Source organism: Calothrix sp. UHCC 0171 (genome assembly GCF_034931845.1).
In the GTDB taxonomy this organism is placed as follows: domain Bacteria; phylum Cyanobacteriota; class Cyanobacteriia; order Cyanobacteriales; family Nostocaceae; genus Brunnivagina.
Window position 1 is genome coordinate 375267 of sequence record NZ_JAYGHN010000001.1, and the last position, 57671, is coordinate 432937.

A 57671-nucleotide genomic window follows, 5' to 3' on the forward strand; every position below is an offset into this window, starting at 1 on the left:
GTTGACTGAATAGATATATTTACAGTCCCCACCTGTCAAATAGTTTATTTAGCTTAACTGTTAATTCTCAGTATGCACCTCCGGTAGAACCCGTATCTGAGAATTCCTAGGCTGGAGATACCGTTAATTATCCAAAATCCATCTTGACTTAGACACTAAAGCATGCAGTATCTTAGACGACACGTATTTTGTAATTGTGCCAAATTTACGAATACTACTGAAAAAGCTGTGGCAACTAAAAAATTTGGAGATTTTTTTTGCGAAAGTTACATGATTTTTCTTTGATCAACAGCAAATTGATGTCATATCAAATCTCAATCCCTGACTACACAAGGGTTTAGTGGTTGACTAACTAATCCCGACAAAAAAAGTCGGGTATGTTTGACGAGTATTTTTACCCGTGGTAGCATCGTTTCACATTCGACGGAAGTACAGGGAAGGCAAAAACAATGACCCAGGCGATCGCCAAACAAACCCAAACAGCAAACGCGACCTTTACCGCTTTAAAGTGTAAAGAATGCGGAGCCGAGTACGAATTAGAAGCAAAGCATGTATGTGAGTTGTGTTTTGGTCCTTTGGAAGTCAAATATGATTTCAGTCGCCTGAGCGTTACCCGCGAGAGTATCCAAGCGGGACCAAATTCAATTTGGCGCTACCGTCAGTTTTTGCCTGTAGCTACAGATAACTATATTGATGTTGGTACGGGGATGAGTCCGTTGGTTAAATCTCAACGTTTGGCTCGTCGCCTAGGTTTAAAAAATCTTTATATTAAAAATGATGCCGTCAACATGCCCACCCTCAGCTTCAAAGATCGGGTGGTATCAGTCGCATTGAGCCGCGCCAGGGAATTAGGCTTTACAACTGTATCCTGTGCTAGCACCGGAAATTTAGCCAACTCAACAGCCGCGATCGCTGCTTATGCTGGTTTAGACTGCTGTGTATTTATCCCTGCCGATTTGGAAGCAGGCAAAGTTCTAGGTAGCTTAATTTACAGTCCCACCTTAATGGCAGTTCAAGGTAACTACGACCAAGTCAACCGTTTATGCTCGGAAGTTGCCAACACACATGGCTGGGGATTTGTCAATATTAATTTACGTCCCTATTACTCAGAAGGTTCCAAGACACTGGGTTATGAAGTTGCCGAGCAATTAGGATGGGAATTACCTGACCATATTGTTGCACCTTTGGCTTCCGGCTCCTTATTTACTAAAATTTACAAAGGATTTAATGAGTTTGTGGAAGCTGGTTTGGTGGAAGGGAAGCCAGTTAGATTTAGTGGAGCGCAGGCTGAAGGTTGTTCTCCTATCGCCGAAGCATTTAGAGAAAAACGTGACTTTATCAAACCCGTAAAACCAAATACAATTGCGAAATCAATTGCGATTGGGAATCCCGCAGATGGTGTGTATGCAGTTGAAATTGCCAACAAAACTAACGGTAATATTGAATCTGTAACCGACGCGGAAATCATTGAAGGCATCAAGTTGCTAGCTGAAACTGAAGGTATCTTTACGGAAACAGCAGGTGGTACAACCGTTGCTGTCTTAAAGAAACTGGTTGAAGCTGGTAAAATTGACCCTGATGAGAAAACCGTTGTCTACATCACGGGTAATGGTTTGAAAACTCAAGAAGCAGTTCAAGGTTATATTGGTGAACCCTTCACTATTGAAGCGAAACTTGATAGCTTTGAACAAGCACTTGAACGTTCTCGTACTTTAGACCGTCTTGAATGGCAACAGGTGCTTGTATAATTTTGGATTTTAGGTTTTAGATTTGGGATTGAGTTCATAATCTCAAAGTTGCAAATCTCAAAGTTTAAAATCTCAAATAACTAAAAGGTTTGCATTTTGACTGAGATTTCGGGATGTGGATTAGATCAACAATCAAGCTTTAACTGTAGGGTATTGTTGGCAAGTCACCCATTAAATATATGTAATGCATGTGTATTATGTATGTATTGTGCGTTGGGCGATCGCAAATACCCTACAGAATTTGTAATTTGTGAAGGGTAAGTAATTAAATCCATGTACCTGGGAATCCTCAAAATCTAAAATCAGAATCATCGCAAGCACTAAGTTAATTTTGGAGTTTAGATTCAGTCTAAAATTCAAAATCTCAAATATAAACTCTCTAAAAGTATGGCAGTAAAAGTTTTAGTTCCAACCGCTCTCCAAAAATTCACCAATAATCAAGCTACCCTTGAATGTTCGGGTAATAGTATTTCCGAACTTTTAAACTCCCTAGAACAAGCTTGTCCCGGTATTAAAGAACGTCTTTGTGATGAAAGTGGACAACCAAGACGTTTTTTAAATTTCTATGTTAATAGCGAAGATATTCGCTTTTTAGATGGAACATCAACACCTCTTAAAGATGGTGATGAAGTCAGCATTGTACCTGCGGTTGCCGGCGGTTGATGGATTGATGAGTTATTAGTTGTTCATCGTTTCTTGTTAGCGATCGCGACAAAATACTATTATTTAACTATTGTCATTGTCAGTTTGATTTTTGTAATTACCCACTAAGTGGTTATTAACTTTTAGGAATTGTCAATTCTTAAATGTTTTCCCTGAGTGGGTTAATTTATCAATTTTAGCCATTACAACCAATAGCTTCAGCGCGACTGTGTCAAAATGAAAGTGAATCAATAACCTTAAGGTGAGTGCTTGTGTTGCGTTTTGCAGCAGGTTCACGCTTATTAGCAAAACAAAGGATTTACTTTAGCTATGGCAGAAGAAAATAATCAAAATCAAGCGGGGGATAAGGTTCCCGGTACTGACTCACCCGAAACAACCGATATGGCAACTGCAAACGCAGATAATAGTGCCAATGCAGCCAAGCCAGCAGCAAAGAAAGCAGCAGAAGGAAAACCCGCAGTCGCCAAGAAAGAAAAGGCTCCGACTGTGGAGGATAAGCCATTTCTGGACTTTATGCAGCAAGATTACGTGCCCGCCTTACAAAAAGCCATCGCATCCGAAGGGGTGCGAGATTTAACACTCTCGTTTGCAAAGCAGCAAATCCCCATCAGAGGTGTACAGCTTGGTGAATGTTGGCAGGTAATTGGTAGTTGGCAAAACGGTTATCGTCAATTTAACTTATATTTTCCTGAAGAAAATATTCAGGGGAAAAAGGCGTTTTCTTGCAATGAAGGTAAAGTTCCCAGCACACTGGAATCATTTTTAATTGACGAGCGCAAAGTTACCCTTGACATGTTGGTATCGAGATTAGTTTACCGCTTGAACGGTCAAAAATGGTTGGGAAGAAATTAGAGTTTGGTTAATGGTTAATTATAGATTGGTTAATAGTTAATGGGGATTCGGGATTGAATATTACTGAGTCGTTGTCGCTAACTTTTAATAATTAACTATTCATCATTAACTACTAATCAATTAACAACTAACCAATTTCATGGAAATGATAAGTAACGGCTCCAGTAATGGGGTCGTTATTGATATACACATATCCCGATTTTAGCATCTCTTTTAATGTACTTTCAACTTCTAGGAAGCTTGCTCCAGTTGCCTTTACGCCTTGAGTAACTGTGAGTCTACCAGCATTATTTTCTGCGGCTCCAATTAACCTTACCATTAAGTTTTCCTTTGGTGAGTTATATAATTGCTCGGCAACAACAACTTGATTTTCAGGCACTCCCAATGGCGATAATCCAGCTTTTAAACGTAATTGCATTTCCCGTTCTGTAACCATTTCCGGAATTAAAAATAAATCAATAAATTGTCCAATTCCAAATAAACCGCCAGTCAATAACCACAAAACGCCAGTGCCAACTTTTCCATTATATATACGGTGTAATCCACCTAAACCAATAAAAAAGCACCCAGATAAGATGTAAGATATCATCAAGCGGTCTTGATGTTCTTTGACTCTAACTTCCTGCTGTTCAATATTCATTTGTTTTGTCTCCAAAATAATATTAAATGAATGTTAAATTTCCGATATCACCGTGATTTCTAACTGGTGCAATAATTACAAAATATACAATTCCATTTTAGTCGCTACACAATCAAGTATGTCGGGTATTTAGTCAATACACTTCCCCCAACCTCATCACCCAATTGGATGATTTTCCGGCTACGAAAAGATTTGTTGCAACTCTTAACGTTTTTCCCCTCCTTTTTTTGTGCCGTGCCTTGGTAGACTGAGATTTATACTTAAACAATTATTGTCGTTGCTTGCGCCGATGAGAACATGTCTCATGTCTCAGTAGTGCATTCCAACGTAGAAAACTCAGAAGAAAAGCAAGAGCAATTTAGACATGGTAGATTCCCTAAAAAAACCAGGTTTTGAAGAAATGCGTGCGGGGACAAAAGTCCCAGCGAAGGAAACTTTGCTGACACCCCGGTTTTACACCACGGACTTCGATGAAATGGCAAAGATGGATTTATCTATCAATGAAGATGAGGTAAAAGCCATTGTCGAAGAGTTTCGCGCTGACTATAATCGCCATCACTTCGTTCGGGATGAGCAATTTGAGCAATCCTGGGATCATATTGATGGGGAAACTCGTCAGTTGTTCGTTGAATTTCTAGAACGTTCCTGTACTGCTGAATTTTCGGGATTTTTGCTATATAAAGAACTTGGTCGTCGTCTCAAAGATAAAAGCCCCCTACTGGCTGAAGGCTTTAACTTGATGTCGCGGGATGAAGCACGTCACGCTGGCTTTTTGAATAAGGCGCTCTCGGATTTTAATTTATCGCTTGATTTGGGCTTCTTGACAAAGAGTCGTAGCTATACATTCTTTAAACCGAAATTTATTTTCTACGCGACTTATCTTTCTGAGAAAATCGGTTACTGGCGCTACATTACTATTTTCCGTCATTTAGAAGCAAATCCCAGCGATCGCATTTATCCAATTTTCCGTTGGTTTGAAAACTGGTGTCAGGATGAAAACCGCCACGGTGACTTTTTTGATGCAGTCATGCGCGCACAACCTGAAACCCTCAACGACTGGAAAGCACGTTTATGGTGTCGCTTCTTTCTGCTGTCGGTATTTGCAACCATGTATCTGAATGATATTCAACGTACCAAGTTCTATGAGTCCTTGGGGTTGAATACACGGGAGTTTGAATACGAAGTCATTAAAAAGACGAATGAAACTGCGGGTCGTGTCTTCCCTGTAAAATTGAATGTAGATCATCCTGAGTTCTATCAACGCTTGGAGATTTGCGTCCAAAATAACGAGAAATTAACGGAAATTGTTAGTTCTAATACGCCCAAGCCAGTGCAATTTTTCCAAAAATTGCCTTACTACCTTTCTAATGCTTGGCAAATAACAAAGCTGTATTTCCTCAAACCGATTGATGCCGCACCTACTCATGGTATGGCTCGCTAAATCATCAGTGATTGGTTAAATAATTAAGTGGTTTCGTTTCTGCGGAACCACTTTTTTGTGGGAATGCCCTTATGTATAAATAAATACGTTTCTGAGCAACTCCAGATATTATGTTCGCCTATAGAATAGCAATCAAACAGACGCGGGGATGACTAGATAGGGAGACACGGAGAAAAATTAATGATCAAGAATTTGCCGAACTTGGGATGAAGCGTATTGAGTATAAATTATGTATGTAGACAATTTATGGGTAAAAGTTATATCTCTAAAAAAGCTTTCACAGACCCCATTATGGATATTATTGGGGTTAATCAGCAGCTTTTGTCTAACTCTCAATCCAGCTTGGTGTCAAACTCCATCTACGGCGGCAGAAGATTTAGATTTGAGTCCAGAAGTAATTAAAAATAGTCCAGTTTTACAAAGATGGCAGAGGCGAATACCGAATATTTTAGATGAGATTAGAAATGATCCCAGTTTTCCCACCCGCTTGAGGTTTGGTTATTCGCACATTTCGACAAATGGGCAAGGGGGTGGTGTAAATTTAGGTGTCGAAGATATTTTTATTGGTAATAGTCGCTTGACAGTCAGTGGTGATTATCACACAGCTTTTAGTGGTAATCATAATTCCTATGGTGTTAATTTTAATTACTATTTGCGTCCTTTAGGCAGTTATGTGAATATTGCACCTGTGATTGGCTATCGACATTTGGAAGTGGAGCAATATTCGACTAGTGGGGTAAATTTAGGTGCAAAGTTGCTGTTGGTATTGTCTCGTGGTGGTGGTGCAGATATTTCCCTGACTCAAAGTTGGATTGCTCCTGGCACTTCATCAGAGGCAGGTTTAACTAGTCTCTCAGTGGGGTATGCGGTGACTCGGAAATTGCGAATTTCCACAAATATCGAGAAACAGAATACAAAAGCGAGTCAAGATAGTCGTCTGGGTTTGTTTCTGGAATGGATAGTCGGAAATTAGATTTCCCTCAAATGATTGACTTCTTTGGCATAATTTCTGATTTGATGCCCTGTGAAATTGCTACATTTATATTAATTGGGGTAATTTAGATTAATCCTGCCACTTGTAACATCTACCACTTTGGGTTTCCACAAAACCATCATGATTGGACTTTTCAAAAAAATTCGCTTTTTGAATATCAAGCAGGATGTCAAAGACAGTCATGGTGAAGTTGTTGTTGCCGACAGACAGCCGACAGATTTTTCAGTGCAAGATGTGCAACATCAGAAACCTCAGGGTAAGCTGTCGCTGTTACTAATTACGAGTGTGGGTGTGACAGCCTTAATTGCAGGAATACGTTATTTGCAGTGGTTACAACCTCTGGAATTAGCTGCATACGACTATTTAATTCGTTCTCGTACTGCCACTACTCCTGATAATCGCTTGTTACTAGTCACAGTCACGGAAGATGATATTCAACGTGAGGGATATCCGTTACCGGATGCGACAGTAAATAAATTGTTGGTAAAGTTGGAGTCATACCAACCTCGTGTGATTGGTTTAAATATTTATCGTCCCCAGCAAAAGAATCTTGGAGATGGGGTAAAAAATCCCAGCAATATTTTTGGTGTTTGTGGATTTAGTAGTTTGAACGACCCGGAAATCCCGCCACCACCAAATTTTACCATTGAAAATATTGGTTTTAATGACTTAGCACCAGATCGCGATCGCATTATTCGTCGTAGTTTATTATTCGCAGACTCGGATGATAAGAAGTGTCATTTCAAGTATTCATTTGCCTCATTGTTGGCTTTAGAATACCTACAAAAACAAAATATAGAATCTAATTTTATCAATGAAAAGTGGGTATTAGGTCAAACAGTAATACCAAATCTGCAAAAAAATTCTGGTAGTTACGTCAATGCAGATGCTGATGGTTATCAAATTATGCTTGATTACCGTCACCCCAATTCCCTGGCTCAAGCAGTATCCGTTACAGATATTTTAAATAACAAAGTTAATCCTAATTTAATTAAAGATAAATTAGTCATTATTGGCAGTACAGCCACAAGCATGGATAGGGGAGTTTCTACACCCTACAGTGCCCTTGCTCACCAACCCTTTGGTACTGCCCCCATATTCATCCACGCCCAGACAGTCAGTCAAATACTAAGTACAGTTCTCGATGGCAAACGTCAAATTTGGTACTGGCAGGATTGGCAAGAAATTGGTTGGATATGGCTTTGGGCAATTCTTGGTGGAGTATTAGCTTGGCGAGTTCGCAATCCCCTATTTTTATTGTTAGTTGGTACAACCAGTTTAGGCGGATTGCTGGGAATCTGTTATTTAATCTTTCTCCAAGCTGGTTGGATACCTTTAGCACCTCCAGCAATGGCTTTATTAATGACTGGTGTCGGTGTGATGGCATATTCAACCTACCGCACCCAAATAGAAACTAGAATAATTATCCTCCAAGTTGAGAAACAACAGGAAGCGATCGCACAATTAAGTGCGTTGTTGAAGGAAAATACCCATATTGGGGATAATACTTCTCTACCCACTAATGCCGTAATTGATACGCCCCAACGTCAAACGGGTGATTTTCTCCTCAGTGGTAGATATGAGATTAGTCGTGTTTTGGGTTCCGGGGGCTTTGGTTGTACCTATTTGGCAAAAGATAGACAACGCCCCGGCAATCCCACTTGTGTTGTCAAGCAATTAATGCCTGCACGTCGCGATGCTCGATTTCTGCAAGTTGCCCGGAGGTTATTTGATGCGGAAGCTGAGATTTTATTGATTTTGGGTAAACATCCTCAAATTCCCGATTTATTGGCATTTTTTACAGAAAATCAAGAATTTTATTTGGTGCAGGAATATGTTAAAGGCAAAACTTTACATCAAGAATTATCATCTGCAAACGCTGTTAAAGATGAGCTATATGTAATTGAAATGCTCAAAAGTATCTTGCAGGTACTTAAATTTGTCCACGAACATCGAGTCATTCACCGCGATATTAAACCAGAAAATATTATTCGCAATTCCCAAGATAATAAATTGGTATTGATTGATTTTGGTGCAGTCAAAACCATGCAACCACCCAATACCGAAAAAACAGAACTAGCCACGGTTGCCATTGGGACACGCGGTTATGCAGCACCCGAACAACTTGTGGGGCATCCGCGTTTATCCAGTGATGTTTATGCTTTGGGGATGATTGCAATTCAAGCATTAACGGGAATAGCACCCCATGCCCTGGCAATCAACCAAGATACGGGAAATGTTGAATGGCGCAATTTTGCCAAAGTTAGTGATGCCCTGGCAGCAATTATTGATCAGATGGTCTGCTATCATTTTAGCGATCGCTATCAATCTGCGGCGGAAGTATTAGAGGATTTAAAACGGATTGATTTACCGATTTAATGGAAATCATTGAACTTTTCCAGGTATGTAATATATATTTTTTAAATTTTCAAATTTTCAAATTTCCCAATCAACAAAATCAACAAATACAAATGTTATGACAGCAAATGACTATATGGGTCTTGTCATTTCTTATACATACGCCACAGCACTTCTAATTATAGGAGAAACACTAAGAAGAGTTTTTGCGATTAAACCAGATTTAACACGCAAATTCATACATATCGGCGCGGGAATGTGGATTTTTGGAGTTTTAGCACTATTTAACTCCTGGGAAATCGGAATTATTCCTTTTGCTTCCTTTATCTTCCTCAATTACCTGTTCTATCGTTACCGACTTGTGAGCGCCATGGACACTTCCAGTAGCTCCCCAGGAACAATTTATTTTGCCATTTCAGTCACGCTTTTATTTGCAGTATTTTGGCGACCACTGTCAGTAGACCAAGTGCCAATTGCGACTGCTGGAGTCATGGCGATGACTTGGGGAGATGCATTAGCGGCATTAATTGGTAAAAATTACGGAAAACACAAGTATCAATTTGCCGAGAGTACGAGAACTTGGGAAGGTTCGTTAGTGATGTTTGTCACCAGTGTTGTTGTCATTTTTCTGGTATTAACTCTGCTACCAACTTCAATTTTCAGTCCCAATTCTCTAACTTGGGAAACATGGATAGCAATTGTGACTGCTGTTGTCGCGGCTGCTGCGGCTACGCTTGTAGAAGCAGTTTCACCACATGGAACAGATAATTTAACAGTGCCCTTAGTTACAGCAGGGTTTGTGGGCATTGTATATTATTTAACTTGAAATTAATTTGAATCTTGACTGTAGGCGATCGCTCAAATCTTAACTCAAATTTGATTGCTGGGAATTTTTAATTATTTACTAACAATTCCCGACCATTGAACTTTTTTCTCCCTTTCTCGACGATAGGAAAAGAAATATTCGGGAGTCTGGAAAGTACAATAGGGTGCGATCGCAATTTGTTCTGGGGCAATTCCCATATTTTCCATCTGTATGACATTCACCCGTCGCACATCCAACCGGGCTTTTCCAGCTTCGGGATCAGGTAAAATCGGCGAATTTGCCTGTTCCACCAAACTTGTAACAATTTTATGGGGATGAGTTTCTGGAGAAATACTGTCACCAACTTCAGCCGCAGTTTCAATTGAAACTTGATACACTTCACCAGTAATAGCTGGACCCAATGCTACCCTAATATCTCCCAGCTTACTACCTTGGGCAAGCAAACGCGAAATTGCGACTGGGACAATTTTTTTTGCTGTACCTCGCCAACCTGCATGTACCGCCGCTACCGCACCAGTGTTCACATCAGCAATCAACGCAGGTGTACAATCAGCACTCGCGACCCAAACTGCCTGCTGCGACATATTACTAGCAATGCCATCACCATGTACGAGTGCAGTATCACCATCCCCGTCAACATCATCACCACCAGTCGCCAACTTATGGGTGATTTCCTCAGGTGTCAAAACAATATTGCCATGCACCTGTTTTAAACGATAACCAGAGGCTTGTGGTTGTAACACCTTCGTTAATTCCTGTGGTGGCTTACCCACAAACTGTTGTGTAAAAAAACCATGGGGAAAAGATTCTAGCAAACTACAAGTTAGATAAGGTAAACCTTGCCAAGTACGCCAGTGCCAAGTGTGCATCGTCAACTCACCAAAATATACAATTGGATTTTGCAAGTTTAGTCTAGCTTGAAATTAAGCTGCTGGTTGAGGTTCTTTTATCTTTGCTTCCAGTTCTACAGGGTCTATTATTTTTAGTTCTCCCTGCTGAATACTCCAACAATGGTCGGCTATAGCCAGTAAATCTCCAGCATCATGTGTCACCACCAGAAGCGTCCAATGCTGTTTTAATTTGGCTAATAAGTTGACTAATTGCTGGCGCATTGACCAATCCAAGCCAGCCGTAGGTTCATCCAATAATAAGATATGCGGTTGGCGAATCAATTGTACTGCCAAAGCTAAACGCCTTTGTTGACCTCCACTTAATGCATGTGGTGGTGTTGATAGGGATAAATGCTCTAATCCGACTTCGCTGAGTGCTTCCTTTACCCTCTCGCTACCTATTTCGGGATGTCCCAAGCGCAATTCTTCTAAAATTGTCCCACCACAAAAATGTCTTTCGGGAAACTGAAATACTAATCCAGCTAATTGCTGTACCTGTTCCGCAATCAGTTCCTGTTCGCGCCAAAAAATTGATCCGGATGTCGGTTCTGCGAGTCCCGATAAAATTTCCAGCAACGTGCTTTTACCAGAACCACTTGGTCCGATAATTAAACCCAGTTTTTGGGATTCCAAATCGAGATTAATGGAGTTGAGAATTGGATTGGGGCAAGCGGTTGGATGATAAGTGAGATTTCTGAGATAGAGCATTTGTTCAGATTACCAAAAAAGTCAGCAACTTATTGATTAACTACACGACGGGTAAATGTATAGTTCCGAAAAATTCAAGAAATATGTTTGGTTATTGAGCATGGAGCATGGGAAAGCCAGAAATAATACCCGAACAAACCCAGTGTCTCTTCACGGAAAATCTCAAATTAGCCAGAAAAATCAAGAAACTACGTTTCTTTGATTACACAAAGACCTAAGATTAACCAATCAGGCTTAAAGTTATTATTCCCTAATCTCCATTGTGACAAACTTATGATTGGACAATCTGATGTTTCTATTAAGTGGCATATTCCGACGGGCTGGGATACCCATGTCACATCATGTCCGGTTGCATACTTATCATGAAGCGCGACACGGAGACTCAGAGACGCGGGGATGCGGAGAAATCTCAATTGTCAGAGATTAGCCGCACATGATATTACAAGAGGCTGAGAATTATGACTAGGCAATTTCCAGGTGATTGAGTTTAACAATAAAAACTCTGGGAACTCGAAAAAATTACTAGAGTCATCAAAACTCAGAATGAGGCTGAATCTATTTTGGATTCTGTATAAAGATTATGGGTTACTTGAGAGTGATATTCCCAAAGGGAGAAGCTCATGCCCCAGCATTTACTACCAATCTACAGATGTATCTAAATCATTATTCAGTCTAAAATCATCATCTAAAATTTAATTAATACCATTGTAATTATAAGTAATATCTAAAACACGTACACCAGTAATAGTTCTGAGGCAAGTCATGACCCATAGGTTCCCATATTCAAAATTCTTTTTGCCAATAAAGTTAAAAAAACTTCCTGCTACATTATTTACAGCAGCAATTTTATTGGTGACAGCACTCAACCCTGTATTTGCTGCCGACCCCTTCCGTACAAAAGACCAGCGTAATATTGGGAACAATACAGAAGCAGTATTTAATGCTGTTTTCCTCAAAGGCGATTACCAAACAGCTAACAGTTTGTTAGAACAAGCATTAACCACGGAAGCTAATGAGCCGCTACTATATGCGATGAGAGCTTCTTTGGCGTACACCAATAAAGATATTGCAGGTCTCGAAAGCTACAGTCAACAAACCCTAAAAGCGGCTGAAAAATTAATGGAGACTGATAAACTGCGTGGCAATTTATATGCAGCAGTTGGTGAATTTCTGGGTGGTGCAGTTATTCTCAGTCGTCAGGGAACAGTTAACGGTGCGCCACAAGCATTAAGTAAGCTGCGGAAAGTTTATGAATATCTTGACAAAGCGGAGGCAGTATCACCACAAGACCCAGAACTCAACTTAATTAAGGGTTACATGGATTTAATGTTAGCAGTCAATTTACCATTTGCAGACCCCGCACAAGCGATTCAGCGTTTGGAGAAAAATGCTGCACCCACATATTTAGTTGATAGAGGCATCGCGATCGCATATCGCGATATGAAACAATATCCGAAGGCTCTTGACTATGCCGAAAAAGCTTTAAAAGCTACCTCCGATAATCCAGAAGTTTATTATCTCAAAGCCCAGATTTTGCGTGAAAAAGCTAAAAAGGACAAAAATCCACAATTAATGCGTGATGCCGTGAATCACTTTGACAAAGCCTTAACGAAAAAAAATCAACTTCCAGCAGGTTTAGTTAAGCAAATCGAACGCGAACGCGGCAATGCCGATAAAAGTATCAATAACCTAGGAAAATAAGTCATGGGAGGACACAGAGAACTACCTTTACAGACCAAATCTCCGTGTCTCCCCATCTCCCCATCTCCCCATCTCCCCATCTCCCCATCTCCCATAATTTCCCTCTCTCTTCTAAAATTGTTTCTGAATCCAAAAACATTTTGGATTAATCCCTGTCCTCCTTTTTCCCTTTCCCCCTATGCTGATACAGTTTCGCGAAATTAACCCATTTGACGTTTGGATTTGGCTAAAATTCAGCACAATTCCTTCCCAACGTGAGAAAGAGTACGTTGAAGAAGTATTTCACTCTTGGTTTTATCTTGGAAAATTAGGTGGTTTTAACGCTGAAAATCTGCAAGTACAAGATACGGGACTGGAAATTAGTTATATGAGTTACGACCAAGAGGGTTATGATCATAGCCTCAAGGCGCTCATGCACAATATGGGAGAATTTGAGTATGAGGGACAATGGGCACGATGCTGGTTTGACTTAGGTACAAGTGATGCGATCGCAATTGATATTTTGGTGAATGCTCTAACACAACTAAGCCAAGAATATGTGGTTATCGAAGAACTCTACATCGGCGGCGAAAATTCAGATTGGACAGTTGAAGAAAGTGATAGTCGTCCTTCCTTTATCTACGATAATTAAAATGTCTAGTAAGTATTCATATAAAAATAAATTTAATCAGTAGTGTGGGCATCTTGCCCACCTTGGAAAAATAGCAAGCGAGACGCTTACACTACTTATTTTTATATGATTCTTAATCATTAACTATTAACTATTAATATGCACAAAGAAGGTGAAATTCGTGTTATTGCCTTAGGATTAATTCGTGATGGCAATAAAATATTTGTTTCTGAAGGATATGATCCGGTAAAAGGAGATCAATTTTATCGCGCTATGGGTGGAGGAGTTGACTTTGGCGAAACTAGTCTTGAGGCTTTAAAACGCGAATTTCAGGAAGAAATTCAGGCAGAATTGCAAAATATTCGCTATGTTGCTTGTCTTGAGAATATTTTTACTTTCAATGGTAAGCAAGGTCACGAAATTATTCAATTATATGAATGCGATTTTGTTGAGCCTAAATATTATCAACTGCAAAGACAAGAATTTACTGAGGGTGAGAGAAAAAAACTTGCTGTTTGGGTTGATATTAATGATTGCAAATCTGGCAAATTTAGACTAGTTCCCGAAACCTTTTTAAATTACTTGTAGCATCAGCAAGTTTGCTTATCTTTGCCACTGTTGCAATATATAGGGATAAAACCAATCTTTATCAACTGTATCCATTGCCAAGATTTTTCGTCCTCCCGACACTACTTTTGTGCGTCCCTGACTTTTGCCTGTGGCAATAATTTCTGTTTCCCAGGGGCGCAATTGAAATGCTGGAGGATGCCCTAAATACGAAGTCGCTAAAACATCCCAAGCATAATAATCTTGAGGAATCACTAAAGCGTAGCATTGCCCCGCCAGATCAGATATATCGTATTGCCTTTGTTTACCCAGTTTTTGCACAAATTCGGGGTTGACAGGAACATTATTCGTAATATCCAACGAACACATAATAATTTCGAGAGAGCTTTGCCAAACTCGTGCCACCGCCAGGGCATCCCAATAAGCATTCCACTCTGCACTTCCGTCTTGTCCAGGTTCCCAATTTTTTTCAACATTACCAGGGACATTCAATGCACCACCCATCCAAATTAAACGCTGAATTTTGGATTCTATTTCGGGTGCTTTGTCAAGTGCATAGGCAAGATTTGTTAATGGTCCCGTAATTAGCAATGTTACGGGTGTTGATGCTTCTTGGAGAACCCGAATCATGAAATCTTGCCCCGATTCCCTCAGTAAAGGGGTGGTGTAGGTGTCTCGTTGGTTGAGAATGGGAAAGTTATCAATGACAAAAGAATCACGACGATAGAGATTGGGAAATGCATTAATGCCGCGCAGGGTGCTTTCAGCAACGGGAATATGGGATTTTCCCATTAAGTCTAAAATTTTGCGGGTAGCACTGACAGCAGGTTGGATATAACAATCCGCAGGCGTGACGATAACACCAAGGGGTTCGATATGTTCCATCGTCATCAGCAGCATGGTAGCCAGAAAGTCATCAACTGCCCCATCATGATCGAGTAAAACTTGTTGTTTCATAGAGGAAAGCGTAAAACGAAAGGACAATATAGGAAAATTAATATCTCAGCAGACAAAACTCATTAATCAAGACTTCTAATTCCTCTTTCTTTAAGGAAAATATCGAAGGTATATTTATCAGGTAAAGATGGTTGTGCGCCCGGTTTCGTTGCTGCGATCGCACCGGCTGCTGCTCCCCAAGTGACACTATCATGTAAACTTAAGTCAGAGGCGATCGCTGCTGCTAATCCGCCACTAAATGCATCTCCAGCCGCAGTTGTATCAATTGCTTGTACGGGAAAGGCGGGGATAAAAAAGCATTCTTTGTCGCTAGCACAATATACCCCTTTTGCCCCAAGTTTAATAATGACGCATTTGACTCCCCTTGCTAACAAAATTTCTGCGGCTTTGGCTGCGGATTCCTTATCTTCGACGGGAAAACCTACTAATTGTCTGGCTTCAACTTCGTTGGGAGTAATGATATCTACTAGGGAATAAAGTTCTTCAGGAACATCTAATTGTACGGGGGCTGGATCGAGAATTACTTTCACCCCGGCATGATGTGCAGCCCTAGCAGCCGCAACTACACTTGACATGGGGACTTCAAATTGCAGAAGTAAGGCTTTGGCTCTTGGTAATAAATTTGACAGCCGCTCCACATCTTCCTTATCTACGAGTCCGTTAGCTCCAGGTATGACAATAATTTGATTTTCGCCAGTATCATCTACAATAATTACCGCCACACCAGAACTCGCAGTTGCTTCAATGGAAACATTCTCGGTTCGCACTCCCGAAGTTTGCAAACTCGTAATCAGTTCAGCACCAAAACTATGTGCGCCAACACGTCCAATCATATATGTGGTTATGCCTAAACGGGCTACAGCCACAGCTTGGTTGGCTCCTTTTCCACCCGGCGCTTTAAAAAAGTCTCGTCCCATCAGTGTTTCACCGGCAACGGGCAGTCGTGGAGCTGTCGCAACTAAGTCAATATTAATACTGCCGAAGACTATAACTGTCATATGCCTATTTTTTATTTGCAAGTTTGTTCTCAGGTTACTCGGTGAATATACTACAGAGGTTTTGTCTATGCTTCAAATGAGTCTATACCCTCATGCTGATGTCAGTTGCAATTTGTGCTTATGTATTAATACTTATAAATATCGTATAATTTAGTGAGATTAATTTCTTAAAGATGTCTCTAGTCGAAAAATAGCGATCGCATTTTCATCAATAAATCATCTAAAAAAGCCTGTTTTTGGCGGAATATTATTTTTGTTTGCAAGTATCACCATCGAGACTTTTGTGACATCAATTGCAGTAAAAATTCCTGTGGGTAAAGATCAGAAATCAACCAAAAATTACAAATTTGGGATTAAGGTAAAATAATAGATGATCAATGCATATCCAGTATGAAATTACCAGTAGTTCCTTAACCGAGAATTGACAGGTAAACACAAAGACGCGGAGATTTTTGTCCCGGCAAAGTGACTTTGGTAAACTACTAAAAATAATATTCTCAAGAAAATTCTCCAGAATAGTTGAGTTGATAGACTGAAATCGGTAATATTTACCTTTATTAAGTCTGATACCGTGGGGGGCGTTGTTATGTCGAATGTCGAATTAGATGCAAATCGCGAAGAACGGATTAAAAGTGAGATTCTTATTGATGCTGAGGATAAGGAAGACCGGGCAATGGGCTGGTATTATTATCTAGATGACAGTCTCAACTTCCCCTTTAATGCCAAATGGGCAAAAAAAGGACGCAAGGGAACTTCACCGGAAAAAGATGTTGAGGTTTTGGGTATGGCTACCGAGGAAGAATGTTTGCGTGACATGCTTGTGGAGGTAGTAGAAACTGGGGGTAGCGATGATGATGTCGAAATTGCCAAGTTAAATGATTTAAAAGTGCTTGACGCTGACAGTGATACTCAGGAAGCGCTGAATGATTGGTATTATTGGGTGGCTAGAGGGTATAAGTTTTAATAATCTCCAGATTCAGGAATCATATCATGTCTGGTTGGATACTTATTATTAAGACTGACACGGAGACTTAGAGACGCGCGAACGCGGAGAACTTTATAATTGTAAGTGATTAGCCGCACATGATGTGAGAATAAATTATTTTTGGTAGATACATAAGTTACCCGCAATTACTGATTTTGCGGGTATATTTTTAGGGAAATAAAAAATATTGAAATTATGGTATTTAGAATCTTAAGTTTAGATGGAGGAGGAATACGGGGAATAGTAGCAGCGAAAATGCTGGCTGCAATTGAAAAGGAAATTCAGCAACCTCTGAATGAGTATTTTCACTTGATTGCCGGAACCTCCACTGGTTCTATTCTAGCAGCTGCGATCGCACGAGGTCGTAAGAGTGAAGAAATCGTCGAACTATATCAGCAAAAAAGTTCAATTATTTTCCCCTATAAAAAAAGACTTACCCTCAAACGTCTGCCTTTACTTTTCAAACATGGGATTTCGGCACCAAAATTTTCCGATGCAGGTTTAATCAAAGTTATGCAATCGGCTTTTGGTGACACTACCCTTTTTGATATTTTCTCACCCTTATTACTGGTAATTTCTTTTGACACAATCGAGCGTGAACCCATCTTTTTTAAAAATTGGCGACAAGATAAGGGATACGGCAACATTCCCCTATGGGAAATATGCGTTTGTTCAGCTTCTGCACCAACTTATTTTCCTGCACATCGACTCGATAAAAGAGTGAGTGGAAATGCCCAAGATGGGTTAAAAAATGCCATTATTTTGGATGAAGATGCCGCTTCTGTGAATGACGTTTATAACAACGCCCAAATTAGAATCATCGATGGCATGGGTAGTGGGCAAACTCGGACAATCACTAAGTATATCGGCTCATTTCGAGAAGCAATTGTTTCCCCAGATTGGCAGCAAATCCCCAATAAAACATCTGTTTACTCCATTAAATCTGTATTTTCAGCTATTGATGGCGGAGTTGCAGCTAACAACCCATCAAGTTGTGCGATCGCTGAAGCTTTAAAATTAGGATATAAGGTGGAGGATATCCGCATTCTTTCCATTGGTACGGGTGAGCGTACGCGAGTTATTCCTTACGAATATGCTCAACATTGGGGTTTAATTCAATGGGCACAACCCTTAATTGGTGTATTATTTGACGGCTCTTCGGAAATTTATGAATACATCACTAAACAGATAGCACATGAGCGCATTTTACGACTACAATTTAAACTCGATCGCGATTTAACTGGTAAGCGTTTAAGTGACGATATTGATGATATTAGTCCTGATAATATTCATAATTTATTGGAAGCTGCACAAGTGTACATAAAGCAACCAAAAATACAAGCTTCTCTACAAAAATTTTTACAAAATGCTGAGTAAATAATATTTATGATTTATCCAAAAAAAACTCATAAATTTTTAATTATTAATTAAATTTCTGGATGTTGAAAGTTTTATATAATTAAAATCAATATACGCAAATATACTAGATGTAGTTTGTATCTTTTTATGTTAGTAAGAAAATACGATTACAAAATACATTATCCAAAGGTATACAGTATGAGAATAATGGTTAAGGGGAGCATAACAACCGCTCTTGGTTTATTGTTATGTATGTCAGGGGCAAAAGCCGAGGAATTAAACACAAAATTACGAGTAACTAGTCAATCTTCGGCTAATTCAATTGCACTTTCATCACCAAAAAATCATCAAAATCAACCATTAAGTGATGCAATTATTTTTTTAGACAAAAAGCTGACTCTTGCGGCTAAAAATCACAATAATATCGCCAAACAAGTCAACGAACAGCCAAATAATTCCACCACACAAGAGATTATCAATTTTTTACCTACAGATTCACCTTTAGTTGGTTTCATCAGTATTAAACCCGAAAAATGGGATAATTTGACTCGCTTTCATTTGTTCCACATGGCAAAGCAAACAATATTCAAATTTATGCCCCCGAATCTGGGTTTCAACTATGCCAGAGACATACAATCTTGGCTAGGAGAAGAAATCGTAGTTGCTTTTATGCCTAAAATTAGCAATAATCCGGCAACTATGGAATCAAGTTTTGTGATGGTATTTCCCATTACCAACGACATGCGAGTAGAGACTTTTTTGGATGAAGTCAAAAAAGATAAAAACAAGGTGAAAATTCGCGAATATCAAGGTGCGACAATATTTGAAATTAAAACAAACACCTCAGCCAAACCACTGCCAACGAAAGCCATTAAACAGAGAGTCAAATCATTACCAGAATCATTAAATAAACTTAAAAATAGACGACAAAATAATTTAGCGATCGCAACTTTTCCAGGTTATGTTGTTTTAGGATTAGATAGTAAACCCTTGGAACAATTAATTGACACCAAGAATGGAAAGATTGCCAATATTAGGGCTAACTCAGAATTACAAACATTAACTCAACAACATCAAGCCCCAGGGGTACTATTTTCCATGTACCAAAACCCCGTTGCTTACATGAGTTTAGTTCAAGATTTAATTAAAGATTTAGCTCAAGATTTTCCGGCTGAATTCAGCAACACTTTGCCATTACTGGGTTTGGACAATATTAACCTCGAACAGTTAAAAGCATACAAAAGCATTAATAGTTCCCTGCGCTTACAACCGGAAGGAATGCGTTTTCAAGTTCAAGCTTACATGGCAAAATCGACAACTGCAAATCAGCTAAAATCAGCCAAGAAGCCAGTCAGCAAAAGAGAACAACTAATGATATCTCGAATGCCTGCTGCCACATATTCAGCAATCACAGGTAGTAATATTAACCTATATTGGCAAGCGTTGTCCCGTGGATTTGAAAGTATACCTGAAGTCAAGAAAGGGTTAACTGAATTTCGCAATTTTGTCCGCACTACCACTGGCTTGGATTTTGACAAAGACTTTATTGGCTGGATGGATGGGGAATATGGCTTTTTCACTTTCCCAACCAAGGGAGGATTGTTTAAATTATTTAGTCCCAACGCTAATTTCGGTGTTGGTTTAATTGTCAAAACTAATAATCGTAGTGTTGCTGAAAACACCTTAAATAAATTAGAGCAATTAGTTAAATCCTCCAGCAATGGTGAAGCAACTATTAAAAATAGTGATATCAAAGGTAAAAGTGTCACCAGTTGGAATGATAGAACAGGTTCTTTTAGCCCATTTGCCTACAGTTGGATTGAACAAGATACCCTACTTCTCACCACTGGATTTGGTGCAATCACAGATTTACTTCCCAAACCCTATGTGCAGCTATCTGACACTTATAATTTTACGACTGCAACAAATTCACTTCCCTACCCGAATCAAGGTTATTTTTACGTCAATATGGGTTCTTCCCTATCATGGATTTATGGTTTGATTCCCCAGGAATTTCAAAATAATGAATTTTTCAACATCTTTAAACAGACAATTGGTTCAATTTACAGTGTCTCAGCTACCACATCTTTAACCCCAGAGACACAGCAGATGGATATGTTGATGGTATTGGCACCAACTCGGCAGAAAAAATAAGAGCATAACTTAAAGATAGGGGTAAATTCTTCATTCCCTTACCCCTACACCTCATCAACACTAACTAAAATACATTAAAATTCGCTTTACCTTGTTGCTTGGCACGGTACATGGCAATATCAGCATCCCGTAGCATTTGCCCAGGTTCGTCATGATGATTAGCACTTAAAGCAATACCAATGCTGGCAGTGGTAATCAATTCTTGCCCATTTAAATGTAGTGGTAGCTTTAGTGTATCTTGAATGCGTCTTGCGATCGCACTGGCTTCGCTTGCATCCTTGATATCTTCCAATAATACCGCAAACTCATCACCACCAAACCTGGCTACCGTATCACCACTTCGCAAACAGGAATGCAATCTTTGCGCGATCGCTACTAGTAAATCATCCCCCATTCCGTGACCAAAACGATCATTGATCCCCTTAAACCCATCTAAATCTAAAAATAGAACTGCAAAATGGAAATTATTCCGACGCTTGGCACGTTCAAACGCTTGCCTGAGTCTATCTAAAAATAAAACTCGATTTGGTAGCGATGTTAAGGCATCGTAAAAAGCATTACGTAATAACCTTGCCTCCATTTCCTTGCGCTCAGTGATATCTTGAAAAGTCAAGACAACACCAGTAATATTACCATTGCGATCGCGAATTGGAGATGCATTATCACCAATCGGAATTTCCCTACCATCTTTGGCAATCAAAATGCAATTACTTGGTAAAGTCACAATCTGACCTTTTGTAACTACTTCTTTAACAATAAAATCAATCTCTTCACCTGTATCTTTGTCAATTAAACATAATGCATGTGTAATATCTTTACCAATTAGCTCTGATTGTTTCCACCCAGTTAGTGATTCTGCCACTGGATTTATCATCTGCATACAACCACTAGTATCAGTGACAATTACCGCACTACCCATGCTGTTAATAACTGTTAGCAAATGTTGGTGTTCTAAGTGGAATTTTTTTTCAATATGATGTTTATATAAAGCCATCTCCACAGCAATATGTAAATCCTTTTCTGCAAATGGTTTAATAATGTAACTAAATGGATCACACAAAAGATTTTGATGTGAATTACTTTGTGCTGCGTACTCTGTTAAATATAGTACGGGTACATGAAAGTTTTTCCGGATAAAATCCCCAGCTTGCACGGCATCAACTGCACCTGTCAAGCAAATATCCATTAACACTAAATTCGGATGCGTTTCTGCAACTTTTTTAATTGCGCCTTCACCTGAGTCAGTAATTTCCGGAACCGTATACCCTAACTTTTGTAAACTATTCCTAATATCAACAGCGAGGACTTTTTCATCCTCAACAACTAGGATTTTCGGGCAGTCCATGCTAAATTCACCTGTTTTTTAAGGTTCGGATGCTGCTATTAATGTGAAGCTAATCTTAAAGATGTCAATTGTATCATAATTTTATTTATTTTCAAAAGTTGAAACTGCTGTGTAATTAATTGACTAAAAAGCCAAATTTACACTATCTCCTGCAATATTAATTTAACTTTATCGAATAAAACTGCGTCTGTTGTAACCTCAGGTAGAATAATATATTGCGATTAACATAAATCCTTGTCAATCCTTTGTCAATATTTATTTACTACCTTGGTATAAAAAAATTATTTTTCTCATAAAATCTTTAATAAAACTGTAAAGAAGCGTTAGCGTGTCGCTTTGCTACTCTTAGCGTTCCCGAAGGGTAATACCAATTCACAATTCACAATTCGCAATTCGCAATTCGCAATTAAGAAATCCTGATTTTACAAGGGTTTCAGAATTTGGATATGTTTCACGATTTTAGTGAAATGGTGTAAGAGGTTATCTCGCGTCTCATATTCTGGATGTGTTGCAAACATTTTTTGAATCGGTATTAGTGGAGCCTGTTAAATCCAGACAAAAGACATGGAAGAGTCTCGGAAGGTTTCATAGAAGGAGATAAGCTGATGTGCGGCTAAATTGTATAAGGCGAAAACGTCAAATTACTGTAGTGCCAAGAGGAGTTTCCAGGGAGATATTCTTCACGGAAAACTTCGGGGCTACCCGCGTCTAATATACAAATTAAATGCGCCACAGCTTATACCATTTCACGAAAAATCTGATACAGATGTAAATCCTGAAAGCTTTGCTGCATCTAAGTTTTTTAATTGCGTTAGCGAAGCTCTTCCGAAGGAAGCATTGCGTAGCTTGCTTCTCGCGGAGCGAGTATTGCGTTAGCGTTAGCTCTCCCGCAGGGAGCATTGTGAATTGGTATTAGTAGCTGCGGTGTGTAAGGCAAATCTCAGAGATTTGGTGTCTGCACAGTTAGGAAATAGTCTATTTATCAACTAATCCTCAATAAAAAAAGCCTACTAATGTAGGCTTTTGATTCATAACCCAGGTTAAAAACCTATGGGCAACAAAAAGGGAGGAGAAACTACTTGATAGCAACTTTTCCGCCAGCTTCTTCGACGCGCTTTTTCGCATCTTCAGCTTTTTCTTTAGCAACACCTTCAAACAACGCCTTGGGTGCAGCTTCTACCAAGTCTTTTGCTTCTTTCAAACCTAAACCAGTCAATTCACGTACAATCTTGAGGACTGCAATCTTCTTATCAGCAGGAACAGATTCAAGAATCGCGTCAAATTCGGTTTTTTCTTCAGCAGCTTCAGCAGGTGCAGCACCAGGTGCTGCCATCATCATCATGCCACCAGCAGGTGCAGCAGCACTAACACCAAATGCTTCTTCGATTTGCTTAACGAGTTCAGATGCTTCGAGAAGAGTTAAGCCTTTGAGTTGTTCTAAAATTTGATCGGTTGCAGCAGACATTTTTCAAACTCCTGTAAATTGATAATTGTTGTGAATTGTTAATCGTTAATTAACCCCTCACTTTTTATTCAGCAGCGCCTTCTTTATCTTTGTCAGCGACAGCCTGCAAAGCACGTCCCAGCGAACTGGGTACTTCGTTGATACCCACAGCCAGCTTGGTTGCTACGCCGTTGATAGCACCAGCAATTTGTGCCATGAGTTGTTCCTTGGATGGCAAGTCTCCCAAAACTTTGACATCTGCTTCTTTCAGCAGTTTGCCATCCATAACACCACCGCGAAGCTTAGTTTTGTCTTTGGTGGCTTTTTGGAAATCTTGATATGCCTTAATTGCTGATGAAAAGTCTTCTTTTACCAGCAGGAAGGCATTGGAACCCTGGAGGAGTTCCGACAAGGGCTGCCATTTTTCTTGTTCTTGAATGGCAATACCCATAAAGGTATTTTTTGTTACTTTACAAACTGCTCCACTAGGGCGCAATTTACGTCTCAAGTCGCTAATCTCGGCAACTGTCAACCCTTGATAGTCAATTACTAGTGCCAAGGTTGACTCACTCAAAGTATCTTTGAGTTCAGTAACAATCTCTTTTTTATTCGCAAGTGTTCTGCCCATGTTTTTTCACCTCCTTTAGATATTTTGGATTTTAGATGTTGGATTTTAGATTTTTCCATCACTCAATTTCTTGCCAAAACAGAACCAAAAACAACAAACCCCGGCAGTTCAAGCCAGGGTTTTAATTCGAGGTCGATTTTTAATCGTAACTACTCCGCACAAATTAGCTCTCATACTTTCCTGAATTGGGAAAGCAGCAATTAGTTTGGTGTAAACCTCGGCAGGATATTAAGTTGATAACACCCGCTGTCTCTGGCTACTTATTCAGTTTTGGATGTTGGGTTTTGAGTTTTGGATTTTGGATGAATCTAAAATCCAATCCAAAATCTAAAATTTAATTGGCTTAAGCCATTTTCAAGTCGCGAAGGGCGTTGACATCAACACGAATTGAAGGTCCCATTGTGGCAGAAACGTATACAGTTCGCCAGTAGCGACCTTTCGCACCTGAAGGACGGTTGCGATCGATGGTTTCTTGCAATGCCTTCAAGTTTACCAGTAAATCTTCAGGCGAAAATTCTGCCTTACCAAACATAACATGGACTATACCAGTTCTGTCTGCCCGAAATTCTAGTTTACCTGCTTTGAATTCTGCGATCGCACTTGCCAAGTCAAAGGTGACTGTACCACCTTTAGGGGAAGGCATCAAACCACGGGGACCTAGCATTTTACCAAGCTTTGCTACCTGTGGCATTACATCCGGTGTGGCAATTAGCTTATCAAAGTCCATTCGACCTTTGGCAATTTCATCAATCAGTTCTTCCGAACCAACGATATCAGCACCATTATTAGATGCTTCGTTCACTTTCTCGCCTCGTGCAATTACTGCAACACGCACAATGTTTCCTGTGCCTTTGGGTAATGCTACCGTTGTCCGTAATTGTTGGTCAGTATATTTTGGGTCAATCCCTAGACGAATATGTGCTTCCGCAGCTTCAGCAAACTTTGCTGTTGCAGTTTCTTTCAAAAGCGCCAGAGCGTCTAAGGGCGCGTAATCTTTATCTTCTACTTTGGCAAGCAAAGCTTGCATTCGACGTGATACTTTCTTTGTCATTTTCTCTCCTGGGGTGACTAACGAGAACAATACTCTCCCCCGATATATATTGTTTTCTTGTGTCAATTGCTACTTGGTAATTGTTATTTATTGGTAGTTAATGAGTCTCCTGATTAACTATTAAACCCTAACTATTTACCACTAACCATCAACTAATCTACAACCGCCACACCCATATTTCTGGCAGTGCCTTCGATAATCTTCATTGCTGCGTCGATATCGTTAGCATTTAAGTCAGGTAGTTTGGTTTGGGCAATTTCTTTTAACTGGTTTTTGGTAATTGAACCAACTTTTTTCTTGTTGGGTTCGTTAGAACCAGTTTCAATCTTAGCTGCCTTCTTGATTAGTATCGAAGCTGGGGGAGTTTTGAGAATAAATGTAAAACTCCGGTCTTCAAATACCGAAATTTCTACAGGAATTACCATCCCAGCCTGATCGGCTGTTTTCGCATTATATTCCTTGCAGAACATCATGATGTTAACACCGTGTTGACCCAGTGCGGGACCAACTGGCGGTGCTGGGTTGGCTTTACCTGCATTTAAAGCCAACTTAATGACCGCTACAACTTTCTTCGCCATTTTGTTTTACTTAGCTCTGTTTTTCAACCTGGTTGAATTCCAATTCGACTGGTGTATCCCGTCCGAAAATTGAAAGTAAGGCTTTTAGTTTACTCCGTTCTGGACTAACTTCAATCACTTCTCCTTCAAAATCCTTAAATGGACCGGAAAGTACAATAATCTTATCACCAGCCACCATGTCAATTTTGACTACTGCCTCTTGCTCAGTAGTCTGCTTGAAGATGCGCTCGACCTCAGAATGACTCAGGGGTAATGGCTTCACATGTCCTCTTCCTCTTCCGGCTCCGCGTTTTTGCTCGGCTCCGACAAAGTTGATTACATGAGCTGTGTTGCGTACTACCTGCCACACGTCATCATCCATTAGCATTCTCACCAACACGTAACCGGGAAAAACTTTTTCGTCGGTTTCGTGGCGACTACCATCCTTACGAATTTTTAGTGCTTTGGTTTGAGGTATCTCTACTTCAAGTATCTTATCAGCTACATCAAAGGTTTGAATGCGCTGCTCTAAGGTTGTTTTTACACGCTTCTCACACCCGGAGGCAACTTGTACCGCATACCAACGAGCTTCTTTCAAATTCGCTAGTTGCTCTGTGTCTTCAGAATGTTGCCCTGGGTTACGTTCTTCATCTGTTGCAGAAGTCATCAGAATACCTGTTTTGCTGCCCACGTAAAGAATTTATCCACTAAAAATATTAACGATGCGGAGAGTGTGACCATTAACAATACGGCTGCGGATTCGCTTACCAATTGTTTGCGACTAGGCCAAACTACTTTCTCAAATTCCTCTTTAGTTCCGTCGATAAAGTTACCGACACTAAATCCACCTGAGCTTTCCGGCATTTCTGCTTCGTTCTTTTTGCTCACGGTTATTTATCCCCCGTTTCAACTAGATAACAATACTCTATACTCTAATGTTTTAATTTTAGTTTTGACTTTCCCATTTTAGGTCTTAGTCGTGCAAATTAGTATTTGCAGCCTTCACTTCTATATCGAGTCAAAGCTGCAATCATGAAAGTTTTACCTAAAAATTGTAATTAAAATTTTACCCGAAATTCCACACACTTGCCCTCTTTGCAGTCTATGTAGATGTTTCGGGCTAGGTATTGTAGTAACAGAGCGCGCCCTGGAGGACTTGAACCCCCGACATCAGGTTTTGGAGACCTGCGTTCTACCAACTGAACTAAGAGCGCTCGATTTATCTCGAATTTAGTTCTCGAATTCAGTCATTGCGCTGAACTTTTAAGATTATAACGCAATTTGGCATTTTTGTTAATAAATTTTTGTCGAGGGAACTTGCTTCGCGGCTTTGCTCTGTTGCATTTTGGTCATCTCCCATACTGTAGATAATCTACAAGGGGCGGTCAAACCGTTGTTTAATCCGGGTTGCTTTACCGACACGATCGCGTAGATAGAAAAGTTTGGCACGGCGAACTTTACCGCGACGGATGACTTTAATATTGTCGATGCGTGGTGAATGAATTAAAAACACCCGTTCCACACCAATGCCTTGGAAGACACGACGGACGGTAATTGTCTCGTTGATGCCGCCATGGCGTTTGGCAATGACAACACCTTCGTAGGGTTGGATCCGGAATTTCTCGCCTTCTTTGATTTTTACGCCGACTTTAACGGTATCGCCGACGTAGATATCAGGCAAGTTAGACTTGATTTGTTCCGCTTCGATTGAGCGGATGATTTCTTGAGCGTTCATTAGTTTTATAGAAAAACTCACGATCATCAATAATAAATCGACAAATAGTTTTTAGTCCAGTTATTTTAGATTGATGAGTTTCCGGTAAAGAAACATTGAAGTTGAATTGTATAACAAACAACTGTTGCCTAGGCGTGAGGTGTATGAAGTTTAGCGTTGTCATTACAACTTATAATCGCTTGGAGTTTCTCAAAAGGGCAATTGCTTCTGCTTTGAAGCAAACAATTCCTTGTGAAGTGGTGATTGCCGATGATTGTTCGTTAGATGACACGCAAAGCTATGTGGAGGGTTTACAGCAGCAATTAAACCAAGGTGGAGATTTGCGACTCGTCTACTATCGCAGCGCTACAAATATGGGACATGCGGCAATGGTAAATGCAGGGGTGGAAAGAAGTAGTGGTGATTGGATTAAGTTTTTGGATGATGATGATTATTTAGCACCAAATTGCCTAGAGGAGATGGCAAAAGCGATCGCTCTGCGTCCCCAAGCTGTAATTGCTTCTTGTGTGGCTGCTCAGGTAAATGAAAATGAGGAAGAATTGAGTCGCACTACCGAACTTGGTCCTGGTATTGCTTTTTATGTGCCGCAAGCTGATATTCATTATGGGATGTTGATGGAATTTCTCCCCTTTGGTACGCCAGTTCAAGTTGCTTGTAGTCGCGATGCTTTTTTACAAACTGGAGGTTGGGACTCAAATTTAGATACTAATTGCGATGATATTGATTCTTGGATTCGGATTGCTCAGTTTGGGGATGCGATTTTTCTCAATCAGTGTTTAGCTTACCGCACGATTTGGACTGGGGCTTGCAATCAGAAGTTCTCTTTCTTTCAACGCTTGGATACCAATATGTTGATGAAGGAAAAGATTTACGCCTTAGTTGATGCCAAACATCATGGCAATATTCCCACTTTGGAAGATACGCGTAATTACTTATATTTACATTGGACTTTAGTAGCAATTAGAACTAAGAATATTCGTCATATTCGGGAAATTATCAATACATCCATTTTGTCTCTTCAAGCTTGGAAATTATTAATTATTGCTAATTTGGTACGGCGATCGCATTATCGGAATTTACATTTGCGTAAATTTGTGCTAATTGATTAACTTTATTATCTCGGTACTGAGGTTTGTGCAAATAATTATAGGCAAAGTCTATAGTATCTATAAATACTGAGTATTGTAAATAAATAACGAAGCTCAAAACAAACTAAGAGCAAGTAATAATAAAGAAAAGTAATAGTTTTTATAGAATAAACTCTATTTATTTTCGTCATAAATTAACTATTCGCAGCTACGCTCTACTTCTATAGAAATACGAACAGGTAGGAGTTTCGGCTATAGTTTGTCAATTTTGAACGTTGCCAATTGAAAATTAAAAGATTTTTTTGAGTCAGTAGAATTATTGATTGTGAAGTAGAAATATATTAATTTCCCATCAAGATTTTTACAAGTGCTTGTCAATACAGGTCTTGATAGTGAATATTCTTATGAGAAGAAGAACGATTCACGCTATTTGACGTTCTTATAATTACTATCAATCACTAAGTAGGTGTTTATGCGAATAGTGCATATATTAAACCATGTCCGCGAAATCGGTAATGGGATAGTTAATGTTGCTATAGATTTAGCCTGTCTGCAAGCAAAATCAGGTAATAAAGTAGCGGTTATTTCCGGTGGCGGGGAATACGAAACATTATTGAAGAGTTTTGGTGTGAGCTGTTACCGTTTAAATCAGGGGCGAACCCCAGCAAATATGCTGAAAGCAGCTATTACTTACCGAGAAATTATCGAGGAATTTCAGCCAAATATTGTTCATGCTCACATGATGACGGGAGTAGTATTGGCAAGTCTGTTGCGGTTTGGCTATGACTATGAACTTGTATCGACTGTGCATAATGAATTTCAGCGTAGCGCCATCCTGATGGGTTTGGCGGATAGAGTAATTGCTGTCAGTCAAGCAGTTGCAGTCAGCATGGAAAAACGCGGTATTCCCAAGCACAAATTGCAAGTTATATCTAACGGTATCTTAGGTACTCCACGTTTTGTACCAAGTGATTGTATCCCAGAACCTTTGCAGCATCCTGCGATCGCTACAGTATCTGGTATATATAAACGTAAAGGGATTGGGGAACTCTTAGCAGCTTTTGAGCAAATTAGTGGTGAATTTCCGCAAGCTCATTTATATATAGTAGGTGATGGTCCAGATCGAGAGTATTTTGAAGCGCAGGCAAAAGCAAGTGCCGCCGCCGACAGGATTCATTTTGAGGGATTCCAAAGACAACCGCAGAGGTATTTACTATCTTGCGATATATTTGTGATGGCATCATATCACGAGTCATTTGGACTAGCGATCGCCGAGGCACGGGAAACAGGCTGTGCAATTATTGCTTCCAATGTGGATGGGATTGCTCAAACTTTAGATGGTGGCAAAGCTGGGATTTTAGTCCCACCAAAAAATAGTCAAGCGATCGCATCCGCTATGTCAGAATTATTAAGTTATCCCGATACACTTCAGGAATGGAAACTCCGGGCTGGGGAAAACCTGGAATGGTTAAGTGTTAACCGTGTTCATCAAGAAACCTTGGCACTTTACCGTGAATTAATCACTAACTTTAAGGAAAAAGTTTCCTCAATTTCCCCAACCGATATAAAAACGACTTTGCCCAACCAAAATCAAGGAAATCGTGCAGCGTAGTATAAAAGCAGGGAATAATAAACAGCGTTAGCAACGTTGCCAGGGATAAGCCGGAGAATACGACTACACCTAAAGGCTGAAGAAATTCCGAACCTTCACCAATTCCCAAAGCCAGAGGGAACATACCCAAAACAGTGGTAATAGTAGTCATTAAAATCGGACGTAACCTTTGGGGTGCAGCTTCTAAAATCGCAGTGCGACGATCAATATTTTTGCGTTCTCGAAGTTGATTCGCCAGTTCGATCATAATAATGGCATTGTTAACTACAATACCAACTAGTAAAACCGCACCAACAATGACTGTTGCCCCAATAGCCGTTTTGGTAATGTAAAGTCCAAAAATTCCTCCACTTAGCGCTAAAGGAATTGTAAACATAATTACCAAGGGGTCAACGAGTGAGTTGTATTGCACTGCCATGACTACAAAAACGAGAAACGCAGCCAATCCGCCCAATACCCATAGGGAACTTTGCAGTTGCTGATTTGATTCCACTGCGGCACTCGGTAAAATAGATATACCTTCAGGTAAATTCAAAGAGTTAACCACACTATTAACTTGGTTAATTGCGTCACTCAAACTCGCACCCTCATTTAAATTACCAGCGATAATAAAAACTTGACGTTGGTTAATGCGTTGAATTTCCCCTGGTGCTTCCCCTTCAACAATATTAGCTACATCACTCAGGCGGATTTGACGATTGTTTGAGGTAAATAGGGGTATTCTTTGTAACTGTGAAGCAGTTTGTACTGATTTTTGATCTAACTGCACTCTGACATCTACCAAACGATTTTCACGTTGTAGTTGTGTGGGGGTACTACCTTCAATTGCTGTTTGGATTGTATTGCCGATTTCTTGGGCTGTTAAACCCACATTGGCAACTCTTTCCCAATCGGGAAGAATTTGAATTTCTGGTTGCCGTGCATCTGCGTCGGGGCGAAATCTGGCTGAGGTGACACCTTCTTCGAGTGCTGCGAGTAATTCTCTCCCCGCTTGTTGCAGTGCTTGGGAATTATTACCTTGCAAAATCACGTCCACATCTGCGCCCCTGGTGGGAGAATTGCTGAGAATTAAACCCCGCACTTGTCCAGGAGAAATACGCAAACGAGTTCCCGGTAAGTTGAGGGTGTCAAATTCGCGGGTGACTTTTTCTGCATAAGCTTCGACACTTGCACCCGGTTTGAGGGTAATCGTGCTAGAACTCCTTAACGGGTTAGCGGTGGTATTGCTACCAAATAAAGCTCCTCCGGAAGTGGAAAATACGTACTCAGTTTCGGGTTGTGCTAAGAGAATTTTATCTACCGCATCCATGACTTGGCGATTATCTTCCACCGGCGTACCGGGAGGAAATTGGGCAATCATATTTGCTTGTCCAGTATTAATTCGGGGTAAAATTTCTTGAGGAATTTGTGGTGCCATCCAGACACTACCTCCACCCAAAGCAATGACAATCAAAACAATCACTAATAATCGCAACCGCAACACTTGACTGAGAAAATGACGATATCCCCGAATAGCGCCATCAAATCGGAGATTGAATTCTCTAAGCAGCCATGTCTGACTAATGCGGCTAGAGAATCGCCAAGCTAACATGCGCGATGTCATCATCGGTACAACCGTCACCGCAATTAAAATTGAAGCTGCAACCGCAAAACTAATAGTCAGAATTAATTCGTTAAACAATAAGGAAATAAATCCACCAATTAGCAAAAATGGTAAAACAGCCACCAAGTTAGTGCTTGTTGAGGCAATTAACGCAGATTCAACTTCTTGACTGCTTGTTTGTGCTTTTTTAATTAGTTGCTGTTGACTTAACTTTGCTTTACTATCCTTACCCGGAGTCATGCCCACACCCTCCGCAATATTCTCCAGCATCACAATCGAGTTATCGACAACAATACCCACACCCAAAGCCAAACCACCCAAGCTAAACACATTCAGTGATAAACCAAATAACCCCATCAAAATAATTGCAGCCATTGTTGCTAAGGGAATAGCCAGCACAATTATCAGAGTTTGTCGCAATGAACCTAAAAATAATAGTACCGCGATCGCAGCTAACCCAGTTCCAATTAAGCCCGAACTGACGACGTTAGCAATAGAATTGCGAATAAATTTAGATTCATCCAAAGTCGGTGTAATTACCATCCCTTCAGAAATGAAACCACTTTGCCGCAGTTCGGCAATCCGCTTTTTCACCCCATCAACAACATCAACGGTGTTTGCATCAGGTTGCTTACGAATACTCAGTTTTACCGCCGGTTGTTGGTTGAGAGTGACAAATACCCGTTGGTTTTCAGTCCCATCAATAACTTGGGCAAAGTCTCGTAAATAAACTCTGCGGGAAGTGCTGGAATTTTCACTGGCAGCAGACTGGGAAGAAGAGACTTCAAAAGATAAATTTTTAATTTCCTCAGCCGTTTTAAAGCGTCCCACAGTCCGTGTTAAAGGTTCGGAATTTTCCCCTAAAATTCTCCCACCGGAAATATCTTGGTTACGATTTCGCAGTTCATCGAGGACATCTGTTAACCCTATACCCTGGGCTTGTAATCTATTCAAATCAATATTAATTCTGACTTCTTCCTGTACTCCCCCCGATACATCAACCGCAGCCACACCAGGAACTACACTCAGTTCGCGTCCTAATTCCTCCTCCGCAAAAACACGTAGTTCTACACCTTGAAGCTGTGGCGATGTTAATGCTAACTCGTAAGCTGGTAGCTGTGAAGGGTCTACCTTAAATAACCTTGGTTCTTCAATTGTATCTGGTAAAGCGCCACGGGAACGATTAAATGCAGCTGTAGCATCATTTAATGCTTGATCAATATTTCCTCCAGGTTGGAAATATAGGTCGATATTGACTTGTCCTTCACGAGTTTGGGAATATACTTGTAAAACTCCCTCAGTTGCCGAAAAAGCTTCTTCCAGGGGTCTAGTAATTTCATCAACACCCACCTCTGGCGATATTCCTGGCGCACTCACTCGCACACCAATGCGGGGGTAAGTTATCGATGGCAGTAAATCTACAGGTAATTGCTGAATAAAAAATACACCCATAACTATTACTGCTAGAGTTAGCATCAGCGTACCAATATGTTGGCGGATAGAAATAGCGCTAATGCTGAAGCCGTTATTTTGATTTTTGTTGTTATCCTGGCTTACTTGCTGCATTGTTTAAGTAAATAGTTATAAATTTATGAATGATAAATGAGTAATTATCCTTTACTGAGTCTTTTCAGAAAGGATTGAAAGTCGGACACTGTCACCTGCTTTTAAAGGTTTACCACTACGAGTGACGAATCTTTCTCCTGGTTGCAATCCTGATAAAACTTCTACCTTCCCATCTGCGCTTTCTCCCAGCATGACTTCTCTAGCTGCTACTGTTGGTTTTTCTCCCTCGTTCACCACAAATATTTGAGCTTGACGGGGCTGATTTGAAGATGGCGAAGATGAATTGGTTTGCTGTTTGGGTTTGTTTGCTCCTGTCACCCGTCCAACATTAATCGCACTTTGGGATATGGTAACTTTTGGACTTTCCAAACTCGCAAAATTTACCCGTGCTAAAAGTCCGCTACCAATTTTGCTATTGGTATTGGGAATTTCGACTTCTACAGGAACTAAACGCGCTGTCGCATCTGCTGCTGGGGAAATTCGCGCAACTCTACCTGTATAAGTTTGATTGGAAAAAGCATCTAAGCGGACTGTTGCTGATTGTCCGACTCGAATTTTATCCAGTTCCAGTTCCGAAACTTGGACAACGACTTTAATCCGGCTAAAGTCACCAATTTTTAAAACTTCGCCTCCAGGCTGTAAAAAGTTACCTGGTTCGCTCACCTTTTCAGTAATTACACCAGTGATAGGCGCGATTAATTTAGCATAGTTGCGGCGCTTTTTGGCTTCATTGACTAAAGCTTGTTGTGCCACAACTCTACCCTGAGCGGTGATAACCGCTTGCTGTCCATTACCTACTTGCGCTTGGGCTGCACGTAGTGATTGGGCTGCGGTTTGGGCTTTTGTACGTGATTGTTCTGCTGCTTGTTGAGCGATCGCCCCTTCTTTAAATAGTGCTTGCTGTCGTTGGGCATCGGCTTGGGCTTGTACCAGTTCCAGTCGTAGCCTTTCCACTTCGGCGCGGGCATTACCTATTTGGGTATTTGCCCTGACAACTTCCGATTTCAAAGATGCAAGTTCGGCTTCCGCCTGGTTCAATGAAGTCACCAATAATGCCTCGTCCACCTGACCGATGGTTTGCCCTTGGTTGACATTAGTACCAATATCTGCATTTAACCCTAACAATTGTCCTTGGACTTGCGATCGCAATGACACAACCCGAAATGGTACAGTAGTCCCTGTATACTCTGGTTGCTGCTTCAACGGTTGGGTACGAGCGATCGCTACATCAACAGGGGTAGCGCTACCGCTTGTTGGTTGATTATTATTACGACGTTGGGATTGCGCTCTCGCAATTTCTTCTGGTGCAGAAGCACAACCCCCGATTACAAATCCAGCAGTCAAAACAGCAGCCAGTAACAATCGAGACATGGGTAAAAATAAATACTTAAGGTTAAAATAGCTCTTTGCGCTTCCAACTTCATGATAGAGAAGTCAAAAGTCTTCTCTATCATGGCATGTAACATAACTTATTAAATATCCCCTACGGTCTATTTCACAACAAGTAGACTAGGAAAAAAGTCATGATTTTCAAGTTTAAGACCGCTTTTATCATCTCAGGTGAAAAATATAGTAGTTATCTTTGTCAAGCTTTGATGTCATGTTCGCTAATCCCTGCTGACAATTAAAATTTCTCCGCCTTCCCACGTCCCTAAGTCCCCGTGTCACTCCCAATGAAAAGTATTCAAGCGGACACAATCTGGCTCAATGTCTCTGGGTATTTAAGGATGTTCTGATTAACTTGGGCAGTGGGATAAATGCAGTTCAGTGTTTTTCCAGTTATCCAAAATTTATATATTGGTTACGCAGAGTCTGGAGCAAATGGAAATTGCTGCAAATTTAAATCCCTAATAGGGATTGTTGGGCAATTAGAGAAGGCGATAATGACATAGCCAACACCACCTTCAAAGTTAGTTAACCTGAGCTTATACCAATTCGCAATGCTCCCTGCGGGAGAGCTAACGCTAACGCAATACTCGCTCCGCGAGAAGCAAGCTACGCAATGCTTCCTTCGGAAGAGCTTCGCTAACGCAATTAAAAAACTTAGATGCAGCAAAGCTTTCAGGATTTACATCTGTATCAGATTTTTCGTGAAATGGTATTAGGAATGTGGATTAAATAAAGTACAAAAGTAGGGTGCTGTTAGCGGAGCATAACGTACCATTCCAAATCAAATCGAAAGTTACAGGTTATTAAATTCTCGTTCCTTAGTGTCACAAATGGAATCGCGATCGCTTATGATGCTTCGGGTGGTGCAATATCAGAACCAACAGCAATACCTTTACTGTTAGATTGTAAGCCAGGTTTAGCATTTGGTTCATTTTCTTTGACAGTCTGAGTCACAGATGAGGGGATTTTTTCCGTATCTGAAAGCAATCGTTTTGCTTCGGTTTGCTGCGACATTAAGGATAACCCACCAACTGCACCAGCAACTAAAGCTGTGTAACCAACATACAAATGCATTGGACGGATTTCAAATCCGACACTACCAGAACTTTTTTCGTTTTTATACCAGACAGGGGCAATAGTTTGGACGGGTTCGGGTGCAGGTAAGGAAGCAACTATTGCTGTACCGTTAAGTCCCAATGCATTACCCATGACACGGATAAAGCCGCGCACATATACCTCTTCTGGTAATTCATTCCAGTCACCATTTTCAATTGCCTCCATTTGATGAACTGGTACATGGGTGTAGATATTTAATTGATTTAAAGACAATCCTTGCAATTCTCTAGCTTGACGCAACTGTTTACCAATTTCCCGCAGACTTTCTTGACGTTGTTTGATAGCAGCTTGTTTTGCCAGTTCGGCTTTGGAAGGTTTTTGATTTTTCCACCATGCAAGCGGGGAAACTATTTTGGCGGTATTTTCGGAATTTGCACCAATGTTGCTAACTAGTGGTGTTTCTATTTCTTCACCTTTTGGTTTCGGATGAAACTTAGCACTAGTCAAGCATTCAGCTAAATCCGCAGATGGAGGATTAATATCGACTTCATTAATATTGGCGCTATTTTGCGCTACAACTTCCTGATTTTCTGCTATTTTCTGCTGTTGTTGCTGTGTAAACTTATGAAATGCTAAACCAATTGCTTCCCTTCCCACAGCTTTGATTAGCTGTTTACCTTGTTCCGATGATTCGCCAAATACTTTTTGAATTGTAGCCAGGGCACGACGATATACTTTGCTGTGATGCAATTCTGCTTCTATGTCACCTAAAATTGCTCGTAGTTCATCTTGGCTAATCTCAATAGTTGCATTTCCAGGGGTAGTTAATGAGTATAGGGCTGTCATAGTGTTTATTGTAAATTGATATTATTTATCCAATGCCGAAACCCCTCTTGTTCTCAACAAGAAAAGCTTTTCCTGTGTAAATTATTCTACTGAAGGTGAATGTTTCCGGACTAAATAAGTATCAATTTTCTAAGATGACTAGATGTTAAAAATAGTTGTTGGATAATTGCAAAATAAAAATATAAAATCCGACATCTTTTTCCAGTCAATACCTCTGGTAAAGGCGGCGCAAAATAATACTGTCAGTCTAGAGTCAATTAATGTTTAAATTAATAGGAATCAATGCAGAAAGAACCGATGATTCCGAACTCAGTAAGAAGTATAATTTCTAACTATTCTCATCATCAGTTAATACGTCATCTTCTAGGATGATGAATATCAACAGAGTAGGGGTAAGAGTGACGCATTAATTTGTGTTGATGAGGATGGGTATGTGGTTCGGATTCTAGTATTCCCTGGTGATGATCATGCTGATGATGTTCATCGTGGATATGTAAGTGTTCGTGCCAAATGTTTTCATGGATGTGTTCATTTTCATCCACTGGCGGTCTTAGGGTAAGTTGTACCACAGCCAGCAGTGCAAAACCAAGGACGCTGGCATATAGGAATTCACTTTCAGGAAATTGGCTTCCCAGCCACCCAGCTAAGGGATAGGAAATTGCCCACCATAGATGACTCCAAGCAAAGTGTGCGCCGTAAACCCGTCCTTGGGCATCGCGTTGAATGCGATCGGCAATTAATGTTTGGGTTGGTAGGTTCACACAGTTTTGTCCAAAACCTGCCAGTAGCCACAAAATCATCAATACACTTAAAGAAGCATAATTTGCTCTCAGTAGAGACAAAGTTATCAAAACAGCACCGAACAACACAAAGGTCGTTCTGGTAAAGCGTTGGCTGATTGCACCAAAAGTTACTGCTGAAAGTGTTGCGCCAATACCAAAAGCAGCCATTACCCAGCCATACTGCACATTTCCTAATTTCAATGTCCCTTGGATATAGCCAACGGTATTGACCAAAATCTGCGCTCCCCCAATGGATGCAACCAGTTGCATAAAGAGTGCGTATCGAATGGGTGCATCACTCAGTAGGCGGGTTGTACCATCTTTAATGTCTCGCCAAGTTCTACCACTCTTACTTGATGGCTGTTGATTCGACTCTACTCTTAATTGACCAGGGAGAGTAAAAATTAATACTGCTGCCACAAAGAAAGTTACGGCATCCAAAAAGAAAACCTGTCTTGCACCGATGAAAGCGGCAACGCTGCCAGCGATACCAGGACCGAGTACACCAAGTAATTGGTAGGTGGCACTAGAAAGAGCGATCGCACCTGCATAATCGTTCTCTCTAGTCACTAAAGGGATTGTAGCTTGGTAAGTCGGGGTGAAAAAAGCATTGAAGACGTTAAGAGCAAATATTAAGACATACACTTGCCACACTTGTGTCACAAAAGGCAACAGACTGACAATTACCATCCGTACACAATGCGTTCCCACCAGTATCGATTTGCGGTCAACCCGGTCAGCTAAAGCCCCAGCCAAGGGAGACAGCAAGACAAAGGCAGTAATCCGCAACGTCAATGCCAAGGCAAGTACAATCGCACTATTATCTCCAGCTAACTCAAAAGCCAGCAGAGCCAAACCCACCCAAGTTAGCGCATCTCCTAATAAATTAGTAGTTTGAGCAGCATAAAGCCGCGCAAATACAGGGTTTTTCAAACTGCCAAATAAATGAAGCCTCGTAATCATGCTCCGTCAGTGTTTCTTAAAGCTAATTTATCCCTATTTCATAGGGGGATATGTTTTAAATTTGTTTTATAAGCTACTTTCAAGTATATCCCCTATAGGGACATACAATTCTTCCACATCTTGCCATGCTCACGTTGTTATCTCAATGGAGCGTAGCATTTCCCGCAGAGTAGCAAAAATCCCACGGCTTAAGCCGTGGGATTGTCAACCTTAGAAAGTGAAAGTGGTTCTGAAAGTACCAATCACAGCATCATTGTTATGAGTTTGACCAGGATTGGTTAACCAAAACAGGTTTCTGTTGAGGCATTAATTGTTTGCCAAATTTGGCGTAGAGAGCCGGAATAACCAATAAAGTCAAAGCTGTAGATGTAAATAAACCGCCCAAAACTACAATTGCCAAGGGTTGCAGAATTTCATTCCCAGCCCCACTAGCGATCGCCAAAGGCAGCATCCCTAGTGCAGAAGTGAGTGCGGTCATCAGAATAGCATTCACTCGTTCTAGAGAACCGTTGACAATCACATCTTTGAGGGGCATTCCCTGAGCAAACTTATTGTTATAGTTGTCTACCAACAACAAGCCATTGCGGACAGCAACGCCAAATAGGGTAATAAATCCAATCAAAGAAGCGATCGACATTACGCCGCCACTCAAAACAATGGAAACAATGCCACCCACCAACGCCAAAGGCAGATTAAGCATGATGGTGATTGTTGCAGATAGCGATTTAACGGAGAAGAACATCAATACCGCAATGGCGATCGCTGCCAAGATACTAAATACTAGTAGATTATTAGTAGCACGCTGCTCTGACTCAAACTGTCCACCGTACTGGATGAAGTAGCCATTGGGGAGTTTGATTTTCTGTTGAATTTGGGACTGAATATCGCCGACAACACTACCCAAATCGCGCTCGGCGACGTTTGCCGAAACAACTATCAGCCGTGATACATCTTCCCGATTCACAACATTTGCTCCCATCCCGTACTCTACTTTCGCAACCGCACCCAGTTGGATAGTTTGCCCAGTTGGGGTAATCAGAGGAATAGCGCGAATAGCGTCTAAACTATTGCGGGCTTTCTCCGTCAAGGAAATAGAAATATCAATTAGCTGCTGATTTTCAGCCACTTGCGACACTACACGACCATTCAGGGCAGTTTCCACCACGTTGGATAACTGCTCCATACTCAATCCATAGGTAGCGGCAGCCGCGCGATTGTATTGAATTTGTACCTGACGAATGGGTAGTTGGGGTTCAAGCTGCAAGTCTACAATTCCGGTAATGGGCTGAATCACATCTCGCACTTGTTCGCCAATCTTTCGCAGTTCTGTTAAATCAGGTCCAAAGATTTTCACAGCGATCGCACTTCTGACCCCCGACAGCACTTCATCCATGCGGTGAGAAATAAATCCACCAATGTTAGATGCCACACCAGGCAGTTTATTGAACTCTTGCCGCAATTGTTTAATGCTGGCTTCACGGTCTTGGAGGGCGCGATCGCTCAATTCTACGTCCACATGAGCCATACTCACTCCCGCCCCATCTGCATCCCCTGGAGCGCGTCCCGATCGCACTTGCACCCACTCATACAAAGGATTATCTTTAAGCGCACTAGACAGTGCTATCCCAGCCCGATTGGTCATATCGAGGGAAACCCCTGGAAATAAAACCATTGAATTGACCAATGATTTCTCCTGAAATTCGGGGAGAAACACCCGTCCGAGGGAGGGAATGATCGCAAAAGCAGCAACCAAGGTTGCAAGTGCTACACCCAAAATAATTTGGGGCGATCGCAGCGATAGATTTAACAATGGACGATATAACTGTTCTGCCCAACGCGAAATGAATGTACCTTCTTGGGGTAGGGTTTGATTTGCCAGCAGAATTGCACACAAGGCAGGAGAAAGGGTCATAGCCACCAAAGTAGACGCACAGATTGAGAGCAAATATGCCAAACCCATCGGTGCAAAAATATTGCCCTCAACACCTGTCAAACTAAAAATTGGTGCAAACACGACTACAATGATAACTGTGGAAAAAATCACGGCTAACCGCACCTGTACAGAGGTTTCATACACCACCTCGAAGGGATGCATCGGGTTGCCCTGCGCCTGATTAGTTCGCAGTCCGCGATAGCAGTTCTCCATGTCCACGATTGAGTCATCTACGACTGAACCAATGGCTACGACTAAACCGCCCAAGGTCATGGTGTTAATGCCCAAGCCAAAAGCTTTCATGAACATTAAGCCAATTAACAGTGACAGAGGAATCGCACTCAGAGTAATTACGGCGGTGCGCCAATTCATCAGAAATAACAGCATAATCACCGACACGATGATGATGCCTTGAATCAGGGAACTGCTGACATTGGCAATGGCAGTATCAATAAAGTTAGACTGCCGGAACGTCCGCGCCACCTGCACATCAGGGGGAAAGTTTGGTTGCAAAGATTGCAGCACCGCTTCTACCGCTTTTGTTACTGTGGGGGTATCGACATCAGGCTGTTTGTTAATCATCATTACCACAGCCAGTTGCCCATTAAAACTAGCATCTCCCCGCTTCAGTGCCGCACCCGTTTTTACTTCCGCTACATCTTTGAGCAAAATCGGCTTCCCATCTTGCACCTTCACCACAGATTGCTGCAAGTCTGCAATTGATTTTAGCTGCCCAATACCGCGTACCAACAGTTCTTGACCGCCGCCAATTAAGAATCCACCAGGGGCGTTGGAATTTGCGCCTTTGGTAGCATTGGTAACTTCGGTCAGCGAAACATTGAGCGATCGCAATTTTTCTGGATCGACTAGCACCTGTTCCTGTCGTTCATCCCCACCGTAGATGGTGACTTGGGTGACTCCTGGCACGGACAAAATTTGGTTGCGGAGGGTGCTATCAACAAGACGACGCAAATCCATCAGCGAAGTCTGTCCTTGTCCATTCACCGTAAAGGCATATTGTAAAATCGTACCCAACGGCGATGCCAACGGTGAAATTTCCGGCGGATGCACCCCTTCAGGTAACTGATTTGTCACCTGTTGGAGTCGTTCTGTTACCGATTGCCGAGCTTTATAAATGTCGGCATCTTGGTCAAACACCACCTGCACCATTGACAGTCCGACTTTGGAGGAAGAACGCACCGTAGTCACCCCAGGCAAACCATTTACCGCACTTTCAATCGGTACGGTAATTTGTGATTCCACTTCTTCTGGAGCTAGTCCTGAAATTTCGGTTTGAATATCCACTTGGGGGGGTGCAAATTCAGGAAACACATCCAGTGGCATCTGTGTAACAGTGAACACTCCCCAAACCGTCACTAAAATCGCACAAATAACTATAAACCAACGCTGGGCAATGGAGTTTTTGAGAATCTGATTGAGAATGGAATTCAACATTGCAATTAAAAATCTCCTTTCTTATTCAGATAAATCGCTTTTCTTTTTGCCCTTACCTACGACAACAGCGATCGCTCCGCCCACAAGCACGACTCCACCACCGACTCCTGCTAACATACCCATCGGCAATCCGCCTGATTGCTGAGTTGTTTCACCAGCCTGTGAGATGAGATTACCGCTAGCATCATGGCTATGAGGTATTCCTTGAGCATCTGCCTGAGCATGGGCTGTATCAGTTTTAGGAGTGGTACTTGCGGTTGAACTGGTTGCTGTATCGGCAGTTGGTGTTTTGCGTGATTCGGCATAGAGCGACAAACCACCTTGGGTAACAAGTTTTTCCCCAACTGACAATCCTTTGGTAACAGTAATTAGTTCGCCTTTGGTCGCACCAGTTGTAATTTCCACTGGCTCATAAAAATCCTTATACTGCACAAATACTAGCTGCTTGCCATCAGCATCAACCAATGCCGTTACCGGAATCATCACGGCAGATCCAGATTTGGCAGAAGATGCGATCGGCGTAACCACAATGCCTAATAGTTGATCGTTTTGGGCATTGACTTTGACGCGATTAATGCCGCCCGTTGCCTGAAATTCATCCCCATGTCCCACGTGAGCAAATACAACTGTGGGCGCACTGATAATTAAACTGACTGCCAGAATGGAACTTACTAGTATAAAAGGTTTCATAATCACTCCTCACAATGGATACCGAGTTAAACAAAAGTTCTCCATAGTTTGCCAAAGGGCAGATGAAATCCAGGTGAAATGGCAAATCTTTTTGTAACATCAAGCTAATATATATGTTGATTCCCCTGGAGTGATGCGAATTTTACTGGTGGAAGATGAAGCGGATTTGGGATTGGCAATTAAGCAAGTTTTAATTAGCGAAAGGTATGTGGTAGATTGGGTGACAGATGGTACTGAGGCATGGCTGTGTCTTGAAAGCCAGTGGACAGACTACACAGTTGCTATTGTTGATTGGCTACTGCCCGAAATGTCGGGATTACAGTTATGTCAGAAGCTTAGACTACACCAAAATCCCTTACCAGTGCTGATGCTTACTGCTTTGGGTCAGCCGGAAAATCGGGTGGCGGGGCTGGATGCGGGGGCTGATGATTATTTAGTCAAACCGTTTGTCATGGAAGAATTGCTGGCACGGTTGCGCGCCCTTCAGAGGCGATCGCCTCAACTACAACCGTCTACCCTAACTGTTGCAGGTTTTACTCTGGATACAGCAAATAATGTCCTAAGAGTCAATTCCGATGGATCTACGCCCCTAATAATTCCCTTAACCACCAAAGAATTTCAGCTGCTCATGTATTTGATGCAGAACCCCAATCGCATCATTCCCGGTAGCAAATTGCGTCATCAACTTTGGGATATGGATGAAGAACCGATTAGTAATGTAGTTGCGGCGCAAATGCGCTTATTACGGCGCAAGTTAGCAAATCATGGCTGTTCCTGCCCGATTGAAACTGTTCCCGGTGCTGGCTATCGCTTTAATTCTCAAGTTGATTCTCGGTTATGAATAGCTACTCACTGTTCCGGCGCAGTCGTCTACGGTTAGCCCTCTGGTATGCCGGAGTTATGGGCGTGATTTTGAGTGTTTCTGGCTTGGGGATGTATCGCGCAATGGTACAAACAAACTGGGCAGCAATGGAGCGTGAAATTGAATCAATTGCTGGAACTTTACACGATAGCGTCGAACCACTGTTACCGCCTTCTGAAGAACCAACTGCGGTGCTGCAACAAATTTTTCCCGATCTTTGTTTGAGTGGAAAGCCTTGCAAGGCTACCCCCACGCTGATTCAACGGCACACTATCGGCATCAGCGATCGCACCACATATTATATTCGGCTGTTCAATCATCAAGGGAAACTCCTGGCTTTTTCACCCAACCAACCGCTATCTCTGCCACCAACTCTCAACCGCACTTCATGGCAAACCTTTCGCACGGCTAACGGCATTCGCTATCACCAATTCACCACGATTTTGCATAGCGCCAATACCCATCCTTTAGCTAATGAAGCCAATGCTGATTCATCCTGGGGCTATTTGCAAATTGGGCGCACTTTAGAACATTTTGATGCGGAAATCTGGCGGATTCAATGGATTATGGCGATTGGGTTGCCTATTGCCCTCAGCTTGGTTGCTACTTCCAGTTGGTGGCTTTCCGGATTAGCAATGCAGCCGATTTACCAGTCCTATCAGCAACAGCAACAGTTTACTGCAAATGCTGCCCATGAATTGCGATCGCCCCTGGCTAGTTTGTTGGCGACTGTGGAAGCTATCCTCCGCATACCGCAATCAAATCAACAAGATATGCAAATCATGCTTCATACTGTTGAGCGACAAGGGCGAAGGTTAAGCCATTTGATCGCTGACTTACTTTTGTTAACCAGTCTGGAGCAAAATTTAGGGGCAAAACCTTTTCAGCCCTGTTGCTTAAATGATTTAGTGAGCGATTTGACTGAAGAATTTTTAGAACTGGCTACTGCTGCTGATATTAATTTAACCTGCCAAATTCCCACCAGCGAGGTTTACACTCTAGGTAATGAATCGCAACTTTATCGTTTAGTGTCAAACTTGATTGCCAATGCCATCCAGTACACACCTAGAGGGGGATATGTAACTGTTAGCTTAGTCAAGAGTGATTACACTGCTGTGATTGCAGTGAAAGATACAGGTATTGGGATTGCGCTTGCTGATCAAGAGCGAATTTTTGATCGCTTTTACCGTGTTGATGGCGATGCCTACGGCGGGCTGCGCCTACGCTCTCGTAAAACCGGAGGCACAGGATTGGGACTAGCCATAGCTGTGGCGATCGCCCAAAAACATCAAGCGTATCTGAAAGTTGAAAGTCAGGTGGGAAAAGGTAGTATTTTTACACTAGAGATGAAAGTTTTATCTTCTAACATCTAGAAAATTTGTATCTTCTCAATAGCTCGTAACCGCACCCAAAGGAATTGCGATCGCAACTTAATGCAGAGTCGCTTGAGTTTGCTTTTGTACAACTTGTAAAAAAGACTGTACAGCTTTGATATACTGCGACGGAGCCGTTTGTCCGACATTATTATGATCTGCGCCTGCAACTAAAATTAATTCTTTTGGTTGAGGAGCAACTGCGTAGAGTGTTTGACCCATAAACGCAGGGACTGTTGCGTCTTCAGTGCCATGAATAATCAAAATGGGTACTTTGAGTTGTGGCACCTTTTCGATTGAATCAAATCGCTCTTTCAGAAGTAGGTTGACGGGAAATATAGGAAAAAGTTTCCGTGCTGCAATCACATTGCGAACAGAGGTAAATGTACTTTCCACAATTAACCCAGCCGCCTCCGGACGTTTTACCGCCAAATCAATTGCGATCGCACCTCCCAAGGAATGACCATAGATATATATTTGACTAGGATGGACTTTTCGCTGTCTAACTAAGTAATTCCAGGCGATTGTTGCATCTTCATATACTCGTGATTCATTGGGAAAGCGACCTTCACTTTGACCAAAACCACGATAATCAATCAAAAATACCGAAAATCCAGCCTTGTAGTATCCAGTCGCTGCAAAAATATTGGCACTAATATTCAAAGCATTTCCGTGCAGGTAAAGTAAAACCTTGCCATCGGAATTCGGATTATCCATCCACCAACCATGAATCCGCTCAATCTTATTTTTTTTAGTCTTAACTGACAGCCACACATCTTCAAATGGCACATTATAAACTGATGGTGTTTTTTCAATGACATTGGAAGGGAAGAAAATATATTTATGTTGTATACAGTATAATGCAATACAAAAAATTGCATATATTAAGATAATGAGAAAACATACTCCTAGAATTAACTGGGGGAGCAAGTGTATGAAATTTTCCAGCTTTCTTTCCATTCTTCAAGTATTTCTATATACAATCAAAAAAACAACAATTGTTCCTTTTTGAACCAAATATTTGGTACTCTAAAGTGATGAATGTGTAATCAAATATTTATATTTAAATGAATTTGATTAATTAGTTTAATTATATACACAAATAACCGAGATTTCTCTATTGAATAGTAGATACAATTGGAGAATAGGAGAAGAATGTGAAGCTGTCCAATGAGGCTCAAGAGGGGCAATTTCGAGAAATCGGAGCTTACTTACGACAAGCGCGTACAGAAAAAAATATTTCCATTGATGAAGTCGCGATGCATACACGTATTCGTTCAGCATTTCTCGAAGCAATGGAAGAAGGACGGGCAGAAGACTTGCCGGAAGCTGTTTTTGTTCAGGGATTTATTCGTCGCTACTGCGATGCTATTGGTATAGATGGCACTATCCTCACAGCAAATTTTGGTGATTTATTCTTACCAGTAGTAGTTGACAAGGAAAATATAAATATAAAAAAGAAATCAAGTTTATATATACCCCTAGCAGTACCGTATGTTCTACTGCTTTTAGGGGCTTCACTAGGGTTATTTTATATCCTCAGTCCGAAACAGAATCCTGATGTTCTCAGCAACAAAGATAAATCAACAGCAACTACTACAGAGAAGCCAGCAGTGACTCCAAAAGCTACACCACCGACAGTTTCGGAAACACCGACTCCCCCAGCATCAGTAAGTTTATCACCAACGGTCACACCTTTAACAACACCCGTAACACCAACACCAACAGCTTCTATTTCTCCGACAGTTGCATCTGCATCCGGTGTGGAAGTAGATATAGAACTTCAAGGTGAATCTTGGCTACGGGTAAAAGTTGATGGCAAAACTGCATTTGAAGGTACTTTAAAAAAGGGAGATAAGAAAACCTGGGCGGGAGATAAAGAAGTAAGTGTATATTCGGGTAATGCGGGTGCTGTTTTAGTCTCAGCGAATAAACAACCAGCTGTTGTCATGGGTAGTGAGGGAAGCTTGAAGTTGATTAAATATACTCCTGAAGCAGCAGTTTCACCAACAGCAACACCTTCGCCTCAATAACTACCTGCATCTATCCAATCTTCGGTTCCCGCAAATGCCAATCAGTTGATTGTTCATATGCATAGGCAACTTGAAATAACTTTTCTTCCTGTAATACATTACCAATCAGCTGCAAGCCAATTGGCATTCCCGCATCATCAAAACCACAAGGTACGCTAATACCTGGCAAACCCGCTAAATTTACAGGAATTGTCATCAAATCGATTAAATACATGCTCAAGGGATCAGTTGTTTTTTCACCTGCTTTAAATGCAGTTGTGGGGGCAACAGGAGACACTAAAACATCAACTTGTGCAAATGCATTCTCAAAATCTTGTTTAATTAAGGTGCGAACTTTTTGTGCTTTTAGATAATAAGCATCGTAGTAACCCGCAGACAATGCATAAGTTCCAATCATAATTCGGCGTTTCACTTCCGCACCAAAACCATTTGCACGGGTGCGATTGTACATCGAGAGCAAATTATCTGCATCTTCAGCACGGACACCATACTTCACACCATCATACCGCGCCAGATTTGCCGAAGCTTCCGAAGGAGCAATAATGTAATAACTTGGCAAACCATAACGGAAACGTGGACAAGAGATTTCGACAATTTCTGCGCCCAAATCTTTGAGTTGCTCTATGGCTTTATTCACGGCTTGTTCGACTTGGGAATCTAAACCTTCACCAAAGGTTTCTCTAATAATACCAATGCGAATTTTTTTACCATGAGATTTGCCATAAGATTTTAAATCGGGTTGCAAATTCGCAGTGTAATCAGGAATTTCGACTTTGAGACTTGTTGAGTCCTTAGCATCATATCCAGCAATCCCATTCAATAAAATTGCTGCATCTTCAACACTACGGGAAAAAGGACCAATTTGATCTAACGAGGAAGCAAAAGCTACCAACCCATAGCGTGACACCAAGCCATATGTAGGTTTAATCCCCACCACACCACAAAACGATGCTGGTTGACGAATCGAACCACCCGTATCAGAGCCTAACGACACCACACACTCACCCGCAGCCACAGCAGCAGCAGAACCACCCGATGAGCCACCAGGAACCCGTGATAAATCCCAAGGATTCGCAGTTTGTTTATAAGCAGAGGTTTCGGTAGAACCACCCATGGCAAACTCGTCGAGATTAGTTTTACCCACCATCACTGCACCCGCAGCAAATAACTTTTGTGTCACCGTGGATTCGTATGGGGGGATAAAATTTTCTAAAATTCGCGAAGCACAAGTAGTGGGGATACCCTGAGTACACATATTGTCTTTAATACCAATAGGTATTCCTGCCAATATCCCAATATTTTCACCCGCAGCAATTTTTGCATCTACTGCCCGCGCCTGTTCTAGTGCTTTATCTGCCGTAACACATAAGAAACTTTGGACTTTCCCATCTACTGCTGCAATCCGATCTAAGGCTGCTTGCGTAATTTCCACAGCAGAACGTTCTTTTTTGACTAATTGTTCATGTAAATCGCGGATGGATGGCATAATAATTCCTTTATCGCGTTGCCGCAAGCTAGTATGTATAGCACTCAGCAGTCTTCAAATGATTGATTTTAGTACAGCTTTGCCCTTTTTGTGCCGTTAAGTTTCGCTCTGGCAAATATTGGGAGTACAGATTACTTGTTCTAGATTAGTATTTGATTAGTATTTACTAAACAACTGGATTTATTAATTTACTTAATTTAGTTCATTTCCTTTTATTCAGCTTTCCGGGGTTGGGATTATGGTTAAAATAGTTACAAGAAAATCCTTGGGCGTGCAAAATGTCTACGATATCGGTGTCGAACAAGACCACAATTTTGTCATCAGGCAAGGATTAGTAGCTTCTAACTGTTTCAATAAATCCCACTCCACAGCCTACGGCTATGTAACATATCAAACTGCATACTTAAAAGCCAATTACCCGTTAGAGTATATGGCGGCACTGTTGACTGCCAATAGTGGCGATACTGACAAGGTGCAGAAATACATTGCCACCTGCCAGAGTATGGGCATTCCCATCGATCCCCCAGACGTAAATCTTTCCGAAGTTGACTTTACACCTCGAAATGGCAAAATCGTCTTTGGATTATCAGCAGTGCGAGGATTAGGGCAAAATGCGATCGCCGCAATATTAGAAGCCAGAAAAACAGGTGAATTTAAATCCTTAGGGGACTTTTGCGATCGCATTGATTTACGCACAGTTACGAATAAGACTGTAGAATCCCTCATTTACTGTGGAGCCTTTGATAAACTCGGAAGTAACCGCCAGCAATTAATCCACGACCTAGAACTAGTGTACAACTGGGCACAATCCCGCGCCAAAGACCGCGCCACTGGGCAAGGAAACCTGTTTGACTTACTGGGAGGCGGTTTTGGTAGTAATAATAGCAGCAATACGAACAATAATAGCTTTGACTCTGCCCCCAAAGCTAAACCCACCCCCGACTTTCTTCCCCAAGAAAAACTCAGCAAAGAAAAAGAACTACTAGGTTTCTACGTCTCCGATCATCCCCTCAAATCTATTCGTCAATCAGCACGTATCCTCGCACCCATCAACCTCTCCCAACTCAGCGAACAAAAAGAAGATGCATCGGTTTGCATGGTTGTCATTCTCAACAACGTCATGAAACGAGTTACCCAAAAAGGTGACGCAATGGCAATCTTACAAATAGAAGACCTGACTTCCCAAGCCGAAGCCGTCGTCTTTCCCAAAATATATGAACGTATCAGCACTGCCCTACAGGTTGATGCCAGGTTAATTATTTGGGCGAAAATCAAAAGCCGTGACGAGCAAAAGCAAATTATCGTAGACGACGCAGAACCAGTCGAACAAGTACAAATGGTGATGGTGGAACTCACTCCAGAACAAGCCACCACTCTCGAAGAGCGCGATCGCTTACGTAATATCTTGGTATCACAATCGGGGGAAAAAGACAAAGCCAAAATACCTGTGATTGGAGTCGTTCAAGCTGGAGGTTCCCGTCAACTAGTCCGTTTTGGTAGGCAGTTTTGGGTACAAGACTCCATCAATGCCATCAATGCCCTTCAAAGCGCCAATTTTCCTGCACGTATTCAGCCTCTAGCGAATTAGACCCAAATTGGAAACCACTTCATTCTTTTCTTTGTCCGTACAATCGTCATCAGTAAATAAACGTATATATTTCCTAGATAACTAGTTTATTTAGTTACTTATGCGGATGATAACCTGTTAGTAGCCATAGTATCTTTTTATGCCATGATGAGTTTACATATGGCGAAAAAGGGAATGAACAAAAACTGCATGAGCGCAGATGAACTAAATAAATTTGTGGCTTACTGCAAAAGGATTCAGCCCCAAGCCAGAGAAGATATCAAGTGTTTTTTTGAAGGGGTTGTGGGGTTTCCTTATGATAAGGAACTACTTTTGCAGGCTTATTTATTTTTAAATATCCAAGATTTGTTTCCTTTTTGTACTGAGTTACTACTATTTGAAAAATCACCGATCGCAGATTATACGGATTTGGGTAAATGTGATTTTGTCTACTTAACTGCAAGTGGTAATTTATTTCTAATTGAAACTAAATTTATTGATACGGAAGCCACAGGAGCAACTGAACGGAAGCGTCGCAATAAGCACAGGAATAAAGTCTTTGAGCAAGTAATTACTTTAAAGGCTAGATTTAGCGAATACTGGGATATTCCCCTTGCACAATTAGACTGCGGCGTATTTACAACCGACTCAGAAGTCGAGTGGCGAGGAAATAATATCAATGTAGTTACAAAAGCAATATCCATAGAAAAACTTGAACAGTGGAGAAGAAGTTATCATCGCCGCAAGCTAGATGATAAATTTAATGACTAATTTATGATTGATTTTAAAATTGTGAACGGAATACGCGCGATCGCCTAAAATGGGATCAATCATTTGTGCAAAAAGTAATTATTTATTTGCAGAAGTTGTGATGACGTTATTACTCGCTGGCTTCAATCATTTCTGCAACTTCTAAACAAATTTTACAAACTAGGATTAAACATATAGTCGAACATACAAATGTCACTGTTAGAAATTGAAGTGCTGTGTCAAAGAGATAATGCCATACATGGTGTGATATTCTCCTCAGAAACCAAAGCTGACTAATTTATGCTGGCTGTAATATCTATAGCGCCCGATACTCTCGACTTATGCACTTTCTCCTTGGGAGATATATAACGTCATCCTTGCTACTGATGAAAAGCTCGACAAAACTTGATGAAATATATGTGACGTGGTAGATGTGAGAAATATGAATAAGCAAGTTCTAATTCTTGGTGGTAGGGGACGAATTGGTAACAGTGTTGTTCAGGATATTCTCGCGCATACCCAGGCTGAAGTCACTATCACTGGGCGTACAGCAGGAACGGTGACAGATAATCAGCGCGTCAGGTTTATGGTATTAGACTTAATGGAGGAGAACAAATTGCGGAATGCATTAGCATCCTCCCATCTTGTCATCCATTGTGCTGGTCCTTTTCACTATCGAGATGCAAAAGTTCTCGAATTTTGTGTTGAACATGGTGTAAATTATCTTGATGTGAGTGACCATCGTTCATTTACAATCAAAGCTTTAGAATATCATCCTCATGCTATGAATGCTGGAGTGACAGCAATTGTCAATACAGGTATTTTCCCAGGTATTTCTAACAGTATAGTACGCCATGACATTGAACAATTTGATCAAGCAGAGACGATTCATCTCAGTTATTTGGTAGCAGGTTCTGGTGGTGCTGGGATTACAGTCATGCGAACTACTTTTTTGGGCTTACAAAATCCTTTTGATGCTTGGATTGATGGTAAGTGGCAAGTAGTAAAACCTTACATGCAACGGGAAATTATTAATTTTCCTCCGCCCTATGGGAATTCTGGAGTCTATTGGTTTGATATGCCAGAAACATTTACATTACCGAAAACTTTCCCCAAAATCAAAAATGTGATCACTAAATTCGGTTCTGTTCCTGATTTCTATAATCATTTGACTTGGATTGCTGCACATATCTTTCCTCAGTCATGGATAAAAAGCAAATTTGGAGTGGAATTTTTATCAAGTGTGAGCTACAAAATGACTAATATTACCGACAATTTTAGTGGGATTGGCGTAGCTGTACGTTCCCAAGTTCACGGATATAAAGATGGGAAGATAGCTACCTATTGTTCTAACTTAGTACACAATAATACAGCGATCGCAGCTGGTATTGGTACAGGTAGTATTGCCCAATTATTACTTGAAGATAAATTCAGTAAACCTGGTGTATATCCTGTTGAAGCAGCTTTACCAACTGATTTATTTGAGCAAGCAATGGAGAGTCGAGGAGTTGAAATTAGTTCTAATTGGATTTAGATGAAGTTGCAAGTGCTAGCTGCTAAAATAAAAAATATCTTCTTTGTATCAGTTTTGACCCAATTTTTTTGGTCAAGTTTGATATATGCATCATAATTTTGGATATTACTGATTAAATATTATTTTTTTTCTCATTACATACCTTTCACCCCTTATCCATATCGCTACTTGGTTATGGTAAGTTAAATTCAAGGTGCATTCACGGAGCGCAAGATGAGTCGTCTACTTTACGAACATTCTGTCTCATATCGAGGTTATTTAGTCATTCCTTTCGCATTTCCAAAAACTAGCGATACTCCTCTAGGGAGCGGCTATCGTCAACAGAAAATTTATTCTTACAAACTTTTAGCAGAAAATGGTAGTAAGGATAAATTACATAAAGCTGAAAATCCTAGTGGATTCTATAGTGATAGCATTGAGAGGATTGTGAATATTGCCAAAGAATACATCGATAACAATTTAGATTTTATTGGCAAGGGTGATGCTTTCAAGTGTCGTTATACTTACCGGAACAATTTAATTATTGTTTCTCAAGAAGCAGGTAAATATTATTATGATCATTATCCCCCAGAAAGCTTGAATAATATTGCAGCACCTAAAATTTTTAAATCTGAATTTGACTGTATTAGTTGGATTAAAGAAGGAATCGATGGTTTACATCTCAAACGCAGAGTCGGTTAATTGAAAGTAAAGGGCAAATTCCTCAGAAACTAGGCTTATGATTGTATCAAAACGAATATTTTCAAGATTTTATCAACATAAACCTGGTTTCTCTCCCTCAAAAAAAAGATAGAAATACACTGACTTCATCAGCCAGAAAACAGGCATCACTTCATACTGTCTTGATAATTGAGTAAATAATTTTTAGTTGAAATAGTCATAATCTTTACTTTGTGAATAAATAGTATTCCCGATAAAATTGATATCGTTTCCCCAAAATCTGGCAACACATAAAATAAATCTCCCTGTCTCTCCATCGGTGCGTCACCATCTGTTACTTTACTTTGGAGAATTGGTATGAGTCCACAACTATAATTCAGTTCATATCAATCAATTCCTGAGCCAGTTGACATTGACGAAAATGTCATCTCTATCCCTGGCTACTAACAATTATTTCAGCTAAAATAGCCAATGTATAGTTTTTAACAGTATTTAATACTATCCGGACTATGTTTTCATTGTCTTGAAACTTATGGAAACGTCTTGATAAAAATTAACAGCTATCTGACTAGCTCTAAGTTGAAAACTTAATTGTCATATAGTAATATACGACTATTTCTTTTGGAAGTGGGGAATCAACAGCTGTGAGGAATGATTTGCAAGGGTTAGACATTAGTCAAAAAGAATTGCAACAACTGACAGATTTACCGGTACATGAAGAGCTTATACTTGTTGTGGGCGCTCTCAAGAAAATTGCCAAGAAATTTTTAGAGAAAGTCAAAGGTCCAGAAGCTGCTACTGCATATTTTATTGCTATAGCTCCATTATTTTTTAGTTATTTTATTTTTACTGTTTTTATTAGTTTATTTTTGCCAGGATTAAATGTTATTCCTGCTTGGATACTATTTCTGCTATTTTTAGTATCTGGCGGCGGTTTATCTCAATTAGGTTTTTATTATATTTGGAAATATAGAAGTAAAATAGTTAGAGAAAATATTACTCCTTCACTGAGAATTTTATTGAGTGATGTCGAAAGATATAATAATGTCATTAGAGCCATAAATATCAATGATCAAATTGAAGCCGCAGGGAATATAGATGTTAGTATTAAAGAGAGAAAGCGAATTTTAGAGGCTTTAAAATTAACCAGAGCAGATTTAATTAGAGCCTTAAAAACAGAAAGAATTCTACGAGAGAATAAGAATTTCATTATTAGCAATACCGAACTTTTTGCCAATAATCTACCAACATTAAGTGCCATGCAAGTTAGTGAACAAGCAAGCGAACATGGAAGATTGTTAAATGAAGCATTACAAATCGCTTTAGATGTGCAACTGGAAATGAAGCGCCTACAAAGCCAAAGTTAGGACATTAAGGATATGGAAATTGTAAAAAGATGTGGAGATGAAAATATATTTCCCCATTCACCTGTCTTTGCACCCCCTCTCCGACATCCCGACTCGCTTCAGCAAGCTCTAAGATAAAGAAGTGGTAATTTTGGCTCATCAGCATGGAATGGAAAGAGATATCTGGTAATTGGGTGCTAATTCCCCCTAAACCCAGTGGCATTATTCACTTCTTAGGTGGTGCATTTGTGGCGACTGCACCGCAAATAACATATCGCCTACTATTGGAAGCACTGGCAGAAAAAGGCTATATGATCATCGCTACTCCATTTATCAATACATTTGACCATAATGCGATCGCCAAACAAGTGTTGCTCAATTTTGAACGAGCTTTAGTACGCTTGGAAGAACGAGGAATTCTTGGTAATGGCTATATTCCCATCTACGGAATCGGACACAGCATGGGTTGCAAATTACATTTACTCATTGGCAGTAATTTCGATGTCGAACGTGCGGGCAATATTTTGATGTCATTTAATAATTTTGCCGCTAGGGAAGCTGTTCCCCTCATGGAACAATTCAATGCTATGTTTGCAAAGAATCAATTTGCGAGTATTTTGGCAAATAATCCCCTAGCAAATCGAATATTTCCCAATTCGGCTACAAATGCATCTGCAAATTCAGCTTTTGCGCTTGAGTTTACCCCTTCACCAGCTCAAACCAATGACTTAATTCGCGAGTATTATCATGTGCGTCGCAACCTCTTAATTAGATTTAGCAATGATAATATCGATCAATCCCTAGGTTTAAGTAATATCCTCAGTGAAAAATTTCCGGAAATGAACACGCTGCAAGTGCTAGCCGGAAACCATATTACACCCCTTGGTCAAGATGTAAAATGGCAGATAGGACAAGATTTTAATCCACTCGATGCGATCGGACAATGGGTAAGGCAAGAAATGTATCGTGATTTGAACCAAGTTAAACGTACCATCCTCTTATGGTTGAATCCCTTATCACCTCCATAATTCAGATGTTTTACCCACTTCATGTATTCTGAATATATTAATAATTTTTGATTTCGATTTCTGATGTTTGAATTTTGGGTATCAGATTTGGGATTTCTCAAATAAAATTAGGCATGGTTCTAGAGGCAGCAAAATTTTAAGCTGGGAATAATAAACTGCAATTGTAAACCGACTACCTTTTATGTATCAAATTTTGGTAATTGACGATGACCCTGCGGTACTGATATTGTTGAAGCGCATGTTGGTAAGGCAAGGTTATGAGGTAGTCGCTGCCACTAATGGTGAAGATGGAATCGCTCAAGCTTATGCTATCCAGCCAGCACTGATTATTTGTGATTGGATGATGCCGGGGTTGAGTGGTATTGATGTTTGCCAGCTCATTAAGGCAGAAGCTAACTTGTCCACGACATTTTTTATTTTACTTACATCCCTGGATTCTATCGCCGATCGCGTCAAAGGGTTGGATGCGGGAGCCGATGACTTTATTACCAAACCGATTGAACAGAATGAACTCCAAGCGAGAGTGAGAGCGGGCTTGCGGTTGCACCAACTGAGTCAAGATTTACAAACACAAAAGCAAAAACTCGAAGATGAACTTACGGAAGCTGCTGAGTACGTTTGCTCGCTATTGCCACCACCAACATCGCAACCCCTGAATATCAACTATAAATTTATTCCTTCGCGCCAACTTGGTGGTGACTGCTTTGATTATTATTGGCTCGATCCCGATTACTTAGCATTATACTTGCTGGATGCTGCTGGACATGGCTTGAAGGCAACTTTACCCTCGATTTCGGTACTAAATTTATTGCGATCGCGTGCTTTGCAAAATCTGAATTATTATCAGCCGAGTGAAGTCCTCAAAGCTTTAAATGAAACTTTTCAAATGAATTACCAAAATGATAAATATTTTACTATTTGGTACGGTGTATATAACCGAGTCAAACGCCAACTGATATATTCTAGTGCTGGACATCCACCAGCCATATTAATATCCGGTAAATCTACCACTAGTACCGAGGTTAAATTATTAAGAACCTCTGGAATGCCAGTTGGTATGTTTCCGGATGCCAAGTATATTGATGGTTTTTGTACCATCGAGCCAGAAAGTAGTCTCTATCTTTTTAGTGATGGAGCTTATGAAATTACCCTCAGCAATGGAAATCTTTGGGGGTTAGAAGAATTTATTCGCAAGCTTGTTAGCTCGCACCATACTTTTGATTATTATCTCAATGATATAATCAACTATCTCACCATATTGAATGTAAAAGATGTTTTTGATGATGATTTATCAATTATGAGAATAGATTTTAGTTAATTAATCAATTAACTTATCTTGGTCATTAATGATTTTTCAAATTCATGGCGATCGGTAAATATCTCAAATACTTTATCCATACCAGTTAGCTCAAAGAGGATGCGAATCTGCTCATTAATTGAACAAAGCACCAATTTGCTATTGGCAGCTCGCAATGTTTTAAATGCAAGTACCAATGCACCTAAGCCGGAACTATCCATAAAAGTCACATTTTTTAAGTCAATTAAAACTATTTTTGTACCATTATCCACAAATGCTGTCACTTCCTGTCGGAAGGCTTGTGACTTAGTGGCATCTAAGCTTCCGCTTGGTTGAAAAATTTTTACTTGTTCTGTCAACATGTCTCGTGAAATTACTTGTAAAAATGATATCTTGATTTTTCTATTACTTGTTCATCATAGTTCATTTCAAAAATTGTTGCCAACTTGCCATCTGAAAATGCTTTTAGCAATTGTGTTCATCATTATTTATAAATAGTAATAATAAACAGTAATATTACTGAGTCTCGAAGTCCGAGAATCTGCCATACATAAATTTAAGAACATTACTAAAGATTCATGAAAATTTTCCGGATAGAATTATAATCTCGATTCTTGACTTTCATGCGGAAATTCGGAACCTGGACAACAAACTCTGACTCGATACAACAACTTATCGCCCTGACGATAACCAACATTTTGCACTGTCACCTTATCCCCCGGTTCTGCGCTTCCCTTAACTAATTGGTGAAATTGAGGTTCGTAACATAATTCCTCGCCGACGTTACCCATGACTTCCACACCCCAAGCTTGCAATAACTTTTTCAATGGTTTTTGTATCAAAGGCAGCATATTTACTGCTGGAAGTTGTGGGTTTTCCCTTGCTTTTTGTGCTGCTGTGGGAAATTGCACCAAAAAAGATTCCAGCAGTTGTAAGCTCTCCTGCTGGAATTGTTGCTGTAATTTTTCGCTTTGTTGTTCAAGTTGTTGCTGCAACAATAGGTATTCTCGTTCTAAATCGGCAATTCGTTGGCATAATTCTTTTTGATTGGAAGTTGGGGCGGGGAGGAGATGGCTCTGTTGTGAGAATGTTGTCACTAGCTCGTCTAAGCTTACTTGTAATACTTGCGAAAGCTGAAGGACAACTTCTATCCGCATTTTTTCGACTTCACCCCGTCGTAACCGCAAAATTTGTCTTTCCGAAACACCACTAACTCGACTAAGTGCTGCCAAACTGGGAATAGCAACTTGTTGGATTAAACTTTGGAGTTTTGGGGTGAAGTCGATCATAAAATTGGGTATTGGGCGATGCGGAAGATTAAAGAGCCTCAATCCTATTCTTCCAAAAGACTCCGCAACATCCAAGCTGTTTTTTCATGGACTTGCATACGCTGTGTAAGTAAGTCTGCTGTGGGTTCGTCATGAACTTCTTCTATCAAGGGAAAAATCGAACGTGCTGTTCTGACTACTGCCTCTTGCCCTTCGACAAGCAAACTAATCATTTCTTTTGCTTTGGGAACCCCTGGAGTTTCTGCAATGGAA

51 protein-coding genes, 1 tRNA gene and 1 other annotated feature (1 of these 53 only partly in view) are annotated in these 57671 nt (G+C 40.7%); of the genes, 25 read left to right on the plus strand and 27 right to left on the minus strand.

Translation table 11 applies throughout. The features are described from left to right. Positions 1-449 precede the first annotated feature (449 nt). From thrC to VB733_RS01490, 3 genes are all read left to right on the plus strand, one after another. Positions 450-1748: a threonine synthase gene (gene thrC / locus VB733_RS01480; protein ID WP_323338337.1), complete on the plus strand. Its 1299-nt coding sequence runs from the start codon at positions 450-452 to the stop codon at positions 1746-1748. A gap of 387 nt (positions 1749-2135) precedes the next feature. After that, positions 2136-2411: a MoaD/ThiS family protein gene (locus VB733_RS01485; RefSeq protein WP_323338338.1), complete on the plus strand. Its 276-nt coding sequence runs from the start codon at positions 2136-2138 to the stop codon at positions 2409-2411. A 309-nt stretch (positions 2412-2720) separates the two neighbouring features. Further along, complete coding sequence (locus tag VB733_RS01490) at positions 2721-3263, plus strand: DUF2996 domain-containing protein (RefSeq protein ID WP_323338339.1); 543 nt, start codon at positions 2721-2723, stop codon at positions 3261-3263. A 127-nt stretch (positions 3264-3390) separates the two neighbouring features. Here the strand turns inward: VB733_RS01490 and VB733_RS01495 are convergent, their stop codons facing one another. Further along, entirely contained in the window at positions 3391-3903 is a 513-nt protein-coding gene (locus VB733_RS01495) for a TM2 domain-containing protein (RefSeq protein ID WP_323338340.1), read from the minus strand. A 364-nt stretch (positions 3904-4267) separates the two neighbouring features. On the opposite strand from VB733_RS01495, the gene acsF reads away from it, so the two are divergent. The 4 genes from acsF to VB733_RS01515 all read left to right on the plus strand — a co-directional run bounded on the left by acsF (position 4268) and on the right by VB733_RS01515 (position 9522). Further along, complete coding sequence (gene acsF, locus VB733_RS01500) at positions 4268-5344, plus strand: magnesium-protoporphyrin IX monomethyl ester (oxidative) cyclase (protein WP_323338341.1); 1077 nt, start codon at positions 4268-4270, stop codon at positions 5342-5344. Positions 5345-5573: 229 nt separating this feature from the next. Then, positions 5574-6317 carry a hypothetical protein gene (locus VB733_RS01505; protein WP_323338342.1) on the plus strand — a complete coding sequence of 248 codons (744 nt, stop codon included), beginning with the start codon at positions 5574-5576 and terminating at the stop codon, positions 6315-6317. 141 nt (positions 6318-6458) lie between these two features. Then, positions 6459-8717, plus strand: coding sequence for a CHASE2 domain-containing serine/threonine-protein kinase (locus VB733_RS01510; RefSeq protein ID WP_323338343.1), 2259 nt, complete (start codon positions 6459-6461; stop codon positions 8715-8717). 97 nt (positions 8718-8814) lie between these two features. Further along, positions 8815-9522: a phosphatidate cytidylyltransferase gene (locus VB733_RS01515; protein ID WP_323338344.1), complete on the plus strand. Its 708-nt coding sequence runs from the start codon at positions 8815-8817 to the stop codon at positions 9520-9522. A 71-nt stretch (positions 9523-9593) separates the two neighbouring features. Here VB733_RS01515 and pgeF read toward each other — a convergent pair whose 3' ends face one another. Both pgeF and VB733_RS01525 read right to left on the minus strand, forming a co-directional pair. Further along, positions 9594-10391 carry a peptidoglycan editing factor PgeF gene (pgeF, locus tag VB733_RS01520; RefSeq protein ID WP_323338345.1) on the minus strand — a complete coding sequence of 266 codons (798 nt, stop codon included), beginning with the start codon at positions 10389-10391 and terminating at the stop codon, positions 9594-9596. 54 nt (positions 10392-10445) lie between these two features. Further along, positions 10446-11120, minus strand: a complete 675-nt coding sequence (locus VB733_RS01525) for an energy-coupling factor ABC transporter ATP-binding protein (RefSeq protein ID WP_323338346.1) — start codon at positions 11118-11120, stop codon at positions 10446-10448. A 762-nt stretch (positions 11121-11882) separates the two neighbouring features. Here VB733_RS01525 and VB733_RS01530 point away from each other — a divergent pair. After that, on the plus strand, positions 11883-12821 hold the full coding sequence (locus VB733_RS01530; protein ID WP_323338347.1) for a Sll0314/Alr1548 family TPR repeat-containing protein: 939 nt from the start codon (positions 11883-11885) through the stop codon (positions 12819-12821). A 1-nt stretch (position 12822) separates the two neighbouring features. On the opposite strand, the gene VB733_RS01535 is transcribed toward VB733_RS01530, so the two are convergent. Beyond that, the gene (locus tag VB733_RS01535; protein ID WP_323338348.1) at positions 12823-12960 is read right to left on the minus strand and encodes a hypothetical protein; all 138 of its coding nucleotides are present in this window, start codon (positions 12958-12960) and stop codon (positions 12823-12825) included. 39 nt (positions 12961-12999) lie between these two features. Here VB733_RS01535 and VB733_RS01540 point away from each other — a divergent pair, with 39 nt between their 5' ends. Beyond that, entirely contained in the window at positions 13000-13452 is a 453-nt protein-coding gene (locus tag VB733_RS01540) for a DUF3531 family protein (protein WP_323338349.1), read from the plus strand. Between the two features lie 138 nt (positions 13453-13590). Continuing rightward, a complete protein-coding gene (locus tag VB733_RS01545) occupies positions 13591-14019 on the plus strand; it encodes an NUDIX hydrolase (RefSeq protein ID WP_323338350.1) in 429 nt (142 codons plus the stop codon). 15 nt (positions 14020-14034) lie between these two features. Here the strand turns inward: VB733_RS01545 and VB733_RS01550 are convergent, their stop codons facing one another. Both VB733_RS01550 and rbsK read right to left on the minus strand, forming a co-directional pair. After that, the gene (locus VB733_RS01550) at positions 14035-14955 is read right to left on the minus strand and encodes a nucleoside hydrolase (protein ID WP_323338351.1); all 921 of its coding nucleotides are present in this window, start codon (positions 14953-14955) and stop codon (positions 14035-14037) included. A gap of 62 nt (positions 14956-15017) precedes the next feature. Further along, positions 15018-15953, minus strand: coding sequence for a ribokinase (gene rbsK / locus VB733_RS01555; RefSeq protein WP_323338352.1), 936 nt, complete (start codon positions 15951-15953; stop codon positions 15018-15020). A 586-nt stretch (positions 15954-16539) separates the two neighbouring features. Here rbsK and VB733_RS01560 point away from each other — a divergent pair. The 3 genes from VB733_RS01560 (at position 16540) to VB733_RS01570 (ending at position 20451) form a co-directional block, all read left to right on the plus strand. After that, positions 16540-16917, plus strand: coding sequence for a calcium-binding protein (locus VB733_RS01560; RefSeq protein ID WP_323338353.1), 378 nt, complete (start codon positions 16540-16542; stop codon positions 16915-16917). A gap of 216 nt (positions 16918-17133) precedes the next feature. Beyond that, positions 17134-18315 (plus strand): patatin-like phospholipase family protein, encoded by a 1182-nt coding sequence (locus VB733_RS01565; protein ID WP_323338354.1) that lies wholly within the window; start codon positions 17134-17136, stop codon positions 18313-18315. A 180-nt stretch (positions 18316-18495) separates the two neighbouring features. Continuing rightward, on the plus strand, positions 18496-20451 hold the full coding sequence (locus VB733_RS01570; RefSeq protein ID WP_323338355.1) for a DUF3352 domain-containing protein: 1956 nt from the start codon (positions 18496-18498) through the stop codon (positions 20449-20451). Between the two features lie 64 nt (positions 20452-20515). On the opposite strand, the gene VB733_RS01575 is transcribed toward VB733_RS01570, so the two are convergent. From VB733_RS01575 to rplS, 9 genes are all read right to left on the minus strand, one after another. Continuing rightward, entirely contained in the window at positions 20516-21796 is a 1281-nt protein-coding gene (locus VB733_RS01575; protein WP_323338356.1) for a diguanylate cyclase domain-containing protein, read from the minus strand. A gap of 1075 nt (positions 21797-22871) precedes the next feature. Further along, positions 22872-23261: a 50S ribosomal protein L7/L12 gene (rplL, locus tag VB733_RS01580; RefSeq protein WP_096614668.1), complete on the minus strand. Its 390-nt coding sequence runs from the start codon at positions 23259-23261 to the stop codon at positions 22872-22874. Between the two features lie 64 nt (positions 23262-23325). Next, positions 23326-23868: a 50S ribosomal protein L10 gene (gene rplJ / locus VB733_RS01585; RefSeq protein ID WP_096614667.1), complete on the minus strand. Its 543-nt coding sequence runs from the start codon at positions 23866-23868 to the stop codon at positions 23326-23328. An 82-nt stretch (positions 23869-23950) separates the two neighbouring features. Next, positions 23951-24142, minus strand: a sequence feature (ribosomal protein L10 leader region). Between the two features lie 69 nt (positions 24143-24211). Then, positions 24212-24919 carry a 50S ribosomal protein L1 gene (gene rplA, locus VB733_RS01590; RefSeq protein ID WP_323338357.1) on the minus strand — a complete coding sequence of 236 codons (708 nt, stop codon included), beginning with the start codon at positions 24917-24919 and terminating at the stop codon, positions 24212-24214. Positions 24920-25071: 152 nt separating this feature from the next. Then, positions 25072-25497: a 50S ribosomal protein L11 gene (rplK, locus tag VB733_RS01595; RefSeq protein ID WP_096614665.1), complete on the minus strand. Its 426-nt coding sequence runs from the start codon at positions 25495-25497 to the stop codon at positions 25072-25074. Positions 25498-25507: 10 nt separating this feature from the next. Further along, entirely contained in the window at positions 25508-26143 is a 636-nt protein-coding gene (gene nusG, locus VB733_RS01600; protein ID WP_323338358.1) for a transcription termination/antitermination protein NusG, read from the minus strand. After that, positions 26143-26364: a preprotein translocase subunit SecE gene (gene secE / locus VB733_RS01605; RefSeq protein ID WP_096614663.1), complete on the minus strand. Its 222-nt coding sequence runs from the start codon at positions 26362-26364 to the stop codon at positions 26143-26145. Before secE ends, nusG begins: the two co-directional genes overlap by 1 nt. Before the next feature lie 253 nt (positions 26365-26617). Beyond that, a tRNA-Trp gene (locus VB733_RS01610) sits at positions 26618-26690 on the minus strand. Between the two features lie 158 nt (positions 26691-26848). After that, positions 26849-27211: a 50S ribosomal protein L19 gene (gene rplS, locus VB733_RS01615; RefSeq protein WP_323338359.1), complete on the minus strand. Its 363-nt coding sequence runs from the start codon at positions 27209-27211 to the stop codon at positions 26849-26851. 143 nt (positions 27212-27354) lie between these two features. Here rplS and VB733_RS01620 point away from each other — a divergent pair, with 143 nt between their 5' ends. Beyond that, entirely contained in the window at positions 27355-28320 is a 966-nt protein-coding gene (locus tag VB733_RS01620; protein ID WP_323338360.1) for a glycosyltransferase family 2 protein, read from the plus strand. Between the two features lie 451 nt (positions 28321-28771). Continuing rightward, positions 28772-29911 carry a glycosyltransferase family 4 protein gene (locus VB733_RS01625; protein ID WP_323338361.1) on the plus strand — a complete coding sequence of 380 codons (1140 nt, stop codon included), beginning with the start codon at positions 28772-28774 and terminating at the stop codon, positions 29909-29911. On the opposite strand, the gene VB733_RS01630 is transcribed toward VB733_RS01625, so the two are convergent. The 6 genes from VB733_RS01630 to VB733_RS01655 form a co-directional block, all read right to left on the minus strand. Beyond that, positions 29829-33080: an efflux RND transporter permease subunit gene (locus VB733_RS01630; RefSeq protein WP_323338362.1), complete on the minus strand. Its 3252-nt coding sequence runs from the start codon at positions 33078-33080 to the stop codon at positions 29829-29831. The genes VB733_RS01625 and VB733_RS01630 overlap by 83 nt on opposite strands. Positions 33081-33131: 51 nt before the next feature. Beyond that, a complete protein-coding gene (locus VB733_RS01635; RefSeq protein ID WP_323338363.1) occupies positions 33132-34451 on the minus strand; it encodes an efflux RND transporter periplasmic adaptor subunit in 1320 nt (439 codons plus the stop codon). Positions 34452-35315: 864 nt separating this feature from the next. After that, positions 35316-36371: a helix-turn-helix domain-containing protein gene (locus VB733_RS01640; protein WP_323338364.1), complete on the minus strand. Its 1056-nt coding sequence runs from the start codon at positions 36369-36371 to the stop codon at positions 35316-35318. A gap of 356 nt (positions 36372-36727) precedes the next feature. Continuing rightward, positions 36728-38113: an MFS transporter gene (locus VB733_RS01645; RefSeq protein ID WP_416336283.1), complete on the minus strand. Its 1386-nt coding sequence runs from the start codon at positions 38111-38113 to the stop codon at positions 36728-36730. Positions 38114-38372: 259 nt separating this feature from the next. Continuing rightward, positions 38373-41504, minus strand: a complete 3132-nt coding sequence (locus VB733_RS01650; RefSeq protein WP_323338366.1) for an efflux RND transporter permease subunit — start codon at positions 41502-41504, stop codon at positions 38373-38375. A gap of 21 nt (positions 41505-41525) precedes the next feature. Then, positions 41526-42194, minus strand: a complete 669-nt coding sequence (locus VB733_RS01655) for a cobalt transporter (RefSeq protein WP_323338367.1) — start codon at positions 42192-42194, stop codon at positions 41526-41528. A gap of 133 nt (positions 42195-42327) precedes the next feature. Between VB733_RS01655 and rppA the strand changes: the two genes are divergently transcribed. Together rppA and rppB are read left to right on the plus strand one after the other, a co-directional pair. Further along, positions 42328-43035, plus strand: coding sequence for a two-component system response regulator RppA (gene rppA / locus VB733_RS01660; protein WP_323338368.1), 708 nt, complete (start codon positions 42328-42330; stop codon positions 43033-43035). Continuing rightward, positions 43032-44429, plus strand: a complete 1398-nt coding sequence (rppB, locus tag VB733_RS01665) for a two-component system sensor histidine kinase RppB (protein ID WP_323338369.1) — start codon at positions 43032-43034, stop codon at positions 44427-44429. Before rppA ends, rppB begins: the two co-directional genes overlap by 4 nt. Before the next feature lie 57 nt (positions 44430-44486). Here the strand turns inward: rppB and VB733_RS01670 are convergent, their stop codons facing one another. Beyond that, a complete protein-coding gene (locus tag VB733_RS01670) occupies positions 44487-45218 on the minus strand; it encodes an alpha/beta hydrolase (protein WP_323338370.1) in 732 nt (243 codons plus the stop codon). 368 nt (positions 45219-45586) lie between these two features. On the opposite strand from VB733_RS01670, the gene VB733_RS01675 reads away from it, so the two are divergent. Then, a complete protein-coding gene (locus tag VB733_RS01675) occupies positions 45587-46462 on the plus strand; it encodes a helix-turn-helix domain-containing protein (protein WP_323338371.1) in 876 nt (291 codons plus the stop codon). Positions 46463-46472: 10 nt separating this feature from the next. Here VB733_RS01675 and gatA read toward each other — a convergent pair whose 3' ends face one another. Further along, a complete protein-coding gene (gene gatA / locus VB733_RS01680) occupies positions 46473-47948 on the minus strand; it encodes an Asp-tRNA(Asn)/Glu-tRNA(Gln) amidotransferase subunit GatA (RefSeq protein WP_323338372.1) in 1476 nt (491 codons plus the stop codon). Positions 47949-48186: 238 nt separating this feature from the next. Between gatA and VB733_RS01685 the strand changes: the two genes are divergently transcribed. From VB733_RS01685 to VB733_RS01705, 5 genes are all read left to right on the plus strand, one after another. Then, positions 48187-49536: an OB-fold nucleic acid binding domain-containing protein gene (locus VB733_RS01685; protein ID WP_323338373.1), complete on the plus strand. Its 1350-nt coding sequence runs from the start codon at positions 48187-48189 to the stop codon at positions 49534-49536. Between the two features lie 189 nt (positions 49537-49725). After that, positions 49726-50286: a hypothetical protein gene (locus VB733_RS01690; RefSeq protein ID WP_323338374.1), complete on the plus strand. Its 561-nt coding sequence runs from the start codon at positions 49726-49728 to the stop codon at positions 50284-50286. A gap of 421 nt (positions 50287-50707) precedes the next feature. Then, complete coding sequence (locus tag VB733_RS01695) at positions 50708-51799, plus strand: saccharopine dehydrogenase family protein (protein WP_323338375.1); 1092 nt, start codon at positions 50708-50710, stop codon at positions 51797-51799. Between the two features lie 213 nt (positions 51800-52012). Then, positions 52013-52480 carry a hypothetical protein gene (locus tag VB733_RS01700; RefSeq protein WP_323338376.1) on the plus strand — a complete coding sequence of 156 codons (468 nt, stop codon included), beginning with the start codon at positions 52013-52015 and terminating at the stop codon, positions 52478-52480. A 623-nt stretch (positions 52481-53103) separates the two neighbouring features. Next, on the plus strand, positions 53104-53826 hold the full coding sequence (locus tag VB733_RS01705; protein ID WP_323338377.1) for a hypothetical protein: 723 nt from the start codon (positions 53104-53106) through the stop codon (positions 53824-53826). Positions 53827-53830: 4 nt separating this feature from the next. Here the strand turns inward: VB733_RS01705 and VB733_RS01710 are convergent, their stop codons facing one another. Next, positions 53831-53965: a hypothetical protein gene (locus VB733_RS01710; RefSeq protein WP_323338378.1), complete on the minus strand. Its 135-nt coding sequence runs from the start codon at positions 53963-53965 to the stop codon at positions 53831-53833. 4 nt (positions 53966-53969) lie between these two features. On the opposite strand from VB733_RS01710, the gene VB733_RS01715 reads away from it, so the two are divergent. Together VB733_RS01715 and VB733_RS01720 are read left to right on the plus strand one after the other, a co-directional pair. Further along, complete coding sequence (locus VB733_RS01715) at positions 53970-54833, plus strand: DUF1350 family protein (RefSeq protein WP_323338379.1); 864 nt, start codon at positions 53970-53972, stop codon at positions 54831-54833. Between the two features lie 181 nt (positions 54834-55014). Beyond that, complete coding sequence (locus VB733_RS01720) at positions 55015-56151, plus strand: PP2C family protein-serine/threonine phosphatase (protein WP_323338380.1); 1137 nt, start codon at positions 55015-55017, stop codon at positions 56149-56151. A gap of 8 nt (positions 56152-56159) precedes the next feature. On the opposite strand, the gene VB733_RS01725 is transcribed toward VB733_RS01720, so the two are convergent. From VB733_RS01725 to VB733_RS01735, 3 genes are all read right to left on the minus strand, one after another. Further along, on the minus strand, positions 56160-56492 hold the full coding sequence (locus tag VB733_RS01725) for an STAS domain-containing protein (RefSeq protein WP_416336278.1): 333 nt from the start codon (positions 56490-56492) through the stop codon (positions 56160-56162). Between the two features lie 237 nt (positions 56493-56729). Beyond that, on the minus strand, positions 56730-57419 hold the full coding sequence (locus tag VB733_RS01730; RefSeq protein WP_323338381.1) for a helix-turn-helix domain-containing protein: 690 nt from the start codon (positions 57417-57419) through the stop codon (positions 56730-56732). Positions 57420-57463: 44 nt separating this feature from the next. Then, positions 57464-57671, minus strand: the final stretch of a protein-coding gene (locus VB733_RS01735) for a Dps family protein (protein WP_323338382.1). The gene runs 278 nt beyond the window's last position; only the last 208 of its 486 coding nucleotides appear in the window; its start codon lies off the right edge, out of view — the gene reads right to left on this strand; its stop codon occupies positions 57464-57466.

Excerpts from the sequence above, each read along its gene's own strand:
- thrC (WP_323338337.1), top strand. The coding sequence starts at position 450 with ATGACCCAGGCGATCGCCAAACAAACCCAAACAGCAAACGCGACCTTT.
- VB733_RS01485 (WP_323338338.1), top strand. The coding sequence starts at position 2,136 with ATGGCAGTAAAAGTTTTAGTTCCAACCGCTCTCCAAAAATTCACCAAT.
- VB733_RS01490 (WP_323338339.1), top strand. The coding sequence starts at position 2,721 with ATGGCAGAAGAAAATAATCAAAATCAAGCGGGGGATAAGGTTCCCGGT.
- VB733_RS01495 (WP_323338340.1), bottom strand. The coding sequence starts at position 3,903 with ATGAATATTGAACAGCAGGAAGTTAGAGTCAAAGAACATCAAGACCGC.
- acsF (WP_323338341.1), top strand. The coding sequence starts at position 4,268 with ATGGTAGATTCCCTAAAAAAACCAGGTTTTGAAGAAATGCGTGCGGGG.
- VB733_RS01505 (WP_323338342.1), top strand. The coding sequence starts at position 5,574 with ATGTATGTAGACAATTTATGGGTAAAAGTTATATCTCTAAAAAAGCTT.
- VB733_RS01510 (WP_323338343.1), top strand. The coding sequence starts at position 6,459 with ATGATTGGACTTTTCAAAAAAATTCGCTTTTTGAATATCAAGCAGGAT.
- VB733_RS01515 (WP_323338344.1), top strand. The coding sequence starts at position 8,815 with ATGACAGCAAATGACTATATGGGTCTTGTCATTTCTTATACATACGCC.
- pgeF (WP_323338345.1), bottom strand. The coding sequence starts at position 10,391 with ATGCACACTTGGCACTGGCGTACTTGGCAAGGTTTACCTTATCTAACT.
- VB733_RS01525 (WP_323338346.1), bottom strand. The coding sequence starts at position 11,120 with ATGCTCTATCTCAGAAATCTCACTTATCATCCAACCGCTTGCCCCAAT.
- VB733_RS01530 (WP_323338347.1), top strand. The coding sequence starts at position 11,883 with ATGACCCATAGGTTCCCATATTCAAAATTCTTTTTGCCAATAAAGTTA.
- VB733_RS01535 (WP_323338348.1), bottom strand. The coding sequence starts at position 12,960 with ATGTTTTTGGATTCAGAAACAATTTTAGAAGAGAGAGGGAAATTATGG.
- VB733_RS01540 (WP_323338349.1), top strand. The coding sequence starts at position 13,000 with ATGCTGATACAGTTTCGCGAAATTAACCCATTTGACGTTTGGATTTGG.
- VB733_RS01545 (WP_323338350.1), top strand. The coding sequence starts at position 13,591 with ATGCACAAAGAAGGTGAAATTCGTGTTATTGCCTTAGGATTAATTCGT.
- VB733_RS01550 (WP_323338351.1), bottom strand. The coding sequence starts at position 14,955 with ATGAAACAACAAGTTTTACTCGATCATGATGGGGCAGTTGATGACTTT.
- rbsK (WP_323338352.1), bottom strand. The coding sequence starts at position 15,953 with ATGACAGTTATAGTCTTCGGCAGTATTAATATTGACTTAGTTGCGACA.
- VB733_RS01560 (WP_323338353.1), top strand. The coding sequence starts at position 16,540 with ATGTCGAATGTCGAATTAGATGCAAATCGCGAAGAACGGATTAAAAGT.
- VB733_RS01565 (WP_323338354.1), top strand. The coding sequence starts at position 17,134 with ATGGTATTTAGAATCTTAAGTTTAGATGGAGGAGGAATACGGGGAATA.
- VB733_RS01570 (WP_323338355.1), top strand. The coding sequence starts at position 18,496 with ATGAGAATAATGGTTAAGGGGAGCATAACAACCGCTCTTGGTTTATTG.
- VB733_RS01575 (WP_323338356.1), bottom strand. The coding sequence starts at position 21,796 with ATGGACTGCCCGAAAATCCTAGTTGTTGAGGATGAAAAAGTCCTCGCT.
- rplL (WP_096614668.1), bottom strand. The coding sequence starts at position 23,261 with ATGTCTGCTGCAACCGATCAAATTTTAGAACAACTCAAAGGCTTAACT.
- rplJ (WP_096614667.1), bottom strand. The coding sequence starts at position 23,868 with ATGGGCAGAACACTTGCGAATAAAAAAGAGATTGTTACTGAACTCAAA.
- rplA (WP_323338357.1), bottom strand. The coding sequence starts at position 24,919 with ATGACAAAGAAAGTATCACGTCGAATGCAAGCTTTGCTTGCCAAAGTA.
- rplK (WP_096614665.1), bottom strand. The coding sequence starts at position 25,497 with ATGGCGAAGAAAGTTGTAGCGGTCATTAAGTTGGCTTTAAATGCAGGT.
- nusG (WP_323338358.1), bottom strand. The coding sequence starts at position 26,143 with ATGACTTCTGCAACAGATGAAGAACGTAACCCAGGGCAACATTCTGAA.
- rplS (WP_323338359.1), bottom strand. The coding sequence starts at position 27,211 with ATGAACGCTCAAGAAATCATCCGCTCAATCGAAGCGGAACAAATCAAG.
- VB733_RS01620 (WP_323338360.1), top strand. The coding sequence starts at position 27,355 with ATGAAGTTTAGCGTTGTCATTACAACTTATAATCGCTTGGAGTTTCTC.
- VB733_RS01625 (WP_323338361.1), top strand. The coding sequence starts at position 28,772 with ATGCGAATAGTGCATATATTAAACCATGTCCGCGAAATCGGTAATGGG.
- VB733_RS01630 (WP_323338362.1), bottom strand. The coding sequence starts at position 33,080 with ATGCAGCAAGTAAGCCAGGATAACAACAAAAATCAAAATAACGGCTTC.
- VB733_RS01635 (WP_323338363.1), bottom strand. The coding sequence starts at position 34,451 with ATGTCTCGATTGTTACTGGCTGCTGTTTTGACTGCTGGATTTGTAATC.
- VB733_RS01640 (WP_323338364.1), bottom strand. The coding sequence starts at position 36,371 with ATGACAGCCCTATACTCATTAACTACCCCTGGAAATGCAACTATTGAG.
- VB733_RS01650 (WP_323338366.1), bottom strand. The coding sequence starts at position 41,504 with ATGTTGAATTCCATTCTCAATCAGATTCTCAAAAACTCCATTGCCCAG.
- VB733_RS01655 (WP_323338367.1), bottom strand. The coding sequence starts at position 42,194 with ATGAAACCTTTTATACTAGTAAGTTCCATTCTGGCAGTCAGTTTAATT.
- rppA (WP_323338368.1), top strand. The coding sequence starts at position 42,328 with ATGCGAATTTTACTGGTGGAAGATGAAGCGGATTTGGGATTGGCAATT.
- rppB (WP_323338369.1), top strand. The coding sequence starts at position 43,032 with ATGAATAGCTACTCACTGTTCCGGCGCAGTCGTCTACGGTTAGCCCTC.
- gatA (WP_323338372.1), bottom strand. The coding sequence starts at position 47,948 with ATGCCATCCATCCGCGATTTACATGAACAATTAGTCAAAAAAGAACGT.
- VB733_RS01685 (WP_323338373.1), top strand. The coding sequence starts at position 48,187 with ATGGTTAAAATAGTTACAAGAAAATCCTTGGGCGTGCAAAATGTCTAC.
- VB733_RS01690 (WP_323338374.1), top strand. The coding sequence starts at position 49,726 with ATGAGCGCAGATGAACTAAATAAATTTGTGGCTTACTGCAAAAGGATT.
- VB733_RS01695 (WP_323338375.1), top strand. The coding sequence starts at position 50,708 with ATGAATAAGCAAGTTCTAATTCTTGGTGGTAGGGGACGAATTGGTAAC.
- VB733_RS01700 (WP_323338376.1), top strand. The coding sequence starts at position 52,013 with ATGAGTCGTCTACTTTACGAACATTCTGTCTCATATCGAGGTTATTTA.
- VB733_RS01710 (WP_323338378.1), bottom strand. The coding sequence starts at position 53,965 with ATGAGCCAAAATTACCACTTCTTTATCTTAGAGCTTGCTGAAGCGAGT.
- VB733_RS01715 (WP_323338379.1), top strand. The coding sequence starts at position 53,970 with ATGGAATGGAAAGAGATATCTGGTAATTGGGTGCTAATTCCCCCTAAA.
- VB733_RS01720 (WP_323338380.1), top strand. The coding sequence starts at position 55,015 with ATGTATCAAATTTTGGTAATTGACGATGACCCTGCGGTACTGATATTG.
- VB733_RS01725 (WP_416336278.1), bottom strand. The coding sequence starts at position 56,492 with ATGTTGACAGAACAAGTAAAAATTTTTCAACCAAGCGGAAGCTTAGAT.
- VB733_RS01730 (WP_323338381.1), bottom strand. The coding sequence starts at position 57,419 with ATGATCGACTTCACCCCAAAACTCCAAAGTTTAATCCAACAAGTTGCT.